The organism is Streptomyces sp. NBC_00820 (genome assembly GCF_036347055.1).
Taxonomy (GTDB): Bacteria; Actinomycetota; Actinomycetes; order Streptomycetales; family Streptomycetaceae; genus Streptomyces.
Map to the genome: position 1 here is coordinate 1887354 of NZ_CP108882.1, position 42647 is coordinate 1930000.

General features: G+C 72.0%; 35 protein-coding genes, 2 rRNA genes and 1 pseudogene (2 of these 38 cut by a window edge). 8 read left to right on the forward strand and 30 right to left on the reverse strand.

Going from position 1 to position 42647, the window contains the following annotated elements; all coding sequences use genetic code 11:
• Positions 1-30: the end of a hypothetical protein gene (locus OIB37_RS08655; RefSeq protein WP_330456948.1), read on the forward strand. It extends 369 nt beyond the left edge of the window; the window shows 30 of its 399 coding nt (coding positions 370-399); the start codon falls outside the window, past its left edge; the stop codon is at positions 28-30.
• Between the two features lie 78 nt (positions 31-108).
• Here the strand turns inward: OIB37_RS08655 and der are convergent, their stop codons facing one another.
• The 5 genes from der to aroH all read right to left on the reverse strand — a co-directional run bounded on the left by der (position 109) and on the right by aroH (position 4655).
• Entirely contained in the window at positions 109-1590 is a 1482-nt protein-coding gene (der, locus tag OIB37_RS08660; protein ID WP_330456949.1) for a ribosome biogenesis GTPase Der, read from the reverse strand.
• A 63-nt stretch (positions 1591-1653) separates the two neighbouring features.
• On the reverse strand, positions 1654-2376 hold the full coding sequence (locus OIB37_RS08665; protein WP_330456950.1) for a lysophospholipid acyltransferase family protein: 723 nt from the start codon (positions 2374-2376) through the stop codon (positions 1654-1656).
• Entirely contained in the window at positions 2334-3026 is a 693-nt protein-coding gene (cmk, locus tag OIB37_RS08670) for a (d)CMP kinase (protein WP_330456951.1), read from the reverse strand. Before cmk ends, OIB37_RS08665 begins: the two co-directional genes overlap by 43 nt.
• A gap of 175 nt (positions 3027-3201) precedes the next feature.
• Positions 3202-4296 (reverse strand): prephenate dehydrogenase, encoded by a 1095-nt coding sequence (locus OIB37_RS08675; protein ID WP_330456952.1) that lies wholly within the window; start codon positions 4294-4296, stop codon positions 3202-3204.
• Positions 4293-4655: a chorismate mutase gene (gene aroH, locus OIB37_RS08680; RefSeq protein ID WP_330456953.1), complete on the reverse strand. Its 363-nt coding sequence runs from the start codon at positions 4653-4655 to the stop codon at positions 4293-4295. The genes OIB37_RS08675 and aroH overlap by 4 nt, the downstream gene beginning before the upstream one ends.
• Before the next feature lie 443 nt (positions 4656-5098).
• On the opposite strand from aroH, the gene OIB37_RS08685 reads away from it, so the two are divergent.
• Both OIB37_RS08685 and OIB37_RS08690 read left to right on the forward strand, forming a co-directional pair.
• Positions 5099-5557 (forward strand): Rieske (2Fe-2S) protein, encoded by a 459-nt coding sequence (locus tag OIB37_RS08685; protein WP_330456954.1) that lies wholly within the window; start codon positions 5099-5101, stop codon positions 5555-5557.
• Between the two features lie 22 nt (positions 5558-5579).
• Positions 5580-6413 carry a nucleotidyltransferase domain-containing protein gene (locus OIB37_RS08690; RefSeq protein ID WP_330456955.1) on the forward strand — a complete coding sequence of 278 codons (834 nt, stop codon included), beginning with the start codon at positions 5580-5582 and terminating at the stop codon, positions 6411-6413.
• Here OIB37_RS08690 and OIB37_RS08695 read toward each other — a convergent pair.
• The 12 genes from OIB37_RS08695 to OIB37_RS08750 form a co-directional block, all read right to left on the reverse strand.
• Positions 6342-7112, reverse strand: coding sequence for a nucleotidyltransferase domain-containing protein (locus tag OIB37_RS08695; protein WP_330456956.1), 771 nt, complete (start codon positions 7110-7112; stop codon positions 6342-6344). The two genes, OIB37_RS08690 and OIB37_RS08695, sit on opposite strands and share 72 nt — an antisense overlap.
• Positions 7113-7116: 4 nt before the next feature.
• Positions 7117-8139: an ADP-ribosylglycohydrolase family protein gene (locus OIB37_RS08700; protein WP_330456957.1), complete on the reverse strand. Its 1023-nt coding sequence runs from the start codon at positions 8137-8139 to the stop codon at positions 7117-7119.
• Positions 8136-8948, reverse strand: a complete 813-nt coding sequence (locus OIB37_RS08705; protein ID WP_330456958.1) for an NUDIX hydrolase — start codon at positions 8946-8948, stop codon at positions 8136-8138. Before OIB37_RS08705 ends, OIB37_RS08700 begins: the two co-directional genes overlap by 4 nt.
• Positions 8949-9132: 184 nt before the next feature.
• Entirely contained in the window at positions 9133-10206 is a 1074-nt protein-coding gene (locus OIB37_RS08710) for a pseudouridine synthase (protein ID WP_330456959.1), read from the reverse strand.
• Between the two features lie 12 nt (positions 10207-10218).
• Complete coding sequence (scpB, locus tag OIB37_RS08715) at positions 10219-10869, reverse strand: SMC-Scp complex subunit ScpB (RefSeq protein ID WP_330456960.1); 651 nt, start codon at positions 10867-10869, stop codon at positions 10219-10221.
• Positions 10866-12017, reverse strand: a complete 1152-nt coding sequence (locus OIB37_RS08720; RefSeq protein WP_330456961.1) for a segregation and condensation protein A — start codon at positions 12015-12017, stop codon at positions 10866-10868. The genes scpB and OIB37_RS08720 overlap by 4 nt, the downstream gene beginning before the upstream one ends.
• Positions 12018-12056: 39 nt before the next feature.
• Complete coding sequence (locus tag OIB37_RS08725; protein ID WP_330456962.1) at positions 12057-12617, reverse strand: hypothetical protein; 561 nt, start codon at positions 12615-12617, stop codon at positions 12057-12059.
• The gene (locus OIB37_RS08730) at positions 12602-13735 is read right to left on the reverse strand and encodes a ParA family protein (RefSeq protein ID WP_330456963.1); all 1134 of its coding nucleotides are present in this window, start codon (positions 13733-13735) and stop codon (positions 12602-12604) included. Before OIB37_RS08730 ends, OIB37_RS08725 begins: the two co-directional genes overlap by 16 nt.
• A 414-nt stretch (positions 13736-14149) precedes the next feature.
• Positions 14150-15265 (reverse strand): alanine dehydrogenase, encoded by a 1116-nt coding sequence (gene ald / locus OIB37_RS08735; protein ID WP_330461796.1) that lies wholly within the window; start codon positions 15263-15265, stop codon positions 14150-14152.
• A gap of 148 nt (positions 15266-15413) precedes the next feature.
• The gene (locus OIB37_RS08740) at positions 15414-17480 is read right to left on the reverse strand and encodes a tetratricopeptide repeat protein (protein WP_330456964.1); all 2067 of its coding nucleotides are present in this window, start codon (positions 17478-17480) and stop codon (positions 15414-15416) included.
• A gap of 236 nt (positions 17481-17716) precedes the next feature.
• Positions 17717-18343 (reverse strand): NUDIX hydrolase, encoded by a 627-nt coding sequence (locus OIB37_RS08745; protein WP_330456965.1) that lies wholly within the window; start codon positions 18341-18343, stop codon positions 17717-17719.
• 99 nt (positions 18344-18442) lie between these two features.
• Positions 18443-20092, reverse strand: coding sequence for a CTP synthase (locus OIB37_RS08750; protein WP_330456966.1), 1650 nt, complete (start codon positions 20090-20092; stop codon positions 18443-18445).
• A gap of 557 nt (positions 20093-20649) precedes the next feature.
• On the opposite strand from OIB37_RS08750, the gene OIB37_RS08755 reads away from it, so the two are divergent.
• The 3 genes from OIB37_RS08755 to OIB37_RS08765 all read left to right on the forward strand — a co-directional run bounded on the left by OIB37_RS08755 (position 20650) and on the right by OIB37_RS08765 (position 25669).
• Positions 20650-22452 (forward strand): glycoside hydrolase family 15 protein, encoded by a 1803-nt coding sequence (locus tag OIB37_RS08755; RefSeq protein WP_330461797.1) that lies wholly within the window; start codon positions 20650-20652, stop codon positions 22450-22452.
• Positions 22453-22574: 122 nt separating this feature from the next.
• Positions 22575-23957 (forward strand): FAD-binding oxidoreductase, encoded by a 1383-nt coding sequence (locus tag OIB37_RS08760; protein WP_330456967.1) that lies wholly within the window; start codon positions 22575-22577, stop codon positions 23955-23957.
• A gap of 50 nt (positions 23958-24007) precedes the next feature.
• Complete coding sequence (locus tag OIB37_RS08765) at positions 24008-25669, forward strand: PucR family transcriptional regulator (protein WP_330456968.1); 1662 nt, start codon at positions 24008-24010, stop codon at positions 25667-25669.
• 185 nt (positions 25670-25854) lie between these two features.
• On the opposite strand, the gene OIB37_RS08770 is transcribed toward OIB37_RS08765, so the two are convergent.
• The 5 genes from OIB37_RS08770 to OIB37_RS08790 form a co-directional block, all read right to left on the reverse strand.
• A complete protein-coding gene (locus OIB37_RS08770; RefSeq protein ID WP_330456969.1) occupies positions 25855-26991 on the reverse strand; it encodes a glycosyltransferase family 4 protein in 1137 nt (378 codons plus the stop codon).
• Positions 26992-27458: 467 nt separating this feature from the next.
• The gene (gene recN / locus OIB37_RS08775; protein ID WP_330456970.1) at positions 27459-29201 is read right to left on the reverse strand and encodes a DNA repair protein RecN; all 1743 of its coding nucleotides are present in this window, start codon (positions 29199-29201) and stop codon (positions 27459-27461) included.
• A gap of 185 nt (positions 29202-29386) precedes the next feature.
• Positions 29387-30292, reverse strand: coding sequence for an NAD kinase (locus OIB37_RS08780; RefSeq protein WP_330456971.1), 906 nt, complete (start codon positions 30290-30292; stop codon positions 29387-29389).
• Entirely contained in the window at positions 30289-31104 is an 816-nt protein-coding gene (locus OIB37_RS08785; RefSeq protein WP_330456972.1) for a TlyA family RNA methyltransferase, read from the reverse strand. Before OIB37_RS08785 ends, OIB37_RS08780 begins: the two co-directional genes overlap by 4 nt.
• A gap of 57 nt (positions 31105-31161) precedes the next feature.
• The gene (locus OIB37_RS08790; protein ID WP_330456973.1) at positions 31162-31488 is read right to left on the reverse strand and encodes a hypothetical protein; all 327 of its coding nucleotides are present in this window, start codon (positions 31486-31488) and stop codon (positions 31162-31164) included.
• A gap of 42 nt (positions 31489-31530) precedes the next feature.
• Here OIB37_RS08790 and OIB37_RS08795 point away from each other — a divergent pair, with 42 nt between their 5' ends.
• Positions 31531-31878 carry a sterol-binding protein gene (locus OIB37_RS08795; RefSeq protein WP_330456974.1) on the forward strand — a complete coding sequence of 116 codons (348 nt, stop codon included), beginning with the start codon at positions 31531-31533 and terminating at the stop codon, positions 31876-31878.
• 200 nt (positions 31879-32078) lie between these two features.
• Here OIB37_RS08795 and OIB37_RS08800 read toward each other — a convergent pair whose 3' ends face one another.
• The 4 genes from OIB37_RS08800 to OIB37_RS08815 all read right to left on the reverse strand — a co-directional run bounded on the left by OIB37_RS08800 (position 32079) and on the right by OIB37_RS08815 (position 36262).
• The gene (locus OIB37_RS08800; RefSeq protein ID WP_443058127.1) at positions 32079-32954 is read right to left on the reverse strand and encodes an ABC transporter ATP-binding protein; all 876 of its coding nucleotides are present in this window, start codon (positions 32952-32954) and stop codon (positions 32079-32081) included.
• Positions 32951-34030 carry a FecCD family ABC transporter permease gene (locus OIB37_RS08805; protein WP_330456976.1) on the reverse strand — a complete coding sequence of 360 codons (1080 nt, stop codon included), beginning with the start codon at positions 34028-34030 and terminating at the stop codon, positions 32951-32953. The genes OIB37_RS08800 and OIB37_RS08805 overlap by 4 nt, the downstream gene beginning before the upstream one ends.
• Positions 34027-35070: a FecCD family ABC transporter permease gene (locus OIB37_RS08810; protein ID WP_330456977.1), complete on the reverse strand. Its 1044-nt coding sequence runs from the start codon at positions 35068-35070 to the stop codon at positions 34027-34029. The genes OIB37_RS08805 and OIB37_RS08810 overlap by 4 nt, the downstream gene beginning before the upstream one ends.
• 154 nt (positions 35071-35224) lie before the next feature.
• The gene (locus OIB37_RS08815) at positions 35225-36262 is read right to left on the reverse strand and encodes an HAD hydrolase-like protein (RefSeq protein ID WP_330456978.1); all 1038 of its coding nucleotides are present in this window, start codon (positions 36260-36262) and stop codon (positions 35225-35227) included.
• A 73-nt stretch (positions 36263-36335) separates the two neighbouring features.
• Between OIB37_RS08815 and OIB37_RS08820 the strand changes: the two genes are divergently transcribed.
• Complete coding sequence (locus tag OIB37_RS08820; RefSeq protein WP_330456979.1) at positions 36336-37619, forward strand: DUF1015 domain-containing protein; 1284 nt, start codon at positions 36336-36338, stop codon at positions 37617-37619.
• A 101-nt stretch (positions 37620-37720) separates the two neighbouring features.
• Here the strand turns inward: OIB37_RS08820 and OIB37_RS08825 are convergent, their stop codons facing one another.
• The 4 genes and pseudogenes from OIB37_RS08825 to OIB37_RS08840 form a co-directional block, all read right to left on the reverse strand.
• On the reverse strand, positions 37721-38566 hold the full coding sequence (locus OIB37_RS08825; protein ID WP_330461798.1) for a hypothetical protein: 846 nt from the start codon (positions 38564-38566) through the stop codon (positions 37721-37723).
• A 66-nt stretch (positions 38567-38632) separates the two neighbouring features.
• Positions 38633-39241, reverse strand: a pseudogene (locus OIB37_RS36275) (hypothetical protein); the annotation flags it as partial.
• A 1002-nt stretch (positions 39242-40243) separates the two neighbouring features.
• A 5S ribosomal RNA gene (gene rrf, locus OIB37_RS08835) occupies positions 40244-40360 on the reverse strand.
• Positions 40361-40472: 112 nt separating this feature from the next.
• Positions 40473-42647, reverse strand: a 23S ribosomal RNA gene (locus tag OIB37_RS08840); it runs 966 nt beyond the window's last position.

Consider the following 42647-nt stretch of genomic DNA (forward strand, 5'->3'; position numbering starts at 1 on the left):
CTGCCCCCTGCCCCACGCCGGGGCGCGTGAGAGACGGCGAAGGGCGGCCCCTGTGCTTCAGGGGCCGCCCTTCGCCATGCGGTCGCGGCCGTGCGGCCGCCGATGCCGCTACTTCTTCTTCGCGCCGCGCTTCTCGCGCACCCGCACCGAGATGTGGATCGGGGTGCCCTCGAAGCCGAACTCCTCGCGCAGCCGGCGCTCGATGAAGCGCCGGTAGCCCGCCTCGATGAAGCCGGAGGCGAACAGGACGAACCGCGGGGGCTTGGTGCCGGCCTGGGTGCCGAACAGGATGCGCGGCTGCTTGCCGCCCCGGACCGGGTGCGGGTGGGCCGCGATCAGCTCGCCGAGGAAGGCGTTCAGGCGGCCGGTGGGCACGCGGGTCTCCCAGCCCTCCAGGGCCGTCTCGATCGCCGGGACCAGCTTCTCCATGTGGCGGCCGGTGCGCGCCGAGACGTTGACCCGCGGGGCCCAGGCCACCTGGCCGAGCTCGGTCTCGATCTCCCGCTCCAGGTAGTAGCGGCGCTCCTCGTCGAGGTTGTCCCACTTGTTGTACGCGATGACGACCGCGCGGCCGGCCTCGACGGCCATGGTGATGATGCGCTGGTCCTGCACCGAGATGTTCTCGGAGGCGTCCAGCAGGATGACGGCGACCTCGGCCTTCTCGACCGCGGCCGCGGTGCGCAGGGAGGCGTAGTAGTCGGCGCCCTGCTGGAGGTGGACACGCTTGCGGATACCCGCGGTGTCCACGAACTTCCAGGTCTTGCCGCCGAGGTCGATCAGCTCGTCGACCGGGTCACGGGTGGTGCCGGCCAGCTCGTTGACGACGACGCGCTCCTCGCCGGCCACCTTGTTCAGCAGCGAGGACTTGCCGACGTTCGGGCGGCCGATCAGCGCGATGCGGCGCGGGCCGCCGGTGGCGGTGCCGAAGGTCTGCGCCGGGGCCTCGGGCAGCGCCTCCAGGACGGCGTCCAGCATGTCGCCGGTGCCGCGGCCGTGCAGGGCGGAGACCGGGTGCGGCTCGCCGAGGCCCAGGGACCACAGGTAGGACGCGTCCGACTCGCCGCTCAGGCCGTCGACCTTGTTGGCGGCCAGCACGACGGGCTTGCCGGCCTTGCGCAGCAGGCGTACGACCGCCTCGTCGGTGTCGGTCGCACCGACCTTGGCGTCCACGACGAAGACGACCGCGTCGGCCGCCTCGATCGCGTACTCGGCCTGTGCGGCCACGGAGGCGTCGATGCCGAGGACGTCCTGCTCCCAGCCGCCGGTGTCGACGACCTTGAAGCGGCGGCCCGCCCATTCGGCCTCATAGGTGACGCGGTCGCGGGTGACGCCCGGCTTGTCCTCGACGACGGCCTCGCGGCGGCCGATGATCCGGTTCACCAGGGTCGACTTGCCGACGTTGGGGCGGCCGACGACGGCGAGCACGGGCAGCGGGCCGTGGCCCGCCTCCTCGATGGCGCCCTCGACGTCCTCGATGTCGAAGCCCTCTTCGGCGGCGAGCTCCATGAACTCCGCGTACTCGGTGTCACCGAGCGCCCCGTGGTCGTACTCGTGCGCGGCCGAGCCGTCGGGCTGGATGTGGTCGTTCATGAAGTCCGTACCTCGTCGTTCATCGTGGTGATCGGTGGAGTGGCCCGTGCCGGGCCGGTTCCACTACTCAAGTGTCGCCCAGCGTCCGGTAAGGCGCCTGGCGTTTTCCAGGTGTGTGGTGAGCTGCTTCTGAATCCGCTCGGTCGCCTGGTCCAGCGCACTGCGCGTGCGCCGCCCGCTTCCGTCGCCCGCCTGGAACGGGTCGCCGAAGACGACGTCGACGCGCGAGCGCAGCGGGGGCAGCGCCTTTATCAGGCGTCCGGGCCGCTCCGAGCTGCCCAGGACGGCCACGGGCACGATCGGCGCACCGCTGCGTACCGCGAAGTACGCGAGGCCTGCGCGCAGCGAGGCGAAGTCGCCCTCGCCCCGGGTGCCCTCGGGGAAGATGCCGAGCACTCCCCCGCCCTCCAGGACGCCGAGCGCCCGGGTGATGGCGGTGCGGTCCGCGCTCGTACGGTCCACCTTCAGCTGGCCGATGCCGGTCAGGAAGGGGTCCAGCGGTCCGACGAAGGCCTCCTGCTTGATCAGGAAGTGCGTCGGCCGGGGCGCCACGCCCATGACCATCGGGCCGTCGATGTTGTGGGAGTGGTTCACGGCGAGGATCGCCGGGCCGGTGGCGGGCATCTTCCAGGCGCCCAGCACACGCGGCTTCCACAGTCCGTACATCAGGCCGACGCCGATGCGCCGGCCCACCTCGGCGCCCCGTGCGGACGGGAGGTCCGCCTCCCGGCGTGCCGGACGGCTCACTTGCCGGCCCGCTTCTCCTCGACCAGGGTGACGACGCACTCGATGACCTGGGCGAGGGTGAGGTCGGTGGTGTCCACCTCGACCGCGTCGCCGGCCTTGGCCAGCGGCGAGGTCTTGCGGCTGGAGTCGGCCGCGTCCCGCTTGATCAGCGCCTCGCGGGTGGCGTGGACGTCCGCGCCCTTCAGCTCGCCGCTGCGGCGGGCGGCGCGGGCCTCGGGGGAGGCGGTCAGGAAGATCTTGAGGTCGGCGTCCGGCAGCACGGTCGTACCGATGTCGCGGCCCTCGACCACCATGCCGTGCTCGGCGTCGGCGGCCAGCGAGCGCTGGAGCTCGGTGATCAGGGTGCGCACCTCGGGCACCGCGCTGACCGCGCTGACCCTGGAGGTGACCTCCTGGGTGCGGATCGGGCCGGCCACGTCGACGCCGTCGACCACGATGGTCGGGGCGGACGGGTCGGTGCCGGAGACGATCACCGGCTTGCCGGCGACGGCGGCGATCGCGGTCGGGTCCTCGAGGTCGATGCCGTTGGTCACCATCCACCAGGTGATCGCCCGGTACTGGGCGCCGGTGTCCAGGTAGCTCAGCCCGAGCTGGGCGGCCACGGCCTTCGACGTACTCGACTTGCCCGTGCCAGAGGGGCCGTCGATCGCGACGATGACGGGCTTGGCGGTCGGAACGCCGTTTTCCACGGGTGGACACCTTCCTGGTGCGGTGCGGTGCGGTGAGCGGGGGCGGGGGCGCGAGGGCGCCCTGCACAAGGTTACTGGGTGCGGGTCACTCGTCCGGCCGCGCGTCCGGCCGGGCGGCCGACCACCGCGGGGGCCGGCCGGCCCGGGAGCGGTCGGCACCCCCGCCTCCGCGCGTCTACTGGCGCAGTGCCCAGCCCCGTTCCCGCAGCGCGGCGGTGAGCGCGCCCGCCGCCTTCGGCTCGACCATCAGCTGCACCAGACCCGCCTGCTGGCCGGTCGCGTGCTCGATGCGCACGTCCTCGACGTTGACGCCGGCCCGGCCGGCGTCCGCGAAGATGCGGGCCAGCTGGCCCGGCGAGTCGTCGATCAGCACGGCCACGACCTCGTAGGCCCGCGGAGCGGACCCGTGCTTGCCCGGTACCCGCACCTGTCCGGCGTTGCCGCGCCGCAGGACGTCCTTGATGCCCGCGCCGCCCGCGCGCCGTTCGTCCTCGTCGGAGGACTGCAGGGCGCGCAGGGCGCGGACGGTCTCGTCGAGGTCGGCGGAGACGTCCGCGAGCAGGTCGGCGACCGGGCCGGGGTTGGCGGAGAGGATGTCGATCCACATCCGGGGGTCGGAGGCGGCGATCCGGGTGACGTCCCGGATGCCCTGTCCGCACAGTCGTACGGCGGCTTCCTCGGCGTGCTCCAGACGGGCGGCGACCATGCTGGAGACCAGGTGGGGCATGTGCGAGACGAGGGCCACGGCGCGGTCGTGGGCGTCGGCGTCCATGACGACCGGCACGGCCCGGCACAGCGAGACCAGTTCCAGGGCGAGGTTCAGCACCTCGGTGTCGGTGTCCCGGGTGGGGGTGAGCACCCAGGGGCGGCCCTCGAAGAGGTCGCCGGTGGCGGCCAGCGGGCCGGACTTCTCCCGGCCGGACATGGGGTGGGTGCCGATGTACCGGGACATCACGGACGGGTCCAGGCCGCGGGCCTCCAGCTCCCGGCGCGGGCCGCCCTTGACGCTGGCCACGTCGAGGTAGCCGCGCGCGACACCCCGGGCCATGGCGTCCGCGAGGACGGCGGCCACGTGCGCGGGCGGTGCGGCGATGACCGCGAGGTCCACCGGGCCCTGGGGCGCCTCGTCGGTGCCGGCGCCGAGCGCGGCCGCCGTACGGGCCTGCTCGGGGTCGTGGTCCTCGAGGTGGACGGTGACGCCGCGCTGGGTCAGGGCGAGCGCGGCGGAGGTGCCGATCAGGCCGGTGCCGATGACGAGTGCGGTCCTCACTGGGCGATGTCCTTGCGCAGGGCGGCGGCGGCGCCGAGGTAGACGTGGGCGATGTCGGCGCGGGGCCGGTCGGACTCGATGTGCGCGAGGAGCCGGACGACCCGGGGCATGGCGCCCTCGATGTCGAGTTCCTGGGCGCAGATCAGCGGGACGTCGACAATGCCCAGCCCCCGGGCCGCGGCGGCCGGGAAGTCGCTGTGCAGGTCGGGGGTGGCCGTGAACCAGATGCTGATCAGGTCGTCGGTGGTCAGCCCGTTCCGCTCCATGACGGCGGTGAGCAGCGCTCCGACCTGCTCGTCCATGTGGCCGGCCTCGTCCCGCTCCAGTTGGACGGCCCCCCGGACCGCTCGTACCGCCACGGTGCTGCTCCTTGCTGACGTGCGCGCCGACCGGTGCCGACTCGTGCTGCGACCACCCTAGTCAGCGCACGCGGGCCGGTCGCGCACCGCCCGCCTCCCGAGACCGCCACCGGTCCTCCGGACGACCGCCCGCACCTCCGGGACTCCCCCGACCCCCGAGACCACCACGCGCCCCTGCGGGCCGACCACCCCACCCCTCCCGGACGGGCACCCACCCTGCGGGACCACCCCCGGCCTCCGGGACCGCGCCCGGCCCCCGGCATCGTCGCCGGGCCTCCGGGCCCCGCCCTCCTTGCTCGCCCCCCACGCCAGAGCACCCCTCGCGGGGCCGGAGCGGGGGCCGATCCGGTGACGCCGGGACCGAGGTTCCTTCGCCGCGGGCCTCTTCGGTGAAAAGATGCCCGAACTTGACGCTTTCCTCCCGTTACGTTCGGAGTGACGACATGACCCAGCCCGCGACGCGGCGCACGATCCTCTCGACAGGCGCCGCGGCGCTCGCCGTCGGATGCGTGGGATGCGGCGGCAACGACAGCGCGAGCTCCTCCTCCGCGAGCAGCTCGCCCAGCGGTACCCCTAGCAATGTCGCGGCCAGCGAGGACGTCGCGGCCGCCACCGGGCAGGCGCTGGCGCGGACCGCCGAGATCCCGGAGGGCGGTGGCAAGATCTTCAAGGAGCGGAAGATCGTGGTCACGCAGCCGGCGAAGGGTGAGTTCAAGGCCTTCTCGGCGATCTGCACCCACCAGGGCTGCACGGTGGCCAAGGTCGCGGACGGCACGATCGACTGCCCCTGCCACGGCAGCAGGTTCCACATCGCCGACGGAACGGTGGCGCACGGCCCGGCGACCAGGGCGCTGCCTGCCGAGCAGATCAAGGTGGAGGGAAACTCGATCCACCTGACGTGAGGGTCCCGCGTACGCTCCCGGCATGCAGTCGCAGACCCCCGAGAACGCCCGGACCCGCGGGAACACCGTGGCCGCCGGCGCCTCCCAGGCCGCCGCCGAAACCCCCGGAGCCCCCGGACTCGGCGAGAGGCTGGTGCGCGACCACACGGTCTACGCCTGTGTCATGGGCTCGCGGGCCTTCGGCCTGGCCACGGACGCCAGCGACACCGACCGGCGGGGCGTCTTCCTCGCCCCCACTCCCCTGTTCTGGCGGTTCGAGAAGCCGCCGACGCATGTGGAGGGGCCGGGCGAGGAGCGCTTCTCCTGGGAGCTGGAGCGGTTCTGCGAACTGGCGCTGCGCGGCAACCCGAACATCCTGGAGTGCCTGCACTCGCCGCTGGTGGAGCACGTGGACGACACCGGCCGCGAGTTGCTGGACCTGCGTGACGCCTTCCTCTCCCGGCGGGTCTACGACACCTTCACCGGCTACGCCCTCAGCCAGCGCCGCAAGCTCGACGTCGACGTCCGCACGACCGGCGCCCCGCGCTGGAAGCACGCGATGCACCTGCTGCGCCTGCTGATGAGCGCCCGGGACCTGCTGCGCACCGGCGAGCTGCGGATCGACGTCGGCGAGCAGCGGGAGGCACTGCTGGCGGTGAAGCGGGGCGAGGTGCCCTGGGCCGAGGTCGAGGCCCGCGTGGCGCGGCTGGCGGCCGAGACCGAGGAGGCCCTGCACGGCACCCCGCTCCCGCCGGAACCGGACCACGCGCGCGTGGCCGGCTTCCTCTTCCGCACGCGCCGCGCCTCAGCCGAGTCGGACGCGCACCACGAAGTCGTGCAGGGCGTCCTGCGCGCCGGCCGCGTCGGGCAGGGCTGAGGTGTTCTGCGCCTCGTCGAGCGCCGCGTGCAGCCGTTCCAGATCGGCCTCCACGCGCGCGTGGTCGACTTCGGCGTCGCCGTGTTCGCGTTCGGCCTTGGCGGCTATCAGCTCGGGCAGGTAGCCGGGAGCGTCGAGCTGCTCCAGCAGGGTGGGCAGATGGGCCTGCACCTCGCCGGTGCGCATCAGGTGGATGCCGGTGAGCAGCACCCGGAACGTGTAGAGCAGGGGCTTGAGTTCGCCGGTCTTCTCGAACAGCCGCCACTGGGTGACCGCGAAGCCGCGGTAGTGGTGGGCGTGGTGGCTGGTCAGGACGCCGGGGGCGAGCGCGGCCAGTTCCCGGTGTGCCTCGGTGGTGTGCGCGACCAGAGGCGAGAGCAGCTGCTCCAGCACGTAGCCGTTGCGCCGCAGCATCAGCCGTACGAACTTGCGCAGGTCGTGGGTGACGAGATCCATCTCGACGCCCATCCGCACCCAGGCCCGTGACCGCGTCTCCGCCGGCTCGCGCAGCCCGACCAGGTCGGCGGCGGGCAGCAGATGCACGCCGCGCAGGTCCAGGTCGGAGTCCTGGGAGGGGAAGCCGTACAGATGGGCTCCGGAAACGGTCGCGAACAGCAGGGGGTCGGGCTGTTCCGCGATCACCGGCGCCAGGTCCAGGTCCAGGTCCAGGTCCACTTCCATGCCGAGGTCGTCGATCATGCGTCTAAGCGTCCCAGAGCGCTCCCAGGGCCAAAAGATCGCCTCGGTACTCGATCCGCTCGGTCCACGCGGCCGGCCAGGCGTCGGCGCCCAGCCAGGCACCCGCGAAGGCGCCGGTGAGGCAGGCGATGGAGTCGGAGTCGCCGGAGGAGCAGGCGGCCCGGCGCAGGGCGGTGACGGGCTCGTCGGGGAAGAGCAGGAAGCACAGCAGCCCGGTGGCGAGGGCCTCTTCGGCGATCCAGCCCGCGCCCGTGGCCAGGCACGGGTCGGTCTCCGGGGAGACGCTGCCCACGGCCTCCTGGAGGCGCTCGAGTATCGCCAGGCACTCGTCCCAGCCGCGCGCGATGAAGTGCTCGGGGCTCGGGTCCTGGGAGCGGGTCCACAGGTCGCCGAGCCAGGTGTGGTCGTAGCGCGTGCGGTTGTCGTAGGCGTACGAGCGCAGCTGCCCGACGAGTCCGGCCGGGTCGGTGCCCTGGGCGAGGAGATGGACGGCGTGGGCGGTGAGGTCGGAGGCGGCGAGCGCGGTGGGGTGTCCGTGGGTGAGCCCGGACTGCAACTGGGCGGCGCCGGCCCGCTGCTCGCCGCTCAGGCCGGGGGCGAGCCCGACGGGGGCGACGCGCATGTTGGCTCCGCAGCCCTTGGAGCCGATCTGGCTGGCGTCGTGCCAGGGCCGGCCCTCCGCCTTCAGCAGATCGCACGCGATCAGACAGGTGCGGCCGGGGGCGCGGTTGTTGTCGGGCGACCGGTACCACTCCACGAACTCCTCGCGCACCGGCCGCTCCAGCCGCCTGGGGGCGAGGTAGCCGCGTTCCATGGCGGTCCTGAGCCCGCGCCCGAGGGCGAGGGTCATCTGCGTGTCGTCGGAGACGAAGGGACGCTTCGGCAGCTCCATCTCCCGCCAGGGGCCGCACTTGGCGAGGATCGAGGGAACGTCGTTGAACTCGGTGGGAAAGCCCAGGGCGTCTCCGAGGGCGAGGCCGACGAGGGATCCGGTGGCGGCGCGCTTGCCCGCCGGGCTGGTGGTCATGCGGGGTGTCCTTCCCGGGACGGTCGGAGCAGGGGCGGGTGCAGGGCGGTGGCGGTGCCCGCGCGGTAGAGGGCGGCCGGCTTGCCGCGGCCGCCGGTCAGCCGGGCGGCGCCGGGGGCGGGTTCGACGAAGCCGGGCGTGGCGAGGACCTTGCGGCGGAAGTTGGGCCGGTCCAGGGCGGTTCCCCACACGGTCTCGTAGACCTGCTGCAACTCGCCGAGGGTGAACTCGGGCGGGCAGAAGGCGGTGGCGAGACAGGTGCTCTCCAGCCGGTCGCCGATCCGGTCGTGGGCGTCGGCGAGGATCCGGTCGTGGTCGAAGGCGAGCCGCGGGACGGTGTCGTACGGCAGCCAGCGGGCCTGGGCCGCGTCGCCGCCGCCGCGGGGTTCGGGGGGCTCGGGCAGCAGGGCGGTGAAGGCGACGGACACGACCCGCATCCGGGGGTCGCGGCCGGGCTCGCTGTAGGTGCGCAGCTGTTCCAGGTGCAGCCCGGAGACGTCGGCCAGGCCGGTCTCCTCGGCGAGTTCGCGCCGGGCGGCCGTCTCCGCGGACTCCTCGGGCAGCAGGAAGCCGCCGGGCAGCGCCCAGTGTCCGGCGTACGGCTCCTGCCCGCGCTCGACCAGCAGGACGTACAGGGCGCCCTCGCGCACAGTGAGGACGGCGAGGTCGACGGTGACGGCGAACGGTTCGTAGGCGTACTTGTCGTAGGCGCGCCCGTCGTCCTTGTCGTAGGCACGCCCGCCGTCGAGGCGCTTGCCGTCCTTGTCGTAGGCGCGCTCGCCGTCGGCGTGCTCGTCACGGCCGTCCACGCCCGGCCACCCCCTTGCGATCGCATCTTTATGGTCAACCTGACCAATAGTCATCCCGACTATAAAGAAGGGGCGCCGCGGTCCGCAAGCCCCTCAGCGCCCCCTGGGGGCCCTTTCCCCGATACGACGACGACCGGCCCCGGGAAACCCGGAACCGGCCGTCACAGAGCTACGCAGGCGCCTCCTAGAGGTCGACCTCCTGCATGAGCATCCCGACCTCGGTGTTGGACAGGCGGCGCAGCCAGCCCGACTTCTGGTCGCCGAGGGTGATCGGCCCGAAGGAGGTGCGCACCAGCTTCTCGACCGGGAAGCCGGCCTCGGCCAGCATCCGGCGGACGATGTGCTTGCGGCCCTCGTGCAGGGTCACCTCGACCAGGTAGTTCTTGCCGGTCTGCTCGACGACGCGGAAGTGGTCCGCGCGCGCGTAGCCGTCCTCCAGCTGGATGCCGTCCTTCAGACGCTTGCCCAGGTCGCGCGGGATCGGGCCGACGATGGCCGCGAGGTAGGTCTTCTTCACGCCGTACTTGGGGTGGGTGAGACGGTGGGCCAGCTCGCCGTGGTTGGTGAGCAGGATGACGCCCTCGGTCTCGGTGTCGAGCCGGCCGACGTGGAAGAGCCGCGTCTCACGGTTGGTGACGTAGTCACCGAGGCACTGCCGGCCGTCGGGGTCCTCCATCGTCGACACGACGCCGGCGGGCTTGTTCAGCGAGAAGAACTGGTACGACTGCGTGGCGACGGTCAGACCGTCGACCTTGACCTCGTCCTTCTCCGGGTCGACGCGGCGACCCTGCTCCAGCACGATCTCGCCGTTGATCTCGACCCGGGACTGCTCGATCAGCTCCTCGCAGGCACGCCGGGAGCCGTAGCCCGCGCGCGCGAGGACCTTCTGCAGCCGCTCGCCCTCCTGCTCGGCGCCCGGGAAGGTCTTGGGCAGCTTGACGTCCGGCTTGCCGGCGTACCGGTCCCGGTTGCGCTCCTCGACCCGCGTCTCGTACTCACGCGAGCGCGAGGGCACCGTACGGCCCCGTCCGGCGCCCTGCTGGGGCTGCTTGGGGCCGCCCTTGGCACCGCCGCGCGCCGCGCCGCCCCGGCCGGACTTGGGCCCCTCATGGGTGGCGCCGGGGCCCACGTCGTAGCGGCGCTCCTCGGGGCGGGGCTTGCTGGGACGGCCCTGCCCCTGGCGCTCATCCCTGTTCTTGCCGGCGCCGCGGGGGTTACCGCGCCCGCCGCCGCTCTTGCCGCTGCCGCTGCTTCGCATCAAAGTTCCGTCTTAGTCGTCCGCATCCTGGCCGCCGGGCGCGTCGGGCGCGTCCGGGTCGAACGACGGTACGCCTTCCTGGGTCTCGGCCTCGATCGCCTCCGCCTCCGGGAGGAAGGGCGCGAGCTCCGGGAGTTCGTCCAGGCCACGCAGGCCCATCCGCTCCAGGAAGTAGTTCGTCGTCGTGTACAGGATCGCACCTGTTTCGGGTTCCGCGCCCGTCTCCTCGACCAGACCCCGCTGCAGAAGGGTCCGCATCACGCCGTCGCAGTTGACTCCGCGCACGGCGGATACGCGGCTGCGGCTGACCGGCTGGCGGTAGGCGACGACGGCCAGGGTCTCCAGGGCCGCCTGGGTGAGGCGGGCGGTCTGGCCGTCCAGGACGAGCCGTTCCACGGCCGGCGCGTAGGCGGCACGGCTGTAGAAACGCCAGCCGCCCGCGACGAACCGCAGGTCGAAGCCGCGGCCCTGCACGGTGTAGTCGTCGGCCAGCTCCCGCAGCGCGTCCGCGATCTGCCGCGGGGGGCGTTCGAGGATCCGGGCCAGGTGCGCCTCGGTCGCGGGCTCGTCCACGACCATGAGGACCGCCTCCAGGGCGGGCTTGAGGTCGAGTCCGGCGACGGTACAAAGTCCTGCCGGATGCTCTGCGGTCTCCTCGCTCATGCCCTCTTCTCCTCCGCCGGTTCCTCGGCGTCCTTGGTGTCCTTGGCGTTTTTGGCGTCCTTGGCGCCCTTGCGCTCTTCGGGGTCCTCGGGCGGCCGGTCGAACTCGTCGGTGACCATCGGTGCCGCGTCCGCGTCCCCACCGGTCCAGCGCACCAGCAGCTCACCGAGCGCGGTCTCCTGGTCCAGGGCGACGGCCTTCTCGCGGTACAGCTCCAGCAGCGCGAGGAAGCGGGCCACGACGGTGAGGGTGTCGTCGGTGTCCTCCACCAGCGCGCGGAAGCTGACCTCGCCGAGCTCCCTCAGCCGTACGACGACGATCCCCGCCTGTTCCCGCACGCTCACCAGGGGTGCGTGGATGTGGTCCACGTACACCTGCGGCTCGGCCCTGGGCTGCATCGCCTTGACCGCGAGCTTCGCGAACCCCTCGGGTCCGATGCTGATCACGACCTCGGGCAGCAGCTCGGCGTGGTGCGGTTCGAGGCCGACGGTACGGGGGTGCCGGAGGGCCTCGTCGTCCAGGCGCTCGTTGAAGATGTCGGCGATCCGCTTGTACGCCCGGTACTGCAGCAGCCGCGCGAACAGCAGGTCCCGGGCCTCCAGCAGCGCCAGGTCGGCCTCGTCCTCCACCTCGGCGACGGGCAGCAGCCGGGCGGCCTTCAGGTCGAGCAGGGTCGCGGCGACCACGAGGAACTCGGTGGTCTGGTCCAGGTCCCAGTCCGGTCCCATGGCCCGGATGTGCGCCATGAACTCGTCCGTGACCTTGGACAGGGCCACCTCGGTGACGTCCAGCCGGTGCTTGGAGATGAGCTGGAGCAGCAGGTCGAAGGGCCCCTCGAAGTTGGCGAGGCGCACCTTGAAGACCCCGCCGACGCCGGACGCCTCTCCCGACTCACCCCGGGACGGGACCTCGGCCGACCCGGGCTCGGGCGATCCGGCCTCGGGTGATCCGGCCTCGGGTGATCCGGCCTCGGGCGATTCGGGCTGTGCCAGGACAGGCGCGGGCCGTTTCTCCGCCGGGGCGGGGGGCGCGGTGGCCGGCACGGGGGCGGCCGCGGCCGGTTCGGGAGGGATGCCTCCCGGGCCCCGGCCCAGCGCACGCCTGCGGCCGGGACCCGCGCCGGAGGTGGGAGCGTCGTTCGAGGTCATGGCCGTCGCAGGCTACCGCTCGTTGTCCGGAGAAACCGGCTAGCGACCCCGCAGCCGGCGTACCAGGATGCTCGCTTCCCCGCGGGCCTCCAGGTCGGCGAGGACCACGGCGACCGCCTCGCGGACGATGCGGCCGCGGTCGACGGCGAGGCCGTGCTCGCCGCGCAGGACCAGCCGGGCGTGCTCGAGGTCCATGAGTTCCTCGGCGGAGACGTACACGGTGATCTTCTCGTCGTGGCGCTCACGCCCGCTGGGGCGCCGGGAGGCCTGCCTCCCCCGCTTGCGCGGCTGCGCGTCCGCGTCCGCGGTGCCAGAACCTTCCTGCGCCGCCTGTCGCCGGGCCGGCCGGGTGCCGGCGTCGGCCCCGTCCGTCCCGACCGCCGCCGCGTGCTCCGCGCCCTCGCCGTCGCCGCCCTGGACGGGCACCGACTGCGGCGCGTCCTCGGCGGCGGCAGCGGCCGACGGGTCGCTCTCCCCCGCGGGAGCCGGCACCCGGGCCTCACCGCCCACCGCACGGCGGGGCGTGGAGGACTGGAGCCCCATCCCCCCGGTCGTACGGAACAGTTCGTCGGCCCCGGGCAGACTCACTCGGCGTGACACCGGGCGAGCACCTCCCTGGCGAGCTGGCGGTAGGCGGCGGCACCGACGGAGTTGGAGGCGTACGTGGTGATCGGCTCACCGGCGACCGTGGTCTCCGGGAAGCGGACCGTGCGCCCGATGACCGTGTGGTAGACGTGGTCGTCGAAGGCCTCGACGACACGCGCGAGCACCTCACGGCTGTGCACCGTGCGCGAGTCGTACATCGTGGCGAGGATGCCGTCGAGTTCCAGCTCGGGGTTGAGCCGCTCCTGGACCTTCTCGATCGTCTCGGTCAGCAGGGCCACACCGCGAAGGGCGAAGAACTCGCACTCCAGCGGCACGATCACCTTGTGCGCGGCCGTCAGCGCGTTGACGGTGAGCAGGCCGAGCGAGGGCTGACAGTCGATCACGATGTAGTCGTAGTCGTCCATCAGGGGCTTGAGCGCCCGCTGGAGGGTCGACTCGCGCGCGACCTCCGAGACCAGCTGGACCTCGGCGGCCGACAGGTCGATGTTGCTGGGCAGCAGGTCCATGTTGGGGACCGCCGTCTTCAGCAGGACCTCGTCCGCCGACATGCCCCGCTCCATGAGCAGGTTGTAGACGGTGAGGTCCAGCTCCATCGGGTTGACGCCGAGACCCACCGACAGCGCGCCCTGCGGGTCGAAGTCCACGAGCAGCACGCGCCGGCCGTACTCCGCGAGCGCGGCACCCAGGTTGATGGTCGACGTCGTCTTGCCGACGCCACCCTTCTGGTTGCACATCGCGATGATCTTCGCGGGGCCGTGGTCGGTCAGCGGGCCCGGGATCGGGAAGTACGGCAGCGGGCGCCCGGTCGGGCCGACGCGCTCGCGGCGCTGACGGGCCGCGTCGGGCGCGAGCGTGGCCGCGTACTCCGGATCGGGCTCGTACTCGGCGTCGGGGTCGTAGAAGTGCCCGTCGGGCAGTTCGTCGTAGACGGCGAGGTGGTTGTGGGGCGCGCCACTTCCGTCGCCGGCCATGGCGTTCACGTGATGGCCATCCATGCTCTGGTGTGCTGTCCGGGCCGTCTTCGGCCCCGGACTCTGGTGGGCTGCGAAGGTGCGCACTGCGACGGAGCCGACAGCCTCGAATCCCGTGGACCCCTGGTCCTGTGCCGGCATTCCTGGTTGCCCACCCCCGGGAGAAAATGTCGACTCATTCACAAGTCGTCTTACCTCCTTGGTGACCAGGAAACTTCTAGACAAGGTCAGCGTGGCACCATGCCGACGGTTGGCGACTCTATGGCGTGTCGGCGGTCCGCAGCAACACAATCCGCCGGACCCGGCAGGATGTGTCGGCAATCAAACATCCAGCTGTCAAGGGCGTACGGCCGTCGCACAGCAGGTTTCACTGGTGTGCGAATCGGGCGAAGGGTTACGTTCGAGGCGAGTTGACCGAGTGTCGCAAAGTGACCATACACACATCCGGCCGGACCTTGTCGGGCAAGGTCCGGCCGGGTGCGCGGTGTTGACGACCAGGGTTGACGAATCGTCGATCGCCTGATGGCGACTTAGTGACTCACCCGGTCACGGGCTTCAGCCGAGCACGGTCTCCAGGTCCACGTGCTCCATGCCGAGCGCCTCGGCGACCTCCTTGTAAACGACCTTGCCCTCATGGACGTTGAGGCCCTTGGCGAGCGCGGCGTCGCGGCGCAGCGCCTCGACCCAGCCGTTGTTGGCCAGCGACACGACGTACGGCAGCGTGGCGTTGGTGAGCGCGTTGGTGGAGGTGTTCGGCACCGCGCCCGGCATGTTGGCGACGCAGTAGAAGACCGAGTTGTGCACCCGGAAGGTCGGCTCGGCGTGCGTGGTGGGACGGGAGTCCTCGAAGCAGCCGCCCTGGTCGATCGCGATGTCGACAAGGACACTTCCGGGCTTCATGCGGGACACCAGCTCGTTGGTGACCAGCTTCGGAGCCTTGGCGCCCGGGATGAGGACCGCGCCGATGACGAGGTCGGCGTCGAGGACGGCCTTCTCCAGCTCGAAGGAGTTGGACATGATCGCCTTGACCTTCGTACCGAAGATCCGGTCGGCCTCGCGCAGCTTGTTGATGTCGCGGTCCAGCAGCGTCACCTCGAAGCCCATGCCGATGGCGATCTGCGTGGCGTTCCAGCCGGAGACACCGCCGCCGATGACGACGGCCTTCGCCGGGGTCACGCCCGGGACGCCGCCCGGCAGCACGCCGCGGCCGCCGGCCGGGGCCATCAGGTGGTAGGCGCCGACCTGCGGGGCCAGCCGGCCCGCGACCTCGGACATCGGGGCGAGCAGCGGCAGCGCGCGGTTGGCGAGCTCGACCGTCTCGTAGGCGATGGCGGTGGTGCCGGACTCCACCAGGGCGTCCGTGCACTCCTTGGAGGCGGCCAGGTGCAGGTAGGTGAAGAGGATCTGGTCCTTGCGGAGGCGGTGGTACTCCTCCGCGATGGGCTCCTTGACCTTCAGCAGCAGGTCGGAGGTGGACCACACCTCGTCGGCCGTGTCGAGGATGGCGGCACCGGCGGCGGTGTACTCCTCGTCCGTGATCGAGGAGCCGAGGCCGGCACCCCGCTCGATGACGACCTGGTGGCCGTTGCGCACCAGCTCGTGCACGCCGGCCGGGGTGATGGCCACCCGGAACTCGTTGTTCTTGACCTCGCGGGGGATGCCGACCTTCACGTCGATCACGGTCCTTGACTCAGGGGGTATGACGGGTGCGTCACCTGACATAGCCAGGCATGCCGGTGCACACCGGGAGACACCGCAGGAGAACGTGCGGCAGAGCCAGTTTAATGAAGGTGTTCCGCGTGTCTAGCCTTTCATTGCATCAATCTTCATCAGATGTTCTGCGGATTTCGCAGGCATCCTCGGCTTCACTCCCGCAGACCTCGTCCTCCGGGGCCTCTTCGTCCAGCATGCGCTCCGCCGCGACGCGGTGCAGGCGGGCGGCGACGGGGTCGCCGAGGCGGTCCAGAGTGTCGGCGAGCCGGAGCGAGAGCGCGGCCTGGAGCCGGGTGTCCTCGGCCCGCCGCGCCCACTCGATCGCCTCCCGGCAGGTCGCCAGCGACTCCGCGGGGCGCCCCGCGTACTCCTGGACCCGCGCCAGCTCGCTCAACGCGCGCGCGTGGGCGGCGACGTCACCCTCCTTGCGGTATCCGGCGACGGCGGCCCGCCAGTTGCGCAGCGCCTCGCCGTAGCGGCCCGCGTAGGTGTGGGCGGTGCCGATCCGGCCGTACAGCCGGGCGGCCTGCGCCCGGTCGTCCCGGGCCAGCCGGTCGGCGAGGGCGCGGCCGAACCAGTCGGCGGCCCGGTCGTAGTCGTCCAGCTCCTGGTAGGCGCCGCCTACGGATTCCATCGCGCGGCCGGTGGCGTACGGGTCACCGGCCTCGCGTCCGGCGTCCAGCGCGGCCCGGTAGCGGACGAGCGCGTCCCGGGTACGGCCGGTCTGGGCGTCCAGGTCGCCGAGGTTCAGCAGGGCCGCGGCCCGCTCCCGGGGCAGCCCGCGCCGCTCGGCGACGTCGAGGACGAGACTGTGGACGCCGTACAGGTCGGGCGCGGCGGCCTGGGTGCCGACGTGCGCGACCAGGGCCCTGACCAGCTGGGACATCAGCCTGCGGGCGAGGGTGTCCAGCTCCCCGTCGGCCACGGCGAGCCGGACGGCGGCCAGCAGCGCGGGGCGGCGCACGTTCAGCCACTCGGCGGCGGCCCGGGGGGTGGGGAAGCGCAGCGCCGGGGGCAGGGACTGCAGCTTCTCCCGGGCCTGCGGGCTGTCGGTCTCGGTGATCGCCCGGCAGGACTGCAGCAGCCGCACATCGCGTTCGAGCAGGCGGGCGCGGGCCAGCTGGAGTTCGCCGGGCCGCTCCTGGCTCTCGGCGAGGGCGCGCAGCAGGGGGTGCAGGCAGCCGGGGACGTCGTACTCGGGCAGGGGGGACTCCACGGCCCGGAGCAGGCCGAGGGAGACCAGCTCGTCCAGCGTGCCGCGGGCGGCGTTCACCGAGCAGCCGGCCAGTGCGGAGGCGGTGTGCGGGTCGATCAGCCCGGCCGGGGCCTGGGAGAGCAGTCGCAGTATCCGGGCGGTCTGGCCGGGCAGCTGGTCGTGCACGAGCCGGAAGACACGGGCGAGCGGGGCGGCGTCGGCGCCGTCCTCGGCGTCCTTGTGCAGGCGCTTGGCCAGGTCGGAGACGGCCGCCTGGGGCCGGGAGGCGAGCCAGCCGCCGGCCAGGGTGAGCGCGGCCGGCTGGCCCTGGCAGGCCTCGGCCAGGGTCTCGGCGGCACGAGGGTCGACGGTGATGCGGACCGAGCCGGTGTAGCGGGTGAGGAGTGCCACCGCCGACTTGGTGTCCAGGCCGCCGAGGGTGCAGGGGCGGACGTCGGAGATGCCGGTGAGCGGCCCGCCGGAGACGGCGACCACCAGGCAGTCCGGGGCGTCCGGCAGCAGCGCGTCGACCTGGTCGGCGCTCGCCGCGTCGTCCAGCAGGAGCAGGGACCGGCGCCCGGCGAGGGCCTCGCGCAGCGCCTCGGTCAGCTCGTCCTCGGCGGCCCCGGCGGGGGCCGGCGCCGCCAGCGCGGTGAGGAGTTCGCGGGCGGTGCGCTCGACCGGTACGGGGGTGCCGTCGGGCTCGCTGAGCCGGGCCCGCAGCACTCCGTCGGGGTAACGCTCCGCCACCTGCCGTACGAGCTCCTCGGCGAGCGCGGTCCGGCCGGAGCCGGGACGGCCCGCGACGAGGAGCACGCGGGCGCGGGGCGCCTTGCGGCCGGCGAGGGTGTCCAGTCCCGTGCGCGCGATGTCGGCGCGCAGCTCCTTCAGCTCGCGTGTGCGGCCGAGGAACCGGCCCTCCGCGACCGAGTGTCCCGACAGCCGCACGCCGCCTGCGTCCACCGCCTGATCCGTCACGGGCCACACTCCCGTCCCACCGCACGCGCAAGCCCGCCGGGTCTCCGGTGCGGGCGATCAGAGCCTAGTTCACGCTCTGCGACGTTCCCGGCGGAGCACGGCGGGCACATCCCCCGATCGGATCAGGCGATGGTCACACCAATACGCCGACGGCGGGCGGGGGTACCTCGGACGGCGGAGTCCGGACGCTTCGGGCGGCGGAGTCCGGTCGGGTCAGGAGGCGGAGGCCGGACGCTTCAGGAGGCGAAGGGACGCGCGGGCCACGGGGCGTCGGCCGGGCGCAGGGCGTCGACGCCGTCCCCGGCGCGGGTGGCGACCAGGGCCAGGACGCCCACCACGAGGCAGTTGTTGTGCACGTCACCGGCGAGCACCAGGCGCACCAGCTCGTCGACCGGCACGCGCGCGTACGCCATGTCGGTCTCCTCGTGCTCCGTCACGAACCGCTCGCCCTCGGCCTCGGACAGATCGCGGGCGAGGAAGATCCGTACGGCCTCGTCGCAGCCGCCGGGCGTGGTGTACACGTCGGTCAGCACCCGCCAGTCCCCCGCCTTGACGTGCGCCTCCTCGTACAGCTCGCGCTGGGCGGCGTGCAGCGGGTTCTCGCCGGGCACGTCGAGCAGGCCGGCCGGGATCTCCCAGAGCTTGTGCCGGACGGGGTGGCGGTACTGGTTGATGAGCAGGACCCGGTCCTGCTCGTCGAGGGCGAGGACGGCGACCGAGCCGGGGTGCACCTGGTAGTCGCGGCGGACCACCGAGCCGTCGGGCATGACCACGTCGTCCGTGCGCACGGAGGTCTTGTTGCCCGTGAAGGGGGTCTCCGTCGCCCGGATCTCCCACTCCTCGGGGGTGTCCTTGATGGTCATGCCCTGTCCTTCCACACGCTTTCGAAAAAGACCGGCTCAGACGAAACCGGGGTGCGCACCTTCGCAGGTCCGCACCCCGGCCACCGTACAACTGGTGTGTTACTTCGACGTCTTCCGCTCGACGGCGGCCTTCACCAGGCCGGCGAACAGCGGGTGCGGGCGCGTCGGCCGCGAGCGCAGCTCGGGGTGCGCCTGCGTGGCGACCAGGTAGGGGTGGACGTCACGCGGGTACTCGACGTACTCGACGAGCTTGCCGTCCGGCGAGGTGCCCGAGAAGAGGATGCCGGCCTTCTTCTCCAGCTCCGCGCGGTAGGCGTTGTTCACCTCGTAGCGGTGACGGTGGCGCTCCTCGACGTACTCCTTGCCGTCGTACACCTCGCGGACGATGGAGCCGTCGGCCAGCTTCGCCGGGTACATGCCCAGACGCATGGTGCCGCCCAGGTCGCCCTCGCCGGAGACGATGTCGAGCTGCTCGGCCATCGTGGAGATGACCGGGTGGGCGGTGCCCGGGTCGAACTCGGTGGAGTTGGCGTCCGGGATGCCGGCGAGGTTGCGCGCGGCCTCGATCACGACGCACTGCAGGCCGAGGCAGAGACCCAGCAGCGGGATCTTGTTCTCACGGGCGTACTCGATGGCGCCGACCTTGCCGGAGACACCGCGGTCGCCGAAGCCGCCCGGGATGCAGATGCCGTCGACGTCGCCGAGCACGGCGGCGGCACCGGCCGGGGTCTTGCAGTCGTCCGAGGTGACCCACTTGATCTTGACGCGGGCCTTGTTGGCGAAACCGCCGGCGCGCAGCGCCTCGGTGACCGACAGGTAGGCGTCGGGCAGGTCGATGTACTTGCCGACCAGGGCGAGGGTGATCTCGTGGTCGGGGTTGTGGACGCGGTCGAGCAGGTCCTCCCAGGTCGTCCAGTCCACGTCACGGAAGGACAGGTCGAGCTTGCGGACGACGTAGGCGTCCAGGCCCTCGGAGTGGATGACCTTCGGGATGTCGTAGATCGAGCGGGCGTCGGGGCAGGCCACGACGGCGGCCTCGTCGACGTCGCACATCAGCGAGATCTTGCGCTTGATGGCGGTGGGGACCTCGCGGTCGCAGCGCAGCACGATCGCGTCGGGCTGGATGCCGATGTTGCGCAGCGCGGCGACGGAGTGCTGGGTCGGCTTGGTCTTCAGCTCGCCCGAGGGGCCGATGTACGGCAGCAGCGAGATGTGCACGACGAAGACGTTGTCGCGGCCGACCTCGTGGCGGACCTGGCGGACGGTCTCCAGGAACGGCAGCGACTCGATGTCGCCGACGGTGCCGCCGACCTCGGTGATGACGACGTCCACCTCGTCGGTGGCCATGCGCCGGATGCGGTGCTTGATCTCGTTGGTGATGTGCGGGATGACCTGGACGGTGTCGCCCAGGTACTCGCCGCGCCGCTCCTTGGCGATCACCGTGGAGTAGACCTGACCGGTGGTGACGTTGGCGGAGCCGTCGAGGTCGCGGTCGAGGAAGCGCTCGTAGTGACCGATGTCCAGGTCGGTCTCGGCGCCGTCGTTGGTGACGAACACCTCACCGTGCTGGAAGGGGTTCATCGTGCCCGGGTCGACGTTCAGGTAAGGGTCGAGCTTCTGCATCACGACGCGCAGGCCGCGGGCCTTGAGCAGCATGCCCAGGCTGGAGGCGGTGAGGCCCTTGCCGAGCGAGGAGGCGACACCCCCGGTGACGAAGATGTGCTTGGTCGTCGTGGATTTGGGCGTCATGGCCAAGAGGGGGCTCCCGTGGTCGCTGTCTGTGATGCGGTGCGGCTGCCGGCCCGGAGGATCATGTGTTTCCTCGCGGGGCGCCGTCGCTGCGGTTCGGGGGTTTTTCCGGCCCACCGTCCACGGGCTACCAGGGTATCAGCGCCCGGAGGGGATGGCTTCCGGCCACGCTCCGTGCCCGTGTCGGCACGGCTCCCGGCGGTGGCGCGGGCCCCCGCGGCGCCCCGGGCGGGCACCGGCGGCGGGCCCGCGGACCTTCACCCGATGCTCACTCGTTCGGCCCACACGGGTTGCCCGGAGGGGCGCGCAGATCATCTACGTGCGTCGTATCCTGCTCGGACACTCGCTGCCGAGCCCGCCGGACGACGGCACACCCCCGCCCACTCACCCGGAAACGCGAGGGCGCGGCAGTTCGTTGAGCAAGGACTGTCGTGTTGCCTCAGGGCTCGGCGGCTGCTTTGCTTCACCGCTCAACGACGCACAACAACGACCCCTTGACCGCACCAAGCGACAGCCCCCTGCGCGGGGGTGACGTGGCCGTTCGACTGGAGTTGCACGTGGCCGGGCGCATCGAAGACTACGCACTCATCGGAGACATGCAGACCGCCGCACTGGTCTGCCGGGACGGCACGGTGGACTGGCTGTGCCTGCCCCGCTTCGACTCGCATGCCATCTTCGCCGGTCTGCTGGGCACCGAGGAACACGGCTTCTGGCGGCTCGGTCCGGCGCACGCGGCCGACTCGCCGCCGCCCGCGGCCACCCGGCGCACCTACCGCGGCGACTCGCTGATCCTGGAGTCGGAGTGGGACACCCCGCGCGGCACCGTGCGCGTGACGGATTTCATGCCGCCTCGTGACGGCGCCCCGCAGCTGATCCGGATCGTGGAGGGCGTCACCGGCCGGGTCCCGATGCGCTCGGAGCTGCGGATGCGGTTCTCCTACGGCCGCGTGGTGCCGTGGGTGCACAAGCACGACAACCGGACCGTGGCGGTCGCCGGGCCCGACTCCGTGTGGTTCGACACGGACGCCGAGACCTACGGCAAGGACCTGACGACGTACTCCGACTTCACGGTCGGCCCGGGTGAGCGGGTGGCGTTCACCATCTCGTGGCAGCCCTCGCACAAGGAGCCGCCGCCGCTGCCCGAGCCGGAAGCCGCGCTGGAGGCGACGGAGGAGTTCTGGCGCGACTGGGTGGAGCAGTGCACGTACCACGGGCCGTACCGCGAGGCGGTGATCCGCTCGCTGATCACGCTGAAGGCGCTGACGTACGCCCCCACCGGCGGCATCGTCGCGGCTCCCACCACCTCGCTGCCCGAGGACATCGGCGGGGTGCGCAACTGGGACTACCGCTACACCTGGCTGCGTGACGCGGCGATCACCCTGTCCTCGCTGCTGCGCACCGGCTACCGCGACGAGGCCCGCGCCTGGCGCGAGTGGCTGCTGCGCGCGGTCGCGGGCGACCCGGAGAACCTGCAGATCATGTACGGCATCGCCGGCGAGCGCGAGCTGGGCGAGGCGGAGCTGGACTGGCTGCCCGGATACGAGAACTCCAGGCCCGTACGGGTCGGCAACGGCGCCGCCCACCAGCTCCAGCTGGACGTGTACGGCGAGGTCACCGAGGCCCTGCACCTGGCGCACATGACGGGTCTGGCCCGCAACGACTACGCCTCCCTGCTCCAGCTGAAGCTGATCCGCTACCTGGAGGACCACTGGCAGGAGCCGGACGAGGGCATCTGGGAGGTGCGCGGCCCGCGCCGCCAGTTCGTGCACTCCAAGGTGATGGCCTGGGTGGCCGTGGACCGCACCATCAAGCTGATCGAGTCCGGTGCGGTGGACGGTCCGCTGGAGCGCTGGAAGGAACTGCGCGACGAGATCCACCGCGAGGTGTGCGAGAAGGGCTACGACAAGGAACGCAACACCTTCACGCAGTACTACGGCTCCAAGGAGCTGGACGCCTCGCTGCTGCTGATCCCGCAGATGGGCTTCCTGCCGCCGGACGACAAGCGGGTGATCGGCACCATCGAGGCGATCCAGCGCGAGCTGTCCACGCCGGACGGGTTCATCCTGCGCTACCCGACCGACGGCGAGCACGCGGGCGTCGACGGTCTGCCCGGCGACGAGGGGGCCTTCCTGGCCTGTTCGTTCTGGATGGCGGACGACCTCGCGATGATCGGCCGCGTGGACGAGGCCCGCCAGCTGTTCGAGAAGCTCCTCGCGCTGCGCAACGACCTCGGACTGCTCGCCGAGGAGTGGGACCCGCGCCTGCAGCGCCAGGTCGGCAACTTCCCGCAGGCCTTCAGCCACGTCCCGCTGATCGACACCGCGCTGCGGCTGACCGCCTCGGGCGCGTACGGCGGCTGAGCGCGCCGGTCCGTGGCTCACGGGCCCTGCCGGACGGGGGCGTCGCACCGGCTGACCGCCCCCGTCCGGCACTTTAGGCTTGAGGCGGACATATGCCCCGTTTTCTTCGGAAGGGGGCGGCCATGGCTCGCCTCTCGAAGGCGCACGCGGCCCTCGCCGCGCTGCGTGAGGATCTGGCCGGCGATGTGCTCGCCCCGGGGGACGCGGGCTACGACGAGGCCCGTGCCGTCTTCAACGCGATGATCGACCGGCGCCCGGCCGTGATCGCCCAGTGCGCGAACGCCGCCGACGTGGTCCGTGCGGTGCGCTTCGCGAGAGAGCTGGACCTCCCGGTCGCGGTGCGCGGCGGCGGCCACAGTGTGTCTGGTACCGCCCTGGGCGACGGCGCGCTCGTGGTGGACCTGCGCCGGATGCACCGGGTGACGGTCGATCCGGCGGCCGAGGCGGTCCGGGTCGAGGGCGGGGCCACGATGAGCCATCTGGACCGGGCCACCGAGCCGTACGGTCTCGCCACGACCGGCGGCCGGGTCTCGACCACCGGCGTCGGCGGCTTCGTCCTCGGCGGCGGCACCGGCTGGCTGGACCGCGTCTTCGGGCTCGCCGTCGACAACCTCCTGGGCGTGGAGCTGGTGACCGCGGACGCGCGGCGGGTGCACGCGAGCGCCGACGAGAATCCCGAGCTGTTCTGGGCGCTGCACGGCGGCGGCGGCAACTTCGGTGTCGCCACCGCGCTCACCCTGGAACTGCACGAGCTGCCGGAGTTCTCCATCGCCCTGCTGCTGTACCCGCCGGCCGCCGGCCCGGACGCGGTCCGCGCCTTCCGCGAGCTGATCCGCACCGGCCCCGACGAGGTGGGCGGGGCCGCGCTGTACATCACCGGGCCGCCCGAGGAGTTCGTCCCGGAGCACCTGGTGGGGCGGCTGGTGTGCGGGGTGCTGGCGACCTACGCGGGCGGCGAGGAGGAGCTGCGCAGGCTGGCCGGGCCGCTGCTGGCGCTGCCGCACGAGGGCGAGGTGGTCGGGACGCTGCCGTACGCGGACGTGCAGTGCATGATCGACGATCCGCCCGGGATGCGGAACTACTGGTCGGCCGAGTACCTGACCGGGCTGCCCGACGCGTGGGTGGACCTGTACTGCGCCCGGGCGGAGAGCATGCCCGTTCCGACCCCCACCCGGCATGTGCTGTTCCCGCAGGGCGGGGCGATCGCCGCCGGTCCGCACACGTACCCGGTGCCCTACCGGGACGCCCCCTGGGTGGTGCATCCCTTCGGTGTCTGGGAGGACCCGGCCGACGACGAACGGGCGGTCGCCTGGGTGCGGGACGTCCGCGCCGACGCGCGTCCGTGGCGGACCGGGGACGTGTACCTGAACTTCATCGGCGACGAGGGCCCCGAGCGGGTGAGCGCGGGGATGGGCGCCGGGAACATGCTGCGGCTGGAGAAGGTGAAGCGGGCGTACGACCCCGACAACGTGTTCCGCTTCAACCACAACATCCGGCCCCTGTAGCGGGCGGCCGGAGCTGTCGTCGGGACGTTCTCGCAGGTAGCGTCCGCTGCATGGACAGCGGTACGGCGAGCGGAGCCGCCACTCAGGATGCCGGGATCACGGTCCGGCGGGCCCTGGAGCTGCCGGGGCTGCGCAGCGGGCTGCCGGAGATCCTGGCGGGCGCCGACCGGCTGGACCGCACCGTGCGCTGGGTGCACGCGGGCGAGGTGCCGAACATCGCGTCGCTGCTCAAGGGCGGCGAACTGCTGCTGACCACCGGCTACGGCGTGGGCACGCGCCCGGCGGAGCAGCGGGCGTTCGTGCGCACGCTCGCCGAGCGGGGCATCGCGGCCCTGGTGGTGGAGCTGGGCCCGCGCTTCACCCGGCTGCCCGCGGCCCTGGTGGACACCGCGCGCGGCGCCGGGCTGCCGCTGGTGCAGCTGCACCGCGAGGTGCCGTTCGTGGCCGTCACCGAGGAGATCCACACCGAGATCGTCAACGGGCACTACGCGCTGCTGCAACGGGCGGAGGAGGTGCACCGGCGGTGCACCGAGGCGCTGCTGGGCGGGGGCGGGGTGCCGCAGGTGCTGGACATCCTGGCCGGCTTCAGCGCCAACCCGGTGTTCCTGGAGACGGCGGACGGCCGGCTGCTGTACGCCGCCGGGCCCGGCCCCGAGGGCGCGGATCCGCTTCAGGTGTGGGAGGGACTGCGGGGACCGCACAAGGACGTGCCGCCGCTGGCCGGTTCGGTGCTCGTGGACGTGCCGGGCGGCGGGCCGGGCGGCGGCCCCGGTGCGGGGCCGGGGGCGGTGCGGGCCCGGCTGGTGCTGCTGCCGGTGCGGGCGCCGCTGGCTCCGGTGCACCGGATCGCCGCCGAGCGGGCCGCGGGGATCCTGGCCGTGGTGCTGATGCAGGCCCGTCAGGAGGAGGAGCTGGCGGCGCGCGGCCGGGGCGATTTCCTCACCGACCTGGCCGAGGGCCGGATCACCGCCGAGGCCGCCCCGGCGCAGGCCCGCGTCCTGGGCTTCAAGCCCGGCGACAGCCCGCTGCTGCCGGTGGTCATGCGGGTCGGGGATTCCCTCTCGCCGGGCGGGGGCTGGGCGGTGCTGGCGCGCGCGGTGGGCGAGGAGCTGGCCGCGGTGGGGGTGCCGGTGCTGCTGGGCGTGCGGCCGGTCGAGGGCCGGGTGCCGGTGCTGCTGGGGCTGCGCGCGGAGGCGGAGCGGCCGGCGGTCGCCGACCGGGTGGCGGCGGCCCTGAGGGCGGGTGTGGAGCGGGCGGGGATGCGGCGCCCCGGTTCCCCGCCGCCGGTCGTGGTGGTCGGCGTCGCGGGCGGGTGGGCTGCCGCGTCGGCGGGGCTGCGGCACGCGGCGGAGACGGCGGCCGCGGCGCAGGGGCTGCCCGACCGGCCCTGGTACGACGCCCGCCGCCTCGACACCGATCTGCTGCTGTGGCGGCTGCGCGGCCACCCGGACCTCGCGGCCTTCGTGGACCGGGCGATCGGCCCGCTGCGCGACCACGACCACCGCGCCAAGCCGCCGCTGCTGCCCACCCTGGAGACCTACCTCGCCCACGCGGGCCGCAAGGCCGAGACCGCCCGCGAACTGCACCTCAACCGCCAGACCCTCTACAACCGGCTCGCCCGCATAGGCGAGTTGCTGGGCACCGACCTCGACGACCCGCAGACGGTCCTGGCGTTGAGCCTCGCCCTGCGCGCACGCCGGCACGTGCCGTAGGACGACCTGGGGCCTGGCGCTCTAGGGGGTGTCGTTTGGATCAGTTCGGGTCCGCGACGCCCGGCACGGCACGTCGCCGCGTTGTCGGATCAGCCGAGTACGTCCGGTACGCGGCAGATCCTCCGCCTTGCGAGGCACCGCACCGGACGCCGCGGCCTGATCCGACCTGATCCAAACGACACCCCCTAGGCCAGCGGTCTGGGCTGGGTCAATTCGTCGTACACGCTGAGGACTTGAGCCACCGCCTCGTCCTCGGTCGGCCAGCCGGCGGCCTGTCGCGCGCCCCGCTCCCGGAGCAGTTCGAGCCGCCCGGGGTCCGCGAGCAGTCGTACGACCGTGTCCGCGAGGGCCTTCGCGTCTCCGTACGGGACGAGCTCGGCCCCGTCGCCGACGAGGTCCGGGACTCCCCCGACAGCGGTGGCGACGAGCGGCACGCGCGCGTGGAGCGCTTCCTGGGCCAGCACGGAGCGGGACTCCCACCTGCTGGTCAGCAGCGCCAGATCGGCGGCGGCGAGCAGTTCCGGCACGTCGTCGCGGGTGCCGAGGAGCCGGACCGGCAACTCCTCGTCCTCGATCCGCCGTTGCAGCTCCGGCCGCAGCGGCCCCTCCCCCGCGACGACGACCAGCGGCATCGGGTCCAGTGCCCGCCAGGTCCGGGCCGCGTCCAGCAGGACGTCGTAGCCGCGGTGCCGGTCGAGGGAGCCGACCGCCATGAGCAACGGGCGTCCGATGGCGCCGAGTTCGGCCCGGATCTTGGGGCGCAGCCGGTCGGGGTCGTCGGCGTCGGCCGGTTGGCGCCGGCCCGGCAGGGCCACGGCGCCGAGCCGGGCGTCCCGCGCGCCCGTGCGGCGGGCCCGGTCCACCAGGTCGGAGGTGGTGCCCAGCACCACGGCGGCCGTCCGCGCCACGCGCCGCTCCAGCAGGCGCAGCAGATGGGCCCGCGCGCCCTCGGCATGTGCCCGGTTGTGCCAGGTGACCACCAGCGGGGTGGTGCGGCCTCCGAGGGCCAGCACGGCGCGGAAGGAGGCGTGCAGCCCGTGCGCGTGGACCAGGTCGGCGTGGGCGCAGGCCGCCCGGAGCGCGGCCACGGAGGCCGGGTCGCTGCTGCGGGGGACGTGGACGTGCTCGGCGCCGGCCCCGGTGAAGTCGTAGGCCCGGTCGGCCTCGGCGGGAGCGCACACGGTGACCCTCACGCCCCGGGCGACGAGCCCGTCCGCCAGGGAGCGCACGTGCGCGCTGCTGCCGGCGTTGCCCCCGCCCAGCACCTGCACGGTGCGCAGCGGCGACAGGCCGTGCGGTGCGTTGCTGCTCACGGGGCTCACGGGGCCGGGGCTCCTGGCTAGGCGCGGGAAGGACACGAGGGAACGTACAGAAGGTAGCGGGCAAAAAGAGGGGGAAGGACGTACCGCGCGCGCCTCTCGCGCGGACCGCGTTCCCTGCCAAGCATGCCAGGACGTACGGCCGTTCCGGGAAACGCGGGGAGTGGCACAGCGCGGCAGGCGGGGGCAATGCGCCGCAGCACGTCACTCACACGGGTGAAGCAATGCCCTGCCCGGCCGAACGGCGTCGCACCCGTACCGCGAGGTCAGCGGCGCGCAGGGGCCGCGCCCGTGCCCTCACCCGGTCCTCGCACGCGCCGTACGCCCACGCGATCCCGGCAGCCGGCGACGGCCACCGACACGACGGCACGGCCGAGGACGGCACGCGCGCCCACCGGCCGCACAGGACGGGGCGGCACAGTCCCGTGGTTCTCGTGGTTCTCGTGGTACTCGCAGCTCTCGCAGTTCTCTTAGTTCTCGCCCCGGGCCGTGGCCAGCAGTTCCTCCGCGTGGGCCCGGGCCGTCTCGGAGTCCTCCTGGCCGGCCAGCATCCGGGACAGCTCGCGGACGCGTTCCTCGCCCTCCAGGACCTTCACGCCGGACCGGGTGACCGTGCCGTCGTTGGTCTTCTCGACCAGCAGCTGCCGGTCGGCGAAGGCGGCGACCTGGGGAAGGTGGGTGACGACGACGACCTGCGCGGTCCGGGCGAGCTTCGCCAGGCGGCGTCCGATCTCGACCGCGGCCTTGCCGCCGACGCCGGCGTCGACCTCGTCGAAGAGATAGGTCGGCACCGGGTCGGTGCCCGCGAACACGACCTCCACGGCGAGCATCACACGGGACAGCTCACCACCGGACGCGCCCTTGGCGATGGGCCGCGGCGGGGCGCCCGGGTGCGGGGCGAGCAACAGCTCGACCTCGTCCACGCCCGAGGGCCCGTAGGCGACCGTGCGGCCGCCGACCTCGACGCCTTCGGGGTCCTCGGTCTGCCGGATGTCGAAGGACACGCGCGCGTGGGGCATCGCCAGCGAGGCCAGCTCTGCGGTCACGGCGGCGGCGAACCGCTCCGCGGCCTCCGTCCGGGCGTCCGTCAACGCCTGTGCCAGACCGCCCAGTTCGGCACGGAGTACGTCCCGTTCGGCGGCCAGTTCGCCGATCCGCTCGTCGTCGCCGTCCAGCTCGGTCAGCCGCGCGGCGCTCTGCTCGGCCCAGGCGAGGACGGCGGCGACGTCGGCGCCGTACTTGCGGGTGAGGGCGGTCAGCGCGGCCCTGCGCTCCTCTACGGCTGCGAGCCGCCGCGGGTCGGCGTCCAGGTCGTCGGCGTACCCGGCCAGCTCACCGGACACGTCACCGAGCAGGATCCCGATCTCGCCGATCCGGTCGGCGAGCACGGCCAGCTCGGGGTCGTGGGAGCGGACGGCCTCCAGGGCCCGGTGGGCGCCCGCGACGAGCGTCGCGGCGTCGATCCCCTCGGGGTCCTCGGGGTCTCCGGCGAGCGCGCCGTGCGCGGCGGTCGCGGCGGACGACAGCGCCTCGGCGTGCCCGAGCCGCTCCGCCTCCTCCGCCAGCTCGGCGTCCTCCCCGGCGCGCGGCTCGACCCCGGCGATCTCGTCGAGGCCGTAGCGCAGCATGTCGGCTTCCTGGGCACGCTCACGCGCGCGCGTGACGATCTCCTCCAGCTCGGCGGAGACGGCCCGCAGCCGCCGGTAGGCCTCGGTGTACTCGGCCAGCGGCTTCGCGACGGCGGCCCCGGCGTACCGGTCGAGCGCCTGCCGCTGCCGGGACAGCTTCAGCAGCCCCTGCTGGTCGGTCTGCCCGTGTACGGCCACCAGGTCGTCGGCCAGCTCGGACAGCAGCCCCACGGGCACGCTGCGCCCGCCCAGGTGGGCCCGCGACCGGCCCTCGGCGGAGACGGTGCGGCTGATCAGCAGGGCACCGTCGTCCAGCTCGGCCCCGGCCTCCTCGGCCCGTAGGACGGCGGCGGCGTCAGCGGGTACGGCGATCCGCCCCTCGACCACCGCCTTCTCGGCCCCGAGCCGCACGAGCGCCGGGTCGGCCCGGCCGCCGAGCAGCAGGCCCAGGCTCGTGACCACCATGGTCTTGCCCGCACCTGTCTCACCGGTGACCGCGGTGAACCCCGGCGACAGCTCGACGACGGCATCGTCAATGACCCCGAGCGACCGTATCCGCATCTCCTCCAACACGGAACAGACCATACGAGGTCCAGGGCGGTGAGCGCACATAGGGCGCCGATGTCACTCCGAGGGGGTCCCCTCCAAGGGGCCCCCTCCAAGGGGGGCCACCCCTGAGGGGGGCCACCCCGAGGGGCGCGCGCAACCGCGCGACAAGCCGCGGCGGGAGCCGCGGCCGCCGATACACCTCGGCGCGCCCCCGTGATCCGCTAGTGCGGCGCTCCCCGCCACCCGGTGGTCGGCAGCGCGAACTTCGCCACGAGCCGGTCGGTGAAGGACGCGTGGTGCAGCCGGGCCAGCCTCACCGGCACGGCGCCCCGCCTGACCTCCACCCGGGCCCCGGGCGGCAGCTCGATGGTCCGCCGCCCGTCGCACCAGAGCACCCCCGGCGGGATGTGCGGCAGAACCTCCACGGCGAGCACCGAGTCCGGCGAGGTCACCAACGGCTTCGCGAACAGCGCGTGCGCGCTGATCGGCACCATCAGCAGCGCCTCCACCTCGGGCCACACCACGGGCCCGCCGGCGGAGAACGCGTACGCCGTGGACCCGGTGGGCGTCGACAGGACGATCCCGTCGCACCCGAACTCCGTGACCGGCCGCCCGTCGATCTCCAGCACGACCTCGAGCATCTTCTCGGCGCCGGCCTTCTGCACGGCCGCCTCGTTGAGCGCCCAGTCGGTGTGCACGATGTCGCCGTTGCGGTGCACGACGACGTCGATGGTCATGCGCTCCTCGACCTCGTACGACCGTGCCACCACCCGGTCGACCACCCGGTCGAGGTCGTCCCGCTCGGCCTCGGCGAGGAACCCGACGCGCCCGAGGTTGACGCCGAGCATCGGGACCCCGGAGGCCCGCGCGAACTCGGCGCCGCGCAGCAGCGTGCCGTCGCCGCCGAGGACGATCAGCAGCTCACAACCGTCCAGGCACTGCGGTGTCGCCTCCTTGACGAGTTCCACCTCGTCGGACAACGGGATGTCGCACGCCTCCTCCTCCAGCACCCGCACCCCGATGCCGTTCCGCAGCAGGCCCTTCACGACGAGTTCCGCACTGCGGATCGCCGCGGGCCGCCCGGTGTGGGCGAGCAGGAAAACAGTTCGCGCTCGGTTCTGTGTCAACGCGGCCCCTCCGCCACTGCTCTCTCGACATCGGCCGGATCCAGCGGGGGAGCACCGGCCGTCAGCCACAGGAAGTACTCGACATTGCCCGAGGGACCGGGCAGCGGGCTGGCGGTGACTCCACGCACCCCGAGCCCCAGTTCCCAGGCCTTCTCGGCCACTCCTCGCACGGCCTCCGCCCGCAGTTGCGGACTCCGTACGACACCCCCGCTGCCGAGCCGTTCCTTCCCCACCTCGAACTGCGGCTTGACCATCATCACCAGGTCGGCGTCCGGCTTCACGCACCGCTTCAGGGCGGGCAGCACCAGCCCGAGCGGGATGAAGGACAGATCACCCACGACAAGATCCACAGGTTCTCCATCGATCGCGTCGATCGTCAACTCGCGTACGTTCGTACGGTCCTTGACGGTGACGCGTTCATCGCTCTGGAGAGACCACGCGAGTTGGCCGTAGCCGACGTCCACGGCGACGACGTGCGCGACGCCCGCGCGCAGCAGGACGTCGGTGAAGCCGCCGGTGGACGCGCCGGCGTCCAGCGCGCGCCGGCCCTCGACGGCGAGCCCCTGCGGCACGAAGGCCTCCAGCGCGCCGGCCAGCTTGTGGCCGCCCCGGGAGACGTAGTCCGGGTCGCCGTCGTCGGCCTGGACCACGATCGCCGCGGCGGTCTCCACCTGGGTGGCCGACTTGGTCGCCACGGTCTTGCCCACGGTGACCCGCCCGGCGGCGATCAGCTGGCCGGCGTGCTCACGCGAGCGCGCGAGCTTCCGGCGGACCAGCTCAGCGTCCAGACGACGGCGTGCGACTCCTGCCACGTTCGGTTCAGCTCCTGCTTTTGGTACGACGATCGAAAAGGTGCGACCCGAAGGGTCTCACCGAGGGGCACCGGCCGGATACCGTGTGGGATCCGGAGGTCCTGGGCGGGCGTCGAGCGCGGTGAGCGCGTCGCGCAGCCCCTGGTGTACATCCTCGTACACCTCGAGGTGTCCGTCGGTGGCGAGGTGGCCGGCGTCGGCCAGCCGCTCCAGCCGGGCGTCGACCTCGGCGTCGCCGGTGGGGACGCGCGCGAGGCCCAGGGGGGCCGGGGCGGCGGGGTCGTACGCGGGCTCGGCCGCGCCATCGACGCCGGGACCGGCGGGAGGGCCGCCGGCACGCTCGGCCGCGGTGACGCTCTCTGCCCCGGACACGGACTCGCTCATGCCCAGACGCTACCGCGAACCACTGGGGTACCGTCGTCCGCGATGGCCACGATCGAGCAGTGCCGCGCCGCACTGGAGAAGCTTTCGGACAACATGCAGGGGGCCGAGGGCGATGTCCGCGCGGCCGCCGCCCTGGACCGTTCGGTGAGCTGTCATGTCACCGACCTGGACGTCACCTTCGCCGGCCGTATGACCGGAGGCCGGATCCAGGTGGACGAGACCTACCCGGGGGCGCCCCGCGAGCGGGCCCGGATAAGACTCGCCATGGCCGGCGACGACCTGGTGTCCCTGGTGGACGGCGGGCTGAACTTCGCGACCGCCTGGGGCTCGGGCCGGATCCGCCTGGAGGCGAGCCTGCTGGACCTGTTCCAGCTCAGAAAGCTCCTGTGAGGCGGGGCCGGGCCGACGGGTGTGACGCGGGCCCGGCTGGTGTGACGCGCGGCCGGCCGCTGTGAGCGGGGCGTGGGCGACGGCCGCAGCGGCCCGCTCCGCGCCCCTCTCGATCCGCGCGCCCCTCTCGGCCCTTCGCGTCGTCCTCGCGCTGTCGATCCCTCGCGCCGTCCTCGCGCCGTCGACCCCTGCGCGCCCGCTCAGGAACCCGCAGTGACCTTCGCCGTGCGGGCCCTGCGCGCGGCCGGCACGACCAGCGGGGTGCCCGTCTCGGGGTCGTCGATGACCTGGCAGCGCAGTCCGAAGACCTCCTCGACCAGCTCGGCCGTGACGATCTCGTTCGGGGCGCCCTCGGCGATCACCGTGCCGCCGCGCAGGGCGATGAGGTGGGTGGCGTAGCGGGCGGCGTGGTTGAGGTCGTGCAGGACGGCGACCAGGGTGCGGCCCTGGGTCTCGTGCAGCTCGGCGCACAGGTCGAGGACGTCGATCTGGTGCTGGATGTCGAGGTAGGTGGTCGGCTCGTCCAGGAGCAGCAGCGGGGTCTGCTGGGCGAGTGCCATGGCGATCCAGACGCGCTGGCGCTGACCGCCGGACAGCTCGTCGACGTACCGGTCGGCCAGCTCGGCGACCCCGGTCTGGGCCATGGACTCCTGTACGACCCGCTCGTCCTCGGCGGACCACTGGCGCAGCAGGCCCTGGTGCGGGTAGCGGCCGCGGCCGACGAGGTCGGCGACGGTGATGCCGTCCGGCGCGATCGACGACTGCGGCAGCAGGCCGAGGGTGCGGGCGACCTTCTTGGCGGGCATCGACTGGATGACCTGCCCGTCCAGCAGCACCTGGCCCTGGCTGGGCCTGAGCATCCGCGACAGCGCCCGCAGGAGCGTCGACTTGCCGCACGCGTTCGGGCCGACGATCACCGTGAAGGAGTTGTCGGGTATCTCCACCGACAGCTGTTCGGCGATGACGCGCTGGTCGTAGGCGAGGGTGACGTTCTCGGCGGACAGGCGGTTCACGGTGCTCCTTCGGGTGTTCTGGTGCGAGCCGCTCGATTCCGGGCCGCCCTTGCTCTCGCTCATATCCGGCCCGCCCTGCGCTCGGTGACGAGCAGCCACAGCAGATAGCCACCGCCCAGGACGCCGGTGACCACGCCCACGGGCAGCTGGTCGGCGCCGAAGGCGCGCTGGGAGACCCAGTCGGCGGCGACCAGCAGGGTGGCGCCCATGCAGAGGGAGAGCACCAGGTTGGGGCCGGGCGTGGGGGCACCTCTCGCGCCCTTGAGGCAGCGGGGGAGGGTCAGCCGCCGGGCGAGCTGGGGCGCGGTGAGCGCCACGAAGCTGACGGGTCCCGCGGCGGCGGTCGCGGCCGCGGTGAGCAGGATGGCGGAGACCATCAGCACCAGCCGTACGCGCTGCACGCGCACGCCGAGCGCGTTCGCGACGTCGTCGCCCATCTCCATCATCCTGAGGCCCCGCGCGTTGACCAGGACCAGCGGGACGAGGACGGCGCACAGCCACAGCAGCGGCCAGACCTGCGTCCAGTCACGGCCGTTGAGCGAGCCGGTCATCCACACCACCGCGCGGGCCGCGTCCACCAGGTCCGCCTTGGTGAGCAGGTAGCCGTTGACCGCGGTGACGAACGCGGAGACGCCGATGCCGACCAGGACCAGCCGGTATCCGTGCACGCCCTGCTTCCAGGCGAGCAGGTAGATGGCGAGGCCGGTCAGCAGGCCGCCGATCAGCGCGCCGACGGTGACCTGTGCGGCGCTGCCGGACATCAGCACGATGACGACCAGCGCGCCCGCGGTCGACCCCTGCGACAGCCCCAGCACGTCGGGGCTGCCCAGCGGGTTGCGCGAGACGGCCTGGAACAGGGCGCCGCCGAGGCCGAGCGAGGCGCCGACCAGCAGGCCGACCAGGACGCGCGGCAGCCGCAGCTCGTTGACGATGAAGTCCTGGTACGCGGTGCCGTCCCCGGCCAGCGTCCTCAGCACGTCGGCCGCCGGGATCTTCGCGTCGCCGGTGCCGATCAGTGCCACGCTCGCGGCGAGCGCGGCGATCAGCAGCAAGGCGACGACGGTCAGGGCGCGGACGTCCAGGCGCAGCGACAGCCCGCCCGGGGTGCGCACAGCACGGCTCCTGTGTCGGGTCTTCACAGCTGGGCCGTCCTCCGACGTCGTACGAGAAAGATGAAGACCGGGCCGCCGATGAGCGCGGTGACGATGCCGACCTGGAGTTCCGAGGGCCGGACCACGACCCGGCCGACGACATCGGCGCCGAGCAGCAGCACGGGCGACAGGACCGTGGCGTACGGCAGGATCCAGCGCAGGTCGGGGCCGGTGAAGGAGCGCACCATGTGCGGGACCATCAGGCCGACGAACACGATCGGACCGCAGGCGGCGGTCGCGGCCCCGCACAGCACGGTCGCGGCGAGCATGGCCAGCGCCCGGGTGCGGTTGAGGTGGGCGCCGAGCGCGCGGGCGGTGTCGTCGCCCATCTCCATGGCGTTCAGCGGCCGGGCCAGCGCGAGCGCGAGGACCGTGCCGGCCGCGAGGAACGGCAGCACCTGCTCGATGGTCGAGTCCGTGGCCGAGGCCAGCGAGCCCACCGTCCAGAAGCGCATCTTGCCCAGCGCCGCGTCGTCCGTGATCATCACGGCCTGGAGATAGCCGTACAGCGCGGCGCTGATCGCCGTGCCGGCGAGCGCGAGCCGTACCGGTGTCGCGCCCCTGCTGCCGCCGAGGAACCAGACCAGCGCGCCCACCACGGCCGCGCCGGCGAAGGCGAACCACACATAGCCGGTCAGGCTGGTGACGCCGAAGTAGGTGATGGCGGTGACGACGGCCGCGGAGGCACCCGCGTTGATGCCGAGCAGCCCGGGGTCGGCCAGCGGGTTGCGGGTGAGCGCCTGGAGGACCGCGCCGGACAGGCCGAGCGCGGCCCCGGCCAGGAGGCCGAGGACCGTACGCGAAATCCGTTCGTCCACGACGACGTCGCCGTAGGTTCCCGTGGCGTGGAACAGGCCGTGCCAGACCTGGTCCGGCGACAGCGCTTTCGCCCCGACCGCGATGCTCGCCAGAGCGACGAGCACCAGGAGCGCGGCGGAGAGGAGGAGCCCAAGGGCCCGCACCGCCCGGCGGGATGGGGGCGCGGGGGAGGTCTCCGCGCGCTGTTCCGGAGGACTGTCGACCAACACGAGGTTAGGTTAGCCTACCCTCGCATTTGGTCTCGACGCCGAGGCACCCCACACCGTGAACTCCCGCGCCCTCAGGGGCGCCGCACCCTCGAAGTGCCCGCGCCCTCAGAGTGCCCGCACCTTCAGTGCCCGCCTCCTCAAAATGCCCGCGCCCTCAGAGTCCGAGCCGTGCCAGCGCCTTGGCCCCGTCCAGCTCGCAGGAGCCGTCCCCGGCCGCCGTCCAGGCCGCCGCGCACAGAGCCCGCAGACCGTCCAGCGCCTCGCCCTCCCCCACCAGCTCCAGCGCGTCCGCCCCGGCCGTGGCCGTCCACCCGCCGCAGCGGAAACCGTCACCTTCCCGGGTGACATCCGGCTGGCCGGTGAGCAGCCCCCGCAGGTCGGCGTCCACGTACGTGGGCCGGTGCCGCGGCGGCGCGGCGAGCAGCTGGGCGCCGTCGGTCACGCCGGTCAGCACCAGCAGGGAGTCCACCCCGCCGTTGAACGCGCCCTCGATGTCCGTGTCCAGCCGGTCCCCGACCACCAGCGGCCGCTCGGCGCCGGTGCGCAGGATGGTCTCCCGGTGCATCGGGGGCAGCGGCTTGCCTGCCACCTGCGGCTCGGCGCCGGTCGCGATCCGTACGACCTCCACCGCGGCGCCGTTGCCGGGCGCGATGCCCCGCCCGCTCGGGATGGTCAGGTCGGTGTTGGACGCGAACCACGGCACACCCCGGGCCACGGCGTACGACGCCTCCGCGAACCGGCCCCACGCCAGGTCCGGGCCGCCGTACCCCTGCACGACCGCCGCCGGGTCGTCGTCCGCGGACTCCACCGGCGTCAGGCCCCGCTCGCGCAGCGCCACCCGCAGCCCCTCACCGCCGATGACCAGCACCCGCGCCCCGGCCGGCACCTGCTCGCTGATCAGCCGCGCGACGGCCTGCGCGGACGTGATCACGTCCTCCGCCTCCGTCGGTATCCCCAGCTCCGTGAGGTGCCCGGCCACGACGTCCGGCGTGCGCAGCGCGTTGTTGGTGACGTACGCCAGCCGCATCCCGCCCTCGCGGGCCACGGCCAGCGAGTCGGCGGCGTGCGCGATCGCGTTCCCGCCCGCGTACACCACCCCGTCCAGATCGAGCAGCGCCGTGTCGTACGCCTCGCTCAGGGGCCGGCTGCTGCTCCCGGGGCCCTCGGGCCTCGTCCTGACGCCCTGGCTCATTCCGCATCGCTCCTCGTTCGACCGTGTTTCCCCCGATCATCCCCCACCCCACTGACACACGTACGATGCCGGGATGAACACAGCAGGTCCCTCGGAAGCAAAGGCGCGCCGAGGCCTGGAACTGACCCCGTTCCGAGGCCTTCGTTACGACCCCGACCGGGTCGGCAGCCTCGCCTCCGTCACCTCCCCGCCGTACGACGTCGTCGTACGCCCCGACGGCCTGTACCACCTGCAGTCGGCCGACCCGTACAACATCGTCCGGCTGATCCTGCCCCAGGCCGGCACGCCCAGCGCCCGCAACGAACAGGCGGCCGACACCCTGCGCCGCTGGCTGGCCGAGGGAGTCCTGACCGCCGACCCCGACCCCGCCCTGTACGTGTACGAGCAGCGCGACGGCAACGGCATGCTCCAGCGCGGCGTCATCGGCGCCCTGCGCGTGTCGGAGCCCTCCGAGGGCGTGGTGCTGCCGCACGAGGACGTCATAGCGCCCGTCGTCGCCGACCGCGCGGCCCTGATGCGCGCCACCCGCGCCAATCTGGAGCCGCTGCTGCTGACCTACCGGGGCGACGGCCCGACGGCCGAGGTCGTCGAGCGCACGGCCGGGCATGCGCCGCTGCTGGCCACGACCACCGAGGACGGCTTCCAGCACCGCCTGTGGGCGGTGACCGACCCCGCCGACCTGTCCCGTGTCCAGTCCGACCTCGCCCACCACCAGGCCCTCATCGCCGACGGCCACCACCGCTGGGCCACCTACCTGCGGCTGCGTGCGGAGCACCCCTCCCCCAGCCCCTGGGACCACGGCCTGGTCCTGCTGGTCGACACCGTCCGCTACCCGCTCCGCGTCCGCGCCATCCACCGCCTCCTGCACGCCCTGCCGGTCGCGGACGCCCTGGCGGCCCTGGACGGCCTGTTCCGGGTACGGCGTCTCGACGTGCCGCTGGCCGAGGCGCTGGAGGCGCTGGCCGACGCGGCCTGCGCGGGCAACGCCTTCCTGCTGGCCGGCGACGGCGCCTTCCACCTGATCGACCGCCCGGACCCGGAGCTGCTCGCCCGCACCGTCCCGGCCGACCGCCCGGCCGCCTGGCGCTCCCTGGACGCCACGGTGCTGCACGCCACGCTCCTGGAGCACGTCTGGCACATCCCCGAGGACTCCCCCGCGCACATCGCCTACATCCACGACACGGCGGCCACGGTCGCCAAGGCTGAGCGGGACGGCGGCACGGCCGTGCTGATGCACCCGGTCCGCGAGGAGGTCGTACGCGATCTGGCCCGCCAGGGGGTGACCATGCCCCGCAAGTCGACGTCGTTCGGCCCGAAGCCGGCGTCCGGGCTGGTGCTGCGCGCACTGGAGATCTGATCTCGGCGCACCGGCGCACCGGCGCGCCAACGCAAAAAGGGCGGGACCCCCCGGGGTCCCGCCCTTCTGTCATCCGTTCACCGTGCGGTCAACGGGCCGCGTCAGTCCTCGGACTTGTCGTCCTCGGCGCCCTCGGCGACGTCGGCGTCGTCACGGCGCTGGTCACGGTCCTGCGAGGCGACGTCCGTGGGCTCGGCGGCACGCTCGGTGCGCTCGCCCTCGATCGGGGCCTCGGCATCAGCCTCGACCTCAACCTCGACCTCGTCCTCGCCCATGGCGTCGACGAACTCCACGCCGTCCAGCTCGGCGAGCCGGTCGGAGGCGTCCGTGCTGCCGTCGCGGTCGGCCTCGACGGTCTTCGCGAACCACTCGCGCGCCTCGGTCTCCCGGCCGGCGGCCAGCAGGGCGTCGGCGTAGGCGTAGCGCAGGCGCGCGGTCCACGGCTGGACCGAGTTGGAGGCCAGCTCCGGGCTCTGCAGGGTCACGATCGCCGCGTCCAGCTGGTCCATGTCGCGCCGGGCACCGGCGGCGACGAGCCGCATCTCGACCTGGCCGGCCTTGTCCAGCTTCTGCACCTCGGGGGCGCCGGCCATGTCCAGGGCCTTCTCCGGCCGTCCGAGCCCACGCTCGCAGTCGGCCATCACCGGCCACAGCTCCACGGTGCCGGTCATGCGCCGGGCGGCGCGGAACTCGGCGAGAGCCTCGCTGAACTTCTGGTTGGCGTACGCGGCGAAACCGGCGGCCTCACGGACGGCTGCCACGCGGGACGCCAGGCGCAGGGCGACCTTGGAGTAGGCGTAGGCGCGCTCGGGCTCCTCGTCGATGAGCCGCGCGACCATCACCAGGTTCTTGGCGACGTCCTCCGCGAGGGTCTTGGGCAGGCTCTGCAGCTCCTGCCGGACGTCCTTGTCGATCTCATCGCCGGTGACGTCCTCGGGGATCGGCAGCCGCTTGATCGGCTCGCGGTCGCGGTCCCGGTCACGCTCGTCGCGGCCGTGGAAGCCACCGTCGCGCCGGTCGTCACGCCGGTCGTCACGCCCACGGAAGCCACCGCCGGCCGGCCGGCCGCCACGGTCGTCGCGGCGGAAGCCACCGCGGTCACCGCCGCGGTCGTCACGACGCGGGCCACGGTCGTCACGCTGGAACGACGGACGCGCACCACGGTCGCCACCACGGTCGTCACGACGGTCGCCACCGCGGCTGTCATCACGGCGGAACGCCGGACGGTCGCCGCTACGGTCGTCACGGCGGAAGCCGCCACGGTCGCCGCCACGGTCGTCACGACGGTCGCCACCGCGGCTGTCATCACGGCGGAACGCCGGACGGTCGCCGCTACGGTCGTCACGGCGGAAGCCGCCACGGTCGCCGCCACGGTCGTCACGACGGTCGCCACCGCGGCTGTCATCACGGCGGAACGCCGGACGGTCGCCGCTACGGTCGTCACGGCGGAAGGCCGGACGGTCGCCGTAGCCGCCGGTGCGGTTGTCGCCGCCACGGTCGTCACGGCGGAAGCCACCACGGTCACCACCGCGGTCGCCGTACCCGCCACCGCGGTTGTCGCCGCCACGGTCATCGCGGCGGTCGTCACGACGGAAGGGCGGACGGTCCCCGCCGCGGTCGTCACGGCGCGGGCCACGGTCGTCACGCTGGAACGACGGACGCGCACCACGGTCGTCGCGGCGGAAGCCGCCGCGGTCACCACCGCGGTCGCCGTACCCGCCACCGCGGTTGTCGCCGCCACGGAAGCCACCACGATCGCCACCGCGGTCGTCACGACGGTCGCCGCCACGGTCATCGCGGCGGTCGTCACGACGGAAGGGCGGACGGTCCCCGCCGCGGTCGTCACGGCGCGGGCCACGGTCGTCACGCTGGAACGACGGACGCGCACCACGGTCGTCGCGGCGGAAGCCACCACGGTCACCACCGCGATCGCCGTACCCGCCACCGCGGTTGTCGTCGCGACGGTCTCCACCGCGGAAGCCACCGCGGTCGTCACGACGGTCGCCGCCACGGTCATCGCGGCGGTCGTCACGACGGAAGGGCGGACGGTCCCCGCCGCGGTCGTCACGGCGCGGGCCACGGTCGTCACGCTGGAACGACGGACGCGCACCACGGTCCCCGCCGCGGTCGTCACGGCGCGGGCCACGGTCGTCACGCTGGAACGACGGACGCGCACCACGGTCCCCGCCGCGGTCGTCACGGCGCGGGCCACGGTCGTCACGCTGGAACGATGGACGCGAACCACGGTCCCCGCCACGGTCGTCACGGCGCGGGCCACGGTCGTCACGCTGGAACGACGGACGCGAACCACGGTCGTCGCGACGGTCGCCGCCGCGGTTGTCGTCACGACGGTCGCCGGAGCCGGAGCCACGGTTGTCGTCACGCCGGCCGTAACTGCCGCGGTCGTTACGGTCGTTGTCGCGGCGGAAGTTGCCACGGTCGCCGCGGTTGCCACCGCGGTCTCCGCGGTCACCACTGTCACGTCGCCGCTGGTCGCGCTCCGGCCGGTCCTCGGGCGAGTTGGTGGACATGGGTGACTCCTGTCTTCGGTACCGCAAGTATTGTAAAAACAAAAGGACCCCTGGTCCCAGCTGAACGCTGGGACCAGGGGTCCTCCAAAGATTGCTCGGCGGCGTCCTACTCTCCCACAGGGTCCCCCCTGCAGTACCATCGGCGCTGTGAGGCTTAGCTTCCGGGTTCGGAATGTAACCGGGCGTTTCCCTCACGCTATGACCACCGAAACCCTAATGGTTTCGAGCGAACAAGCACACTTTTTACTTGTGTTGATGTAGTTCAGCTCAAATCCGGCAACTGTTCGTTGCCTCAGAACTTACACAGTGAACGCGAGCAACTGAGGACAAGCCCTCGGCCTATTAGTACCAGTCACCTCCACCCGTTACCGGGCTTCCAGATCTGGCCTATCAACCCAGTCGTCTACTGGGAGCCTTACCCTCTCAAGGAGGTGGGAATACTCATCTCGAAGCAGGCTTCCCGCTTAGATGCTTTCAGCGGTTATCCCTCCCGAACGTAGCCAACCAGCCATGCCCTTGGCAGGACAACTGGCACACCAGAGGTTCGTCCGTCCCGGTCCTCTCGTACTAGGGACAGCCCTTCTCAATATTCCTACGCGCACAGCGGATAGGGACCGAACTGTCTCACGACGTTCTAAACCCAGCTCGCGTACCGCTTTAATGGGCGAACAGCCCAACCCTTGGGACCGACTCCAGCCCCAGGATGCGACGAGCCGACATCGAGGTGCCAAACCATCCCGTCGATATGGACTCTTGGGGAAGATCAGCCTGTTATCCCCGGGGTACCTTTTATCCGTTGAGCGACGGCGCTTCCACAAGCCACCGCCGGATCACTAGTCCCGACTTTCGTCCCTGCTCGACCCGTCGGTCTCACAGTCAAGCTCCCTTGTGCACTTACACTCAACACCTGATTACCAACCAGGCTGAGGGAACCTTTGGGCGCCTCCGTTACTCTTTAGGAGGCAACCGCCCCAGTTAAACTACCCATCAGACACTGTCCCTGATCCGGATCACGGACCTAGGTTAGACATCCAGCACGACCAGACTGGTATTTCAACGACGACTCCACACACACTGGCGTGCATGCTTCAAAGTCTCCCAGCTATCCTACACAAGCCGAACCGAACACCAATATCAAACTGTAGTAAAGGTCCCGGGGTCTTTCCGTCCTGCTGCGCGAAACGAGCATCTTTACTCGTAGTGCAATTTCACCGGGCCTATGGTTGAGACAGTCGAGAAGTCGTTACGCCATTCGTGCAGGTCGGAACTTACCCGACAAGGAATTTCGCTACCTTAGGATGGTTATAGTTACCACCGCCGTTTACTGGCGCTTAAGTTCTCAGCTTCGCACGCCCGAAAGCGCACTAACCGGTCCCCTTAACGTTCCAGCACCGGGCAGGCGTCAGTCCGTATACATCGCCTTACGGCTTCGCACGGACCTGTGTTTTTAGTAAACAGTCGCTTCTCGCTGGTCTCTGCGGCCACCCCCAGCTCATGGAGTAAATCCAATCACCGGTGATGGCCCCCCTTCTCCCGAAGTTACGGGGGCATTTTGCCGAGTTCCTTAACCATAGTTCACCCGAACGCCTCGGTATTCTCTACCTGACTACCTGAGTCGGTTTAGGGTACGGGCCGCCATGAAACTCGCTAGAGGCTTTTCTCGACAGCATAGGATCATCCACTTCGCCACAATCGGCTCGGCATCAGGTCTCAGACTATGTGTGCGACGGATTTACCTATCGCACGTCCTACACCCTTACCCCGGGACTACCATCGCCCGGGATGGACTACCTTCCTGCGTCACCCCATCACTCACCTACTGCAGATCTGGTTCAGCGGCTCCACCACTTTCCTTTCCCCGAAGGGTCCGGAACGGCTTCACGGCCTTAGCATCGTCTGGTTCGATGTTTGACGCTTCACAGCGGGTACCGGAATATCAACCGGTTATCCATCGACTACGCCTGTCGGCCTCGCCTTAGGTCCCGACTTACCCTGGGCAGATCAGCTTGACCCAGGAACCCTTAGTCAATCGGCGCAAACGTTTCTCACGTTTGTATCGCTACTCATGCCTGCATTCTCACTCGTGAACCGTCCACAACTCGCTTCCGCGGCTGCTTCACCCGGCACACGACGCTCCCCTACCCATCACAGCACCCGTTGGGGCTATACGCTGCAATGACACGACTTCGGCGGTACGCTTGAGCCCCGCTACATTGTCGGCGCGGAATCACTAGACCAGTGAGCTATTACGCACTCTTTCAAGGGTGGCTGCTTCTAAGCCAACCTCCTGGTTGTCTCTGCGACTCCACATCCTTTCCCACTTAGCGTACGCTTAGGGGCCTTAGTCGATGCTCTGGGCTGTTTCCCTCTCGACCATGGAGCTTATCCCCCACAGTCTCACTGCCGTGCTCTCACTTACCGGCATTCGGAGTTTGGCTAAGGTCAGTAACCCGGTAGGGCCCATCGCCTATCCAGTGCTCTACCTCCGGCAAGAAAC

What these genes read in the sequence shown, in the direction of transcription:
- der (WP_330456949.1), bottom strand. Translation starts at nt 1,590, where the DNA reads ATGAACGACCACATCCAGCCCGACGGCTCGGCCGCGCACGAGTACGAC.
- OIB37_RS08685 (WP_330456954.1), top strand. Translation starts at nt 5,099, where the DNA reads ATGACCCAGCCCGCGACGCGGCGCACGATCCTCTCGACAGGCGCCGCG.
- OIB37_RS08690 (WP_330456955.1), top strand. Translation starts at nt 5,580, where the DNA reads ATGCAGTCGCAGACCCCCGAGAACGCCCGGACCCGCGGGAACACCGTG.
- OIB37_RS08695 (WP_330456956.1), bottom strand. Translation starts at nt 7,112, where the DNA reads ATGATCGACGACCTCGGCATGGAAGTGGACCTGGACCTGGACCTGGAC.
- OIB37_RS08700 (WP_330456957.1), bottom strand. Translation starts at nt 8,139, where the DNA reads ATGACCACCAGCCCGGCGGGCAAGCGCGCCGCCACCGGATCCCTCGTC.
- OIB37_RS08710 (WP_330456959.1), bottom strand. Translation starts at nt 10,206, where the DNA reads ATGCGAAGCAGCGGCAGCGGCAAGAGCGGCGGCGGGCGCGGTAACCCC.
- scpB (WP_330456960.1), bottom strand. Translation starts at nt 10,869, where the DNA reads ATGAGCGAGGAGACCGCAGAGCATCCGGCAGGACTTTGTACCGTCGCC.
- OIB37_RS08720 (WP_330456961.1), bottom strand. Translation starts at nt 12,017, where the DNA reads ATGACCTCGAACGACGCTCCCACCTCCGGCGCGGGTCCCGGCCGCAGG.
- OIB37_RS08730 (WP_330456963.1), bottom strand. Translation starts at nt 13,735, where the DNA reads ATGCCGGCACAGGACCAGGGGTCCACGGGATTCGAGGCTGTCGGCTCC.
- OIB37_RS08745 (WP_330456965.1), bottom strand. Translation starts at nt 18,343, where the DNA reads ATGACCATCAAGGACACCCCCGAGGAGTGGGAGATCCGGGCGACGGAG.
- OIB37_RS08750 (WP_330456966.1), bottom strand. Translation starts at nt 20,092, where the DNA reads ATGACGCCCAAATCCACGACGACCAAGCACATCTTCGTCACCGGGGGT.
- OIB37_RS08760 (WP_330456967.1), top strand. Translation starts at nt 22,575, where the DNA reads ATGGCTCGCCTCTCGAAGGCGCACGCGGCCCTCGCCGCGCTGCGTGAG.
- OIB37_RS08765 (WP_330456968.1), top strand. Translation starts at nt 24,008, where the DNA reads ATGGACAGCGGTACGGCGAGCGGAGCCGCCACTCAGGATGCCGGGATC.
- recN (WP_330456970.1), bottom strand. Translation starts at nt 29,201, where the DNA reads ATGGTCTGTTCCGTGTTGGAGGAGATGCGGATACGGTCGCTCGGGGTC.
- OIB37_RS08790 (WP_330456973.1), bottom strand. Translation starts at nt 31,488, where the DNA reads ATGAGCGAGTCCGTGTCCGGGGCAGAGAGCGTCACCGCGGCCGAGCGT.
- OIB37_RS08795 (WP_330456974.1), top strand. Translation starts at nt 31,531, where the DNA reads ATGGCCACGATCGAGCAGTGCCGCGCCGCACTGGAGAAGCTTTCGGAC.
- OIB37_RS08800 (WP_443058127.1), bottom strand. Translation starts at nt 32,954, where the DNA reads ATGAGCGAGAGCAAGGGCGGCCCGGAATCGAGCGGCTCGCACCAGAAC.
- OIB37_RS08815 (WP_330456978.1), bottom strand. Translation starts at nt 36,262, where the DNA reads ATGAGCCAGGGCGTCAGGACGAGGCCCGAGGGCCCCGGGAGCAGCAGC.
- OIB37_RS08820 (WP_330456979.1), top strand. Translation starts at nt 36,336, where the DNA reads ATGAACACAGCAGGTCCCTCGGAAGCAAAGGCGCGCCGAGGCCTGGAA.